We start from the raw sequence: 57671 nt of genomic DNA on the forward strand, positions 1-57671 counted from the left end.
TAAGAAGCGTCCATCTATGTTTTGATTATTTTATCAGTCTTAATTAATGCTAACCTTTTGATCTCAAATCTAAATACTCTCTAAAAAATTTTTCAAAGTCGTCCGCAATCACTCTATCGATTTTTTTGTTAAATAAGTTATAACTAACAATTGAACTTTCTTTGTCACTATCAGTTTGCTGTATATCTAAACACCAACAAATTTCATCATCTCGAAAAAATATTACGACCAAGTTATCAGGAAGAAGATAATCCTCCCTACAAACTAAAGTATCTCCATATGTGGTGCCACCATAATCCAACTCAGCATTATTATCCTCTATTCCTGAAATTTCAGCACCAACTACGCCGCCGCCACCGAACTCAAGTAAAAATGACTTATATGATTTAGGTAATTTAATACCAAGCAAGAATTCTAGTTTTTCTATTTGCTCAAAAGAACTTTTACCTAGCCAAAAAATGTCTTGACCACTTTGTTCTATCTTCGTTATTAACTCAGTAACTTCAATCATAACATTTTCCTATTGGAAGTCTTTAGCTCTTTGCTTCCAGTAATTCAATTTAAACTTCTCATATTGGTACAATGATGATGGATCATTCCTGAAACTTCTACCATTTTCAATTAAGCCATGTAGCGGTTTATGGAACTTCTTATGAGTACTAGCTTGCAGTTCCACCATTGGTCCAGGCTCTTTACCAAGAATATGATGAAGATTAATTTGCTTGCCATCTGGGCCAATAGGTGCATTTCCATTCTTCATTAAATCTAAATTAGTCCAACCATCTTCAATTTTCTGTCGAATGCTTTTGTGAACACTACGATGTACACTAGTCGGCGCGTCAGGCAATACATCTAAAGTATTTTTATACACCTTTCTGCCTGAAACTTCAGTAACATCGTATTTCCCATACTTTAATTCACTAGTAGTATCTGCCCCCTTCCCAACTTCCGGGCACTCAACCGGACACTGCACCAACCCCAGCGGATCCACCCACCCCGTTGGGTTCTTCACATATTGATAGTTATTCAGCCCGCCTGCAAGCCCTATTGGATCTGGGGTGATAAATCGGCCCGTGTTGGGGCTGTAATAACGGTGCCTGTAGACTCTTTACCCAACGAATGGTCATCCCGTCTCATGGTCAAAGTATTGGCCTTGAAAACGCAGGGGATTATCGACTTCATTGACGGTGTGCAGCGCCACGTTACCGTAGGCTTGATAGCTTACTGACCAGACGATATCGCCTGTTTATAGAGAGATAGGGAGATAAAGGTGGCCCTAGTTCACAGTCGCTATGACCACCTTTAATTGTGGATGTCTTGGTTAATTTGTTTCGTTAGAGACAAGGGTTAATAACCCGACTGGCTGTTCAAATACTTTTAGGTGTGTAGGTACGGAATTCATCAGGGGCGCATTTTCTCTAAAAAGAGAACGTGTTAAGCCCGCCTCTTACTGTAACAAGAAGGTCAGCACTATCGCTTAAAGCGAAAAGAGTCAGTCAATAAACACGTAACGAGAGGTAATAGTTAACAAAGAAACTAAGGTCAAAAATACCTTGGTTAGATGAGTATTACCTTGACTAACCGGGAGCGTCCATATATGTCTTGGTTAATTTGTTCTAGTTAATCTATTTGAGTTTGGCAAGGGACGTTCTCAACTTTGATAATTTATCTCTCCAATCTTCATATTTTAACTGAGATGGACACATATCTTTTAACCCTTTTATATCTGTAACTGCACTAGTAATAAAGTCAATCTCAGTTTTATAGGGTTTAGAAGACAATTTTTTCTTAATTTCAGCTTCTGTACTCGTATTTAATGTACCTAACAACTTAATGAACTTATCAAATCTTACGGATGCCCTATTTATCCCAGCTATCTTTAGTTCATTAGCGACCACTTGACATTCTTGAACTGTTTTATGTATATCATTTAAAAGCATTAGTTAATCCCCAAATTCAACTTTTCCACTAAATCGACCACCGTCAGTTACAATCTGTGAACCACCTCCGGCTTTATAAGTTGGACCAAAAATACCACCTTGTTGTCCAGCCACTTTACCTTCTAATAATATCTGGTTTAATTTTAATACAGCTGGCCGATACCTAATTGCCGAGTTTCTTGCTATATCGCTATCTGGTAACGCTAAAATAATCTGCCTTTCCAATGAACTGGTACTATCTTTTAATCCTTTAGTTACAAAAACTAGTGATGCTGGCGAGTTGGATTCTATGTCACTAAATGACTCAAATACTTCCCCTGCTTGCCCATGTCTAACAAATATTTGACCATCAAAAGAATTAACAACTCCTAATGCATCTGCTCGAGCTTCAGGTGCAGATAATCTACCTAAAGATCTATTTTCCAAAAGTCGAACTGCATTTTTATTTGAAATTGGCAATGAATCAGAATTTAAACCACCTCCCATATTAGATGATGTTCTAGCAACTTTACTATTTGAAATATTTTCTAATACATTATTTCGTAAATCCCCACCACCCGGGCACTCAACCTCACATTGCATCAGCCCTAACGGATCCACCCAGCCCGTTGGGTTCTTCACATATTGATAGTTATTCAGTCCGCCTGCAAGTCCTATTGGATCTGGGGTGATAAATCGGCCCGTGTTGGGGCTGTAATAGCGGTGTCTGTTATAGTGCAGGCCAGTTTCATTATCATAGTATTGCCCCTGAAACCTTAAGGGATTATCAACTTCATTGACCGTTTGCAACGCGACGTTACCATAAGCTTGGTAACTGACCGACCAGACGATGTCGCCTTGTTGGTTAGTGAGTTCTAATGGCGTGCCGAGTTGGTCGAGTTGATAGAAATAAGCTTGGCTGCTTTCAATCCCTTCGCCTGTGATTAAGGCCAGTGGTTTAAAACTGCCGTATTCGTACAAGTACGTTTGATAGCGTGGCTCATACGCTGCTTGACCCGCATTGGTTTGTGCTTTCCTGCTCGCTCGCGTGCTGACCTCAGATTCCGTTAATAGCTTATCGCCTTGCCAGATAAAGTCGGTGCTGGTGCTGTGGCCGCGTTTGTCGGTGACGGTTTTGTTAATGCGTCTGCCGTACACATCATAACGGTAACGGCTGTGGCTGCCGTTGGGTTTTTGCACCTCGATGAGCCGATGCTGACTGTCATAGCTGTAGTGTGTGATTTGCTGGCTGTCTTTGCCACGCCGCTCGGCAACAAGATTACCAAAGCCGTCATAGTCAAAGTGGCTGTCACCTTGAAATAAAAGCTGATTACCCTTAACGTTGACCCGCTTATCTTGCAGTAAATTACCCGCCGGATCGTGGCCAAACTGCTCATCGATGCCGCCGCGCACCTCCACTAATCTATCGAGGGGGTCGTACTGATATTGAGTCTCGCCGCGCTGGCTGTCTTGCGTTTTAGTTAAATTGCCTGCGCCGCTATAATGGTAACGTCGATGCAGCTTTTCATGGCCTTGCTGGCTGAGTCGGTGCTCGGCCAGTCGGCCCTGCTCGTCATGATAATAGCGACTATTGAGCGCCCCTTGCTGGCGGCTGACCTCTAAACCCGTCGCTTGGTATTCGTGTTTGCTAAGTTGGGCACCGTTGAGCGTAATCTCGCTCAGTAAACCGCGATTAAAGCCATAATCGATGCGCTGACCGTCAGGCAGCACCATGTGGCTCATGCGGCCCATGTTATCATAGCCATAACCTAAACTGGCCCAGCCTTGGTGCTCTTCTATCAAGCGGCCACATAAATCATAGCGATACACTAACGGCCATTGACCATCATTGGCCTCTATCAAGCGGCCCTGCTCGTCATAACGATAATTGATGTGCTGGCCATCGCTTAAGGTTTTGCCCGTCATATTACCCAGCGGATCGTAACTGTACTCAGTGAGTAGCTCGGCGGGTAAGCTGGCTGCTAGGTCGCCATTAGCATGATGATCATGATTGCACTCGCTGGTGGCTAAGTGATGTACATTATGATTAGCATTGGCGGCGCGCTCGGTTTTGGCGATAAGTTGGGTGTGTTTATCGTACTGATACAAGCATTCACGGCCATCAAACCCTAGCTCGCGGCTCACATGGCCAGTAGGCGAATACTCTATCTGATAACGCTCACCACGCTCGTTGACCACCTCACTTAAAAAGTTAAACGGATTGTCGTAGCCGTAATTAACTTGGCTGCCATCAGGATTAATTTTACGCTTGAGTAAATGCGACGGCGCTTGGTATTCATAGCGGGTGCAGCGCCCTTGCTCATCGGTAAAGGCGGTGATTTTATCATAGGCATTATAGGCATAATGGCGCACCTTGCCCCCAGGCAGCACTTGCTTAGTCAAGCGTCCGCCTAAGTCATAGTGCATTTCAGCAATGCCTAAACTGTCTTGACGACGGCGCAAGCGGCCCAAAATGTCATAACGGTAGCGGATAACCTCACCTTGCGGCGTAGTTTCATCAATCAGCTCGCCACTTAAGTTCCAGCTAAAGCTGTGCTCACTTTTGTCAAAATAACGGATAGATTTAAGCAAACCATGGTCGTTATAAGTATAATCAGTCACTTGCCCCATGGGATCGCACTGGCGGGTAATATTGCCATGGCCGTCACGTTGATATTGCCATACCGCCTTGCCTTGGCGCACCTTCACCAGCTCGCCATTTTTATAACTAAATTGGGTTGGCTCGCCATTGGGGGCGATTTTAGCCGTCATTTCACCCTTCTGGTTATACACCAACTGAGTGGTATTGCCCAAGGGATCGCTTTCACTGACCAAGCGCCCCTTGTCGTCATAACCTTTAAGGTATTCACCGCCGCCAGCATCGACTTCTTTTATCAGCCGCGCATTATCATCGTGCTGGTACACTTGGCTGTGACCCAAGTGATTGGTTAAGGTGACAGTGTTACTGCTGTCGTCCCATTCATATTGGGTATCGATATTTGGCAAATTACTGCATTGTCGCACCGCGCGTACCGACTTGCCTTCACCTTGCCACTGCCAACTAAATTCAGCCCCGCCCGCCAAGGTGCGTGCTTGGATAACATGTTGCTCGTCATAGCGATAGCGCTCAGTGTCACCCAGCACGTTCGTCGCGGCGATAAGCTGCTGAGCCTCATTGTATTGGTAACTGATCTGCGTGCAGATAAACACCCATTGCTCATCGTCTTGGACGGTTTTTTTATGGTACAGCTCAACGTGAGAAATTAAATGGGCCAGCTCATCATCACCATACACCAGCGCAAAACGCAGCCCGGACTCGTTAGTCATGCTGACAACTTGGTTGGCCTTATCACGGCCGATCACTAAACGATGATCGTATTTATCGCTGATTTGGGTGAGCAATCCTTGCGCGCTGGCATGACTATCCCCTCCCATAGCAAAGTGATAATACAGCCCGGCCTCACTTTGAATAATAATGCTGTGCTCGCCACCAAAAAAGGCGGCCGCCCCGGCCATGCGATTGGTGATAATGGGTAAGTCTTGGCTCGGTTTAGGCAGGCGAATTTGGGCGCTTTCACTGTTGTGCCACACAATCTCATCACCCTCGACACTGAGGCGATGAGACAGATTATGTGACCAACCATAGCCTAAGCCATGATTCGACTCCACCGCACTGGTGCGATACAGACGCGTCCACTCAAAGGGCAATAACCCCGGTAACTGGCCATCTTGCAATGACAATAACTCTTCGCCAGTGGCCATGGAAATAGGATCGAGACTGCATTGGGTTTTTTTGACCTCTTGGGTCGGCTTATCATTGGCATTCTTGGCCACTTTGCCTTCATCGGGAATTTTACTGGCGACCTTCAGCTCACTTTGCACCACATTTTCGGTTTTAAGCAGCAAGGTGCCATTTTTGGCTTTGCCTAACTTATTGCCATTGACCGCCACCAACTTGAGGCTGTCCGATGAACCTGTCATCAGTTTTTCAGCTAAAGCAAACACCTCTTCCAGTGACTCTTCGATAAGAATATAGAGCCTGCCTAAATATTTTTTAAGTTTTGTGCCTATTTTAATAGAGAAATACGCCAAGCCAACCACTGGCGTGGCAACCAGTGAAATGACCACACCACCCAGAATAGCCAATAATACATTGGCCAACACATCACCGGTTAAACTCGCCAGCTCATTAAATATCTCGTTTAATGGCAACATCGACAGATACAAGACTGCGGCACGAGAGAATAAATACAAGCCAGCTTCGTCCGAGGCAAATAACAAGGCTTTGGCAGCCAAGTCTGGCGCCGCCTTAATGACACTGACGACATCATTGCCCACATCTGCTATCAGGGCTAAGGCTTTTTCAGGATCTTGCAATAGTTCAAACAACTCACCAATGCCATCCCACAGCGCGGTTAAGGCATCCCATATGCCATCAGCAAAGCTTGCGACCATGTCTAAGGCGAGCGCTGACGCTGAGGTGCTAAAATATTTTTCCCACTGAGGTTTAAAACCCTGCCATTTGCCTTCAAGCCAGGCAAGCAGATCGGCATTAATGGCGTCATAATGGCTAAATAAGGTATCCATGTCCGCTTGAGTGACTTGGTGATCCACAGTCACCGTATACTCCTTGCCGGGAGTGAGGTCGGCCACACTCGCCTTACCTTGTGCATCGAGCATCACTTGACGTTTTGCTTCACCACTGGTCTCTAACCACACAGGAATATTACCAAGGGGTACTTCTTGGGTAGATTCAAACGCGCTTTCAATCTCTAATATACCGTTTAACGGGCATTTAACCTCAACACTATAGTCATCATCATTGCTGCCTACCGTGGTCGATTGATCACCCGCTTTGAGGGTTTTGTCCATACCAACCAAAGAGCGAATATCGGCGGCTTCGCTCACCGCATCGGCAGCATTAAAATACCAGCTATCAATTTCGGTACGATATTCAGTTAATAGCTCAGGAAAGAGACTCATTTGCTTATCGATATAGTTATAAAACTCCTGCTTATCGCTCATTAATCACTTCCTAACCTTTGTTGTTCTTGTTCTATGTGTACAATAAAGTCAGCAAGATGACTGCCTTTTGCACCTTGATAATGCGCGACAAATCGCTGTGCTTTTAATGCCAATATTGGCTCATGGTAGGCGGCCACCAAATCAGGCCTGACTTGGTCGATATCTTTGAGTAAATTGATCACTAAGGCGCTGCCATCATTGGCCAGTTGTTGATAAACCTCAGTGGGTAACTCCCACCAAGGAAACGCCTTAGGTGGATTGGCGAGCGCCCAGTCATGGTGAGCGGTCAAGGCATTGTTAACCACAGCACCATTAGCAACCCATTGCAGTGTTGGCCCCATCAGGTCACTGCGCTGCGCCTCATCACACAAGTCGGCCACTGGTAAGCCAAAGCGAGGATCATAAAAGCGAAAAAACACCGATTTATTTGACGGCAAATATATTTGTGTCAAGCTGCGAAAATGCTCAAAAACCGTGCTCATTGGCGTCTTAGCGCTCACCAGCATCCCCCAGTCTTCATGCGCCTCATGGTTAATCCAATCAATAAACGCGCTATCGGGGGTGATAGCAGCAATAAACGGCATCACTTCCAACCAGTCAGCATAGGCTGTGCCATGCCAAAGAGGTTGAGCATCATTACCACCTAAACGATAAAAATGCTGCAGAGCACTGAAATCACTGGTGCCATTGAGGATCACATACCAATGTGTACCTGTCTCTGCCGATAACATTAAATTGCGCATTGTCCATCCTTACACTTTTCACACTCTTCGCAAAAAGGAGCCGGACTTTTTAAAGTGGCGATTTGAGCTGGGGTAAGCATGCTTGGTGTCGCCTCTTGGGTCACCAATAAGGCAGCTTGTAGCACAATATCTTCACTCACGGCTAATACCGCCTCCTCGACGCCAATGGGCGCGATGGGCAGTTGTCCGGCATAACCACTACCACTGCCAGCACCACCGCCAGCATTAAGGTTAATTGCCGGGCCTGAAAGATGAACACCAGCAGGGTCAATTTTAACAAAGCTCCCCCCCGCTTTGAGGGTAATTTCTGAGCCAGATTCGATGACGACCTTTTGACCCACTTTAATATGCACTTCAACGCCCGCATCTAATATCGAGGCTTTGGCCACTTTTTGCTGCAAGCTAGCATCAGTCTGAAGACTGGCATCACCTTTAACCAAGGTGCGGCTTTCCCCTTCAACCGTCATATGCTGGTTGGCTTTGATATGAGTCAATCGTTCGTTGTCAACTAACAGATGCTGGTCGTGCTTGATGTGTTGTGCTTGATCATTTTCAACTAAGGTATTCATGTCCTTTTGGCCATGAATATAAATTTCTTGCTTATCCGCCTCGTCTTCAAACCTCAGCTCATTGCTACCTTCGCCCTTATGAGTTTGGGTTTTCAATACCGTACGAGTCTTATTTGCTGGTAATGGGTAAGGTACTTGATTGATGCTGTGAAAGGTACGGCCGGTAATAATGGGTTGATCGGGATCGCCTTCTAAAAAACTGACGATGACAGCATGACCAATACGCGGCAGTGCCATCATGCCATATTGACCGCCAGCCCAATCTTGGCTAACACGCACCCAACAGCTGGCCGTGTCATCACCTTCGCCATAACGGTCCCAAGGAAATTGTACTTTCACTCGGCCATATTCATCGCAAAATATCTCTTCACCCTCAGGGCCGACCACAGTCGCCATTTGCGATCCCGCTACCAGCGGTTTAACGCAAGGCCTAGCCTGCCAAGGATTGCTGGCGGGAATGGCCTCAAAATCATTACTATAACGAGTCGGCTTTTGCGTGTTCGCCTCTTCAGCGGCAGCGCCTTGCTCACCCGTATGGGTCACTTGGGTTAACACCCAGTCACGGTTAAGCGCGGCATCACTGTGCTCAGCCAACGTAAACTTAGCGCCCGATATCGCCTGCATAATGTTACTTTGACCTCTGGCAAGCTGGGCATGACGGCGTAAATACTCTTGCCGAACTTGGGTGATAGGCTTACCTGTAGCGTCGTCTTTGTAGCGCCCAGGATAATCAAAGTGTTCGTAATCTGTTTGTTGAAATGTTAAGTGTTGGCCAGTACTGCTTTGCAAAAAACTGTATTGCGGCTTTTTAAAGCTCTGATCTTTCAAGCTAACAATGGCGGGCTTAATTTGATGCTGATAACTAAACCGTCTAACAAACGCAACCTCGGCCACGCCACCACTAAGGGCGTTATAAGGAAAGGGATTCGCTAATGGGCTCAACTTAGCTGTGCTGTCACAAAATACCAGTGTGTGCTTGTCTTCGATATGCTCAAAATAATAAAACAAGCCGGCTTCGGCGGCTAAACGACTGATAAAGTCAAAATCCGTTTCACGATATTGCACGCAATACTCTCGTACATCGGATTCAAACCTAGCATCGCAACTGAAGGCAACATCACTAATGCCCATTTCACTGAACAAGGTAGAAATGATGGTCAACACACTTTGTTGCTGAAATATACGGCTGTTTTGCCTTAACTTCAGTCGAGACAACGCCGGCACTAAGGTGATGGTATATTGCGTATGATGGTGGCCCGTGTCGCCTTTACTGAACTGACTGACAATCCCATGAACATGGCGCTCAATACTGTCATTTTGACTCCAACTCATCAAACCCGCTTGGTCGACGACAGACTCAGGCGTCAGGTTATCTAACCGACTCAATAAGCTCAATTTAACTTCAAACGGCTGTGACAAAGACTCAATAAATGTAAAGTCCAGTACATCAAAACTGTCTTGCGCTAACCCTTTCGCCTTAAAATGAAACCGCAATCCGGAGCCTAACAGCGCCATACCAATATCCTTGTCTAAATAGAGTCAATATTCATCACATTAATGAGGTGCTATAAATATGGGCACACCTAAATGTGCCCATTTGATATCTAAGCGATTATGCTTCGACAGGGGCACGCCAATCATCAGCACCTGAAGTACCAGAAACAGTGTGATCCCAATTAATTTTACGGTAGCCCATTGATACAGTGATCAACTGAGTGAAATCCGCTTGAGTAGGATCTTGACAATGAGGCATGCCGAATTCGATATCCACAATCGTGGCGCCTTCAAGTGAAGTGGTAAAGTAATGCTCTTGCTTACCTTCAATAGAGGTACGGTACCATTTAAGCTCAACTTCAGTGATTTTTTCACCCGTTGCGAGTGCGTTATACATTAAAGGCACGGCTTTGTTCAAGGCAACGGTAAATTGAAATGGCTTGTGAACGCGTTGACCTGAAGGCATACCAGACTGAGGATCGGTTGGCACAGTAACGACGTGATCAAACTGTTGAACCATCATTTGATCTGCATGACCTTCAACAAAAATATCACCGACAGAATCAGCGGTGAATGCACCAGCTGTAATGTGACCCTGAGTTTCGCCTTTGATTGAGATATAACATGGTGTTGGCATAGGAATTCCTTTTATTAACAATTAATTAACGATACACGTTATCGTGATCTATCCAATATACTGCAAGGATAATGCCAACTATGCAAACTGTTGATTTAAAAGGATATGATAAAAATAGAAAAATAGGCTGGGCCATATATGGCCCAGAGTTGAGCAAGATCTGGCCCAGCGGGCAATAAGTGGCCCAGCTTTTTAATGCTAAAACAGGTTGAAAAATGACGAGAAGGTTGAAATGCAAGCAAAAAAACCAACAAGAGAGAAACATTGTTACTGAATTGCTGATTTTAACCGTCGATTAAAAAAACAAGCTAAGCCACCATACCATGGGGATCGATAACGAACTTTTTCGCCACACCGCCATCGAAAGCTTGGTAACCCGTTGGGGCTTGATCCAGTGAAATCACTTCAACATTGACCGCTTTAGCGATATCGATTTTATCCCACATGATGGCTTGCGCCAATTGCCTGTGGTATTTCATCACCGGACATTGTCCCGTCACGAAATAGTGCGATTTAGCCCAACCTAAACCAATTCTAATCCCAAGCTGACCCTGTTTAGCACTGTCATCAACAGCGCCAGGATCGCCTGTCACATATAAACCGGGAATACCGATCCCCCCACCAGCACGGCACACATCCATCATAGTATTGAGTACAATTGCTGGTTGCTCTTTATGGTGACTACACCCGTGGCTGCGAGCCTCAAATCCAACACAATCCACAGCGGCGTCAACCTCTGGCACACCAAGAATTTGTTCGATCATCTCAGGCACGCTAGCATCTTGACGCAAATCAATGGTTTCACAACCAAAACTTCTCGCCTGAGCCAGTCGCTCTGGATTCATATCACCCACAATCACACAAGCTGCCCCCAACAAATGCGCCGATGCAGCACTAGCAAGACCCACCGGGCCTGCACCAGCGATATAAACAGTAGAGCCTGGCCCCACACCCGCCGTTACGGCGCCATGAAATCCGGTCGGTAATATGTCTGACAATAACGTCAAGTCACGGATCTTCTCTAACGCCCCTTCGCGGTCTTGAAACTTAAGTAAGTTAAAGTCGGCATAGGGCACCATCACATATTCAGACTGCCCACCGACCCACCCGCCCATATCGACATACCCATAAGCCGCACCGGGGCGCGCTGGATTAACACTCAAACAAATACCAGTATTGCCTTCTTTACAATTACGACAACGACCACAAGCAATATTAAAAGGGACAGATACAATATCGCCCACTTCTAAAAACTCGACATCACTTCCACATTCAATCACTTGCCCCGTAATTTCGTGTCCTAATACTAAGCCTGATTCTGCTGTCGTTCTGCCACGAACCATATGCTGATCACTACCACAAATATTGGTGGTAACCACTTTTAAAATAACACCATGCTGACAGGCACGCTTACCTAACATTAATTCTGGATAGGCTATGGGTTGAACCTCCACTCGGTTCTCGCCCACATATACCACTCCTCTATTGCCATGATTTGAACACATAAGGCCTCTCTTATCGTTATGATTGTGACTAGGATTTATCACCTTGTTCCAGTAAACCTGAGCCACACGCATTAAACATTGTCCAATAAGACCTCTAGTTATCTAAAAAAGACTTACTCATCAAAAAGTTAAATTTATAACAATAAAAAAGTCGATGATAAATATCATCGACTTTTTTATTTTCAATATGAGTAGGCAGCAGATTTACATAACTAATATACGTTTATATATCAATCACTACATGGCTTTTAGGTTTGCTACAGCAGCTCAAAATATACCCTTCAGCTTCATCTTCTTCGGTTATTCCTCCGGTATGCTCCATTTCGACCTGACCAGACACCAATCTCACCTTACAAGTACCACAAATCCCCATACCGCAAGCCTTGGGAATATGAAGCCTCAATTTGGCCCCCGCAGTTGATATGGTCTCATCTGCCGTCAATTTAATGGACAAACCTTGGTTCACAAACTCAATGAAAAATTCTTTATCAGTGTCTAATTCTTCTGCCAATGCCAATTCAGCAGACTCTTCAGCGTTAATTAACACTTCATCCGAAGTGGTACCGAAGCTTTCCTCATGGTAGTTTTCCATGGGAAAGTTCAACTGAATAAGCATTTTTTTTACTGCGGCCATATAAGGGGTAGGACCACAACAAAATACCGTTCTGTCCATATAATCAGGTGAGAGTAGTTCCAACATTTGTTGGTTTAAATATCCTCGGTAACCATACCAAGATTCACCATTATCCTGTGCATCACAGATAATGCCCAAGCTAAAATTATCGATGCGCGAATCGATAAATTCTAATTCCTGACGATAAATAATATCTTTAGGGCTTTGAGCATTATGAACAAATTTAATGTCCACCTTACTGTTAGTATCAAACCACCAGCGAGCCATGGACATCACAGGCGTTATGCCCACTCCACCAGAAAGTAACAGCACTTTTTCTGCAGCATGATCGATAGCATTGAAACCACCAACAGGGCCATGCACAGCTAATTCATCATCTTCTTTAAGGTTGTCATGCAGCCAATTCGAAACCAAACCGTTGTTGACGCGTTTTACGGTAATAGAGAAACTGTAGGGCACCGACGGAGATGAAGATATGGTGTAACTACGCATCACCTGTTCATCGTTAATATTCAATTCTAAGGTGACAAATTGCCCCGGTTTGAAAAAGAACATAATGGGAGATTGACTCATAAAACAGAAGGTTTTAACGTCATGGGTTTCCCGAATGACTTTGACACAGTGCACCAAATGACGGCCGTTACTCCAAGTCTGGGTATTCACCGGATTCAAACTATCTGTTGAATGTTCTATCAAAGTCACCTTACTACTCCTTAACCACCATGCAAGTCCAAATCTGGCTTACAGCACTAACCCAATTCTGGCAAGTGTACAATAATGCCACTTACTCAATTACGACACTTAGTGAGCCTATTTAACCAGTGTAATTGCTATTTGTTTAAACAACCGACTTTTCACCATAGGTGATATTAGGCAAGGAAAGTAGTTAAGCTTTAGCAACGAAGGGCGTACGTAAGACATAAAAAATACCAGTCAGATTAACTAACTGGTATTAATGCTAAAAAATATTTTTGATACCATTTTATTAATCAAAATGATATCAACTAAGCGATCATTCCACCGTCACTGACTTGGCTAAGTTACGTGGCTGATCCACATCGGTGCCTTTAATTAAGGCCACATGATATGACAGTAACTGCAAAGGAATGGTGTAAATAAGCGCTGCCATAAATTCATCACAATGGGGCACTTGAATCACCTTCATGGTGTCATCGGATTCAAACTCAGCATCCACATCGGCAAACACATACATCAAACCACCACGCGCACGTACTTCCTCAACATTGGACTTAAGTTTCTCTAACAGCTCATTGTTAGGTGCCACCACAATCACTGGCATATCGGCATCAATCAGGGCGAGTGGACCATGTTTAAGCTCACCTGATGCATAAGCTTCGGCGTGAATGTATGAGATTTCTTTAAGCTTTAATGCGCCTTCCATCGCAATAGGGTATTGATCGCCACGACCTAAAAATAATGCATGGTGCTTATCGGCAAAGTCTTCAGCTAACTCAGCAATGGCGTCATCTAACCCTAACGCTTGCTCAACTTTTGCCGGCATAGATTGTAAGCTTTGGGTTATTTGAGCCTGCATTGCAGCTGACATACCATTATGACGCCCCACGACGGCGGTTAGCATAAGTAATCCTGCAAGCTGAACCGTGAAAGCTTTGGTTGAAGCCACACCGATTTCAGCGCCCGCTTTCATCATATACGCCATATCGGACTCACGCACCAAAGATGACCCTGGTGAGTTACAGATAGTCATTGTGGCCTTGTAACCCATGTCTTTAGCAAGACGCAGCGCCGCTAGAGTATCGGCGGTTTCACCTGACTGAGAGATAGTCACCAGCAAGCTATTAGGGAACATATGCGATTTTCGGTAACGAAACTCAGATGCAATTTCTACGTTACAAGAAACACCGGCCCAATCTTCTAGCCAATAACGTGCTGCCATACCGGCGTGGTAACTGGTACCACATGCGATGATCTGTACATGTTTGATGTCTTTAAGAAATTCTGCAGCATTTTCACCAAAGGCTGAATCTAACACGACGCCATTGGCAATACGGCCTGTTAAAGTCTGAGCAATCGCTCGCGGCTGCTCATAAATCTCTTTTAGCATGTAATGACGATATTCGCCTTTATCACCCGCATCATGGGTCACTTCAGACTCTTTCACTTCGCGCTCAACCGCATGACCGTCAAGATCAAAAATACTCACGCTGCGACGTGTCACTTCAGCAACATCTCCCTCCTCTAAAAAAGCAAAAGAACGTGTCACTGGTAATAGAGCCAGTTGATCTGAGGCGACAAAGTTCTCGCCCAGACCAAAACCGATCACCAGCGGGCTGCCACTACGGGCAACAATCATGCGATCACTATCCCGGCGATCAATGACCACTGTGCCATAAGCCCCTTCAAGTTGCTTTACGCTTGCTTGAACTGCGGCGAGTAAGGTATCACAAGTCTTCAGTTGGTGATGAACTAGGTGGCAAATGACCTCTGTATCAGTATCTGATACAAAGCTATAACCTAATCCTTTAAGCATCTGACGGAGTTTATTGTGATTTTCGATAATACCATTATGAACCACGGCGATATCGCCGCTCGATACATGAGGATGTGCGTTTCGTTCACTTGGCTCACCGTGGGTTGCCCAGCGAGTATGAGCAATACCGGTGCCACCTTCGAGTGGTGATTCATCGAGTGCTGCCGATAACTCTTGCACTTTACCGACACGACGGGTGGTGTTTAACGCGTCGTTATGGATCACAACCACACCCGCTGAATCATAACCACGGTATTCTAAACGGCGTAATCCCTCTACCAAAATTTCTGCAACATCCCTTTGCGCAACCGCGCCGACTATTCCACACATATTGATTACCTAACTTGTTAAAATGAGTACTTAAAATTAATTTACATAAGGTGCGAGGATCACTCGCACACCATGATTAGCAATATGGTTAATCGCCTCAGCAGCGAGTCTATCATCGGTCACTAACACACTGATATGACTCCATGGCAGCTCTAAGTTGGGGATACGCCGTCCAACCTTATCCGATTCCAACATAACGATGACTTCACGAGATACCTCAGCCATCACTTTGCTTAATCCTGTCAACTCATTAAAGGTGGTAGTACCACGCTCTAGATCTATCCCATCTGCGCCAATAAAGAGCTGATCAAAGTTATATGATCTCAATACCTGCTCGGCCACCTGACCTTGGAAAGATTCAGAATGAGGATCCCACGTCCCCCCCGTCATCAGTAATGTCGGTTCATTTTCCAGTTCATGGATGGCATTGGCTAACTGTAACGAATTGGTCATCACCACAAGACCAGGTTTATTGTTCAACTGCTGAATAAGACCGGATGTGGTACTGCCGCTGTCTATAATAATTCGATTATGATCATTAATCAGCTGAGCTGCCGCTTGCGCAATCGCTAACTTATTCGGCGCTATTTTAGCCGAAAACTGTTGCGTCACCTCATCGGGCATGGCAACAGCACCGCCGTAACGACGTAACAAAAGGCCGGTTTTTTCTAGCACAGCCAAATCTTTACGTATGGTGACTTCTGATGTTTCGAAACGAACAGACAACTCATCAACACTCACTTCACCTTGTTCATTCAAGATGCTGATAATGCTATGTCGGCGCTGTTGAGTATTACGTTTATTCATAAACCTTGCGATTAAGTTTCGTTTCGAAAGGTGCATTATAATGAAACGAAACTTAATTGCCAGCTTTGAAAAATGATAAGGATCAAAAAGAGTAAAATTAAGCCATAAAAAAGCCCCTATCTACGATCTATCTCTTAGTTTAAAACCATTGTTCTTGAAAATCATGTGTCCCTCTAAGAGATTTGGTAAGTTAGCTATACCACTCGATTGGATATCCAGACCCCTAGCTAACATGTCCATTGACGGATAATGGTCAAAAAAACACTCAGAACACCTTTCGAGGGGATCGGTAAACCAGAAAGCTTAAAACTTAGCTTCTAACCCTAAACCAAAGTGGCGTCCCTCACCCACTGTGACATCAGTGTTAGTACCACCAGCAAGGTAGTCGGTATCAAACAGGTTCTTCACGTTTAAACGTATACCAACATCACGTCCAAAAATATCCATGGTATATGCCGCCCCTAAATCAAAGCGTACATAGCCATCTTTAGTGATGCTATTATTCGTGTTTGCAAAGCGTTCACCCACATAAATAGCCCCAACATTAAACGCTAAATAATCTGTCATTTCATAACGAGTCCAGACGTTAGCCGACCACTGCGGCGCATCGACGGGTGTCTTGCCATCTAAATTGTCTCTATCGCTGACACCTGTTTCATACTGGGCATTTAGGTACATCATTGAACTGGTAAGAAACCAATCATCACTGATTTGTCCTTGAGCGCCCATCTCGAAACCTTGATGACGCTGCTCGCCACCTTGGGTCGTTATTTTTTTATGAATGACGGTTGGTACATCTAGATCTTCAGTGACAGTGACATTTGAGACGGTAATATCGAATATCGCACCTGTTAACAATAAACTGCCGTTGAATAACTCCCACTTAGTCCCTAGCTCGTACTGCTCGCCGTACTCAGGATCTAGGTTCATTTTATTGTTCACATCTTCAAAATCTTTAACTGCCCCTTGAGGTGTAAAGCTCTTAGAGTAATTAACATAAATACTGCCATTTGTAGCGGGTGAATAGATCACCCCGAATTTAGGCGATAGTGCATAACTGTTGCCACCTTCACCCTCTTTCTTTTGCTCATCGTAACGTACACCAGCAAGCACCTGCCAACGGTCATTAATGGTGATCAAGTCCTGAATATAGAAACCATAGTGTTTATAATCACTCTCATATTTCCCATCAGAATCATCATTGTAATCCAGATTAGGATTAGGGATAGGCTGATTAGGCATTACAGTATTAGCATCACCTTTTACACGCAGTTGACCATAATAATAATCCAGCATATTAGCGCCAAGCAGGAATTGATGATCTAACCCTGCTGCTGAAAAGTTACCGACAAAATCGACATAGCTGGTTTTATGCTGCCAATCATCATAACGATCGAAAGGCTTAATGTTGTAACCATCAGTGAATGGATCTTCTGAACCATTTTTTAATGATGGCGATGAATCTAGACGCTGACGATTAAACTGTTGCTCGTTATAACCCGCATTAATCTTCCAGTTATCATTAATGTGGTAAACGATATCAGCACCCATATTGGTAATGGTATTATCGGTAAATGCCCATGGTTGATCCCAAATAATATCTTCACCACCAATTAAGTCACCGCTGCTATTTAGCCAACCACCACGGTCAATACCTGTTTTGTCTTGAGTGTGGTCATACTTAAGCGAAAGCATAAGGTCATCAGTAATATCAAACTCAAGATTCAAATAGCCTAACCAGCGATCACGCTCTTGATTTGACCCATCTTGGTACTCACGCCAATACTGAGTATCTTGCTTAACTAAAACTGTGCGATAACGAATAGTCTCAGCATCATTGATGGCACCACCAGCATCTAGCTGAAAACGCGTTGAACCATGCTCATCAGTATCAAACCCAAGTTCAAAAGTGGTGTCTAGGGTCGGCTTTTTGGTCACCATATTGATCAAACCACCAGGACCTGATTGACCATACAACATGCTCGATGGGCCTTTAAGTACTTCAACCTGCTGTAATGTTTCAATAGGCTGTACATAATGAGACCATTGCTGTTGACCATTTATCAAGTAACCAGAACCTGAAGATAATTCGAAGCCGCGAATACTAAACACCTGACGATTCCATTTCTCAGAGCCACCAGTGACACTCGAATCATTGACTAAGACTTCTGCAAGATTAGTGGCTAACTGTTCATCGGTGATAAAGTCAGGAATCACATTGACCGACTGAGGTGTATCCATCAAATCAATATCACCGCGCATAGCACCTGACGCCGACCCCGCTTTATAGTCATTAAAGCTGCGTTCAGTAACAATAATACGCTCAATATCCACGGTGGGGATTTCAAGAATTTTTTGCTCTTCTGCTGTTGCTGAAGCTACTGTTAAAACTGAAATGATGGCAATAGTTACTGATGAATAGTTAAAAGCTCGATTGTGGAAAATATGTTGAATAGCAGACATTACCAACCCTGTACAGATATCTAGACCTAAAGTTGGAGGTAATATAAATGAGAACTGTTTTTATTTAAGTTTCTTTACCAAAAGTTTACAAAACTGGTTAAGTTAATGCGAAAACATGACAACACTAAATAATTGGATAGCTAATAAACACAAAAAGCAGCTAGAAGCTGCTTTTTGTGTTAACAAGTGACATCACTTTTTCTTCTTAACTGGTCGTGCCCACCCCGTCAAATGACGCTGTTTAACCCGAGTAATAACCAGCTCATCAGCAGCAACATCTCGAGTAATAGTAGAGCCTGCTCCTAATGTTGCGCCTTTACCTATGGTTACCGGAGCAACCAGTTGGGTATCACTGCCAACAAAAACATCATCCTCGATAACCGTAAGGTGTTTATTCGCCCCATCATAATTACAGGTAATGGTACCAGCACCAATATTCACCCCATTTCCTATCTGAGCATCACCGATATACGCTAAATGACCCGCTTTAGAACCCTCACCTAATACCGCTTGCTTCATCTCAACAAAGTTACCGACATGGGCATCTCGTTTGAGTTCAGCGCCAGGACGTAGGCGTGCAAATGGGCCGACACTGGCCTCTATACCTACTTTGGCATTCTCAATGATAGAGTAAGGTTTAATCTCGGCGTTATCACCAATCTCACAATTAATAAGAATGGCACCCGCACCAATGGTGACATTGTTACCAATCGTCACCTTACCTTGAAAAATAACATTCACATCCACCATCACATCCATGCCCACAGTAACATCACCGCGAATATCGATACGGGCAGGATCCCTGAGATTTGCTCCTTCAAGCATCATTTTTTCAGCAGCGCGTACTTGGTACGCTCGCTCTAATTGAGCCAGTTGAATGCGATTATTAGCACCTTCAACTTCAATGGCAGATTCAGGTTGTGCCGTAGTAATGCTCACTCCATCTCTATGAGCCATAGCAACGATATCGGTAAGGTAATATTCACCTTGAGCATTATCTGATGATAACTGCCCAAGCCAACCTTTTAATTGCTTACCCGACGCCGCCATTATTCCAGTATTGATTTCATTAATCGTTAGTTGCTCAGCATTGGCATCTTTTTGCTCAACAATCCCCACGACCTTACCTGGTTTTTGACCTTCACAAGGAGTGCGCACAATACGGCCATAACCTGTTGGATTGGGAAGATTAACCGTTAAAATTGCGAGACCGTTATCTGTACGAGCTGCGAGCAGGGCTTCAAGCGTAGAAGCTTGTATGAGAGGCACATCACCGTAAATAATCAGTACGGTATCATCATCGTTAATATTTGAATTTGCCTGAGCAACCGCATGCCCAGTACCCAATTGCTCAGCTTGCAATACCCAATTAAGTGGCTGTTCACCCAGTACACTTTTCAGCTTTTCCGCGCCATAGCCATACACCAATTGAATCGCATCACTGCCAACACTATTAGCCGTATCAATCACATGCTGCACCATACTTTTATGCGCAATAGGGTGTAAAACTTTAGGAAGATCTGAGCGCATGCGGGTTCCCTTGCCTGCGGCCAAAATAACGACGTTTAATGCCATGAAAAAATCCTTGAGCTGATGTTGGTATATTTGAAAATAAGAGGTCTATTTATGAACGCTGATTTTAACGGAAAACCATATGAAAAGCGAAGGGGAAGGTCATATATCCAAGTTACGATAAATCAGGATTTACACACAAAGCATCGAACAACAAGTTTGGAGCCTCTTTTCATATTGGGTTAATTGATGTTTATAGGAAACCGCAGCTCAATCACTCAAGGCTTCTGCATCAAATCCGATTCTTTGGTACTCTGATTCGGTAACGGACAACAAAAAGGTCGAAGCTAGCATCGCACGCTTTGCCAGTGAAAGCCCTGCCGCACACAAGACTGTCGATACGTTATTAGCAAACTTGGTGAAACTGTTTGTCAAAGTTGAGGGGAATGAGCTGACTGCAACAACTCGTATGCTAAACGCTTATACAAGAAATGCCCCCGCTTTGGGCGTCATTGGTCAATTAGCGGCTGGTGGATATACTCGTATCATAGATGAGGCAAAATACGGCGGCCCCCACAATGAAATGGTGGATAAAGAGCCTGTTTCTCTACGAGAGAAATCTACAGCCTATTTTAATATCACCAATAGTAGTTATTTCAGCGAGGTCTTAGAAAAAATCCATCAATCACCTGAACTCAAAGAGCAGCTAAAAGGGATTATAGATATTAATTATCTAGAGAGTAAAGAATTTGCTCCGCCTAGAGGCTCAACTAAAGAAAATCCTCTGCCCGATAAATTAGCTCTCTACACATTTAAAAATGAAAATATAAATAATGCCTCAAAAAATCCTGAATTGTACCAAGTGACTAAAAATATTAAGGGCAAAGAAGTTAGTAATAATCCAGCATTAGTGGGCGGTAGCCTAACTGCTGTGCAAAGAGATTTTCGTGAGCCTTCACCGCACAAAGACAGCACTTGGAGTACAGCAGCAGATCTAAAAGCCGATAATCGCCTCACAGAGCGTGGACAGTCTGACGACTTTGCTTTAATCAGTACGAATAAGCTAACATCACAGTCTCATTCATCCATTGACGAACTCGTACCTTTCTTCTTCATTTACGTTACCTATTGCTCCAACAATATAGCTTTCAGTCTAAAGCTTGCCGCCCCAAAAATAACGCCTTTTTATATAAAAAAAACATTCGAAAGCTCTCGAGTTGAGATCATTTTTATTATCTGCATAATATCACTTGGTGATACCTTCGGCTCACTTCTCACTACCATATGAATATCATCTTCTGGTATTCCCAGTTCAACAATATCAATATCGTAATCAAAATCTGCTTTATTAATAATCTCTTTCATTGTTTCACGGTAAGGCTCAATAAACACTTTTAATCGATATTTCGGTATCCACACAAAGTGATACATTAATCTGAAAACATGATGTCCATTTCGCTGGAGTTCCATACACGGGATAATACAGACTGGGGTCAAGCCCCAGAGGTTTTCGCTAAACAATCCTTTTACACACGAAACATTAAACTCGTAAAGCATTCAATTCACTGATAGGTTGCCCCAACCAAAATAAGCTTAACGGCGTCTCATTTTTCACTCCCAAATGTAAATCAGAGAGTTTAGAGGCATAACCATAACGCACCTCTTCTGCGGTTCCCCACGCAGGGATCCCCTTTGTTTCGATAGATTGTACCAACTGTTCCTTTAAGGCATTTTCCTGCTGTTCCTTTTGCTTTCTTACTAGGCTATTGTCTTGCAATAATTCAATTAAAGCATTCACTAAATTTGGCTGCACATGTAACTTAGTCAAGCTAGATGAAATAGATTCTGTATTATCCGTTTGCAATAACTCTTGAACGTACTGTAATAAATCAGTTGCTATTTTATCTTCAAATTGACGCTTATTCATTACACGCAAATCGATAGTATCTTGAATAAACTGCTCAGCTGCTACATCGGGGATATTGGGAAAATCATTTGCCAAGCTCACTCTTAACATGGTTCTATTATCCGAAGAATAATTAACCTCACCTTCTGAGATATATTGCGGAATAATGTTGCTTAATGCCCCAATTGAGGCTTTCACTGTTGCCAGCTGTGGAGAAACAACCACCGATGCGACCTCAGTATTAACCACGTTTTCAACCTGCTTACTCACCCCAGGGCTTTTAGCATCAGCTAAATCCTGTTGTGCTGTATGATAATGAGACAGCGTCTGTTTTAAAATCGCCACACTCACTTGATAAACAGCCTTATCATGTTGATTTAAACTGGCAGACTTCGATTGAGCCGCGCTGTCAACTTCATCCTGAACGTCAGTTAAATTCCCTTGTAACCGAGACACATCTACGGGCTTGAGATTAAGTTGCTCAGTCAGTCCATTGATGCGCTCAGATACCTGCGATAAATAAGTATGTTTTACACTTCCCGCCATCTGTGCAACAGAGGCCCCCACAATAATGAGCCCGTTATCAGAACCTGCATCTTTCGTTTGAATCCCCAAAACGGTGTTATAGGGCTTATCGGAATAGATCTGATCAATATCATAGATGGGTTCTAAATGTTGTGAGATACTCGCATCTAATACCGAATTAACAGCCCCTTGTTTTTGGCTATCCTGACCCAAGGCATAAACATAATAGTCGGCTTGCAATGTGTCCTCGGTCTTCTCTTTGTTATTATGGGAGTAATTAATTTTAATCTTACCATTTTCATCAGGAAAAACAGTAACACGATCGACCTTAACTAGACTTTGTTCGGCAGCTTTAGGCGCGTGTTCCAATTGATTACCATCTAAAAGAACAGGAGCGGTTGAACGAATGAACCACTTTATTTCTGCACCCAAGCTACCCGCTCTTTCAACAGCATCAATGCCAGCATTGGGCCCATGAACCACCACGGTCTTACCTTCTAACGACTCGCCATTATCGGTTAAACGCATAAACTCATCCAAATCAACAACTTGACTCTTAAGGGCCTCCTTGTTAACCACGTTAATATTCCCCAACCTCTTTTCTGCCGTCGTTAATGTAGGCCCTTCATTTTCAGCTAATGCATTGGTATGAGGCCCAGCCCCTATCCCTAATATCACTTGCTTAGTGACAAATTCATCTCCCTTGGCTGTCGTGACGGTAAAGAGACCATTGGCGTCTTTTTTAACGTTTAAAACTTCATCATTAACGGCTTGAACACCTAAATTAACAGCCCGATCAATTTGCGCCGTATTTGCATCTGAAAACTGCTGTCGATCAGCATATTCTTTATTATATTGCGGGGCTTTATCTCCCCAAGTATCGATTAATTCATTTTGATGATTAATAAAGCCAGATCCCCGTACCTCTTTAGACCAAGGCTCAGTACTACCAATGACCATCGCACGCCCGGTTAATGGTGCTTCGTGAGCCAGTGACTGCGTTGAGGATTGTCCCTCATACCTATCGCATACTTCTGTTAACGCGTAAGTAATGCTGCTTCCACGACCAATAAATATCACCTCTTGTACTGGATTATTGGAGAGCCTAGGAGCCTGATCGCTTATTGTTTCAATTGCACCACTTTTGACTGCCGACACAGATTGATTGTTAATATGAGCGGGTGTTAACTGCGGTTGGGGGGCGTTTAGTATTTTCATAATAGTCCTGTTGATCGTTAATAAATTAATTACTTAATCACTAACTTACAAAAAAAATTTTATAAAAAGTGTAATAAAAAGGCAGCATTTTGTTGATTAAAATCAATTAGCAAAAAGATGATATTAAGATAAATCCAATATGTTATAAACTGAGTGATTTAACTCACCCAACCCACCACCTTAAGTAACTCATACATTACAGCCCTACCACCTCACAAACAGATAACACAGTAAAACATCAAACATTACGCATTTAAAACAATGAGTTGTAATACAAGCAACGGGATTAAATGTAAGTCCTCAGGCGATGAGGCTTAACACATCAAAATAGCGCCTTCAGTTCATCACTCCACTCCGATCTTTTGGCTGAGTTTGATTTATCTAAATGCCATTTATGCCTTGCTAACTGATGCTTAATCGTCGCCTCCCACGTTTTATCGTCTTTACAGGCTTTAAGCACCTGCTCAAAAGCAAAAAACATATTCGCCACGAACCACTTATATTGATAATAATTATCGACACTGTTAGTGATTTCAACTTGATCACCACTGGCAAACATTTGAAACACTATTTCCCTCAACTATTAAGCTATTCAAGGTTTGTAGAGGTTCACCCCTCCGTGATAATACAGCTGAGTAGCTACATGACCACGCTTTTTGGTCAACCCACAGGGATCGCTTTCGTTGACTCAACCAAGATATCCGTATGTCACATTATCAGAGCCAAACGAAACTGTGTTTTTGATGGCTGTGCTAAACATGGCAAAGGGACAATGGGCTGGTCATTTGGGTTTAAATTACATTTAATCACCAACCATCAGGGTGAAATTTTATCCGTGAAAATAACGGAAGGTAACGTCGATGATAGAGTGCCTGTTCCCGATATGGTTGATACGTTAACCGGGAAATTATATGGAGATAAAGGTTACCTTGGAAAAGCGTTTACCAAGGACCTGTGGGACAAAGGGGTTGAGTTAGTCACCAATGTGCGAAAAAACATGAAGAGAGTAGCGATATCATTGTGGGATAGAGCCATGCTCAAAAAAAGGTTCATTATTGAAACTATCAATGATCAGCTAAAGAACATTTCTTATGTTGAACACACCAGACACCGCAGTATAAATGGGTTTATGACAAATATACTGGGTGGGCTCATCGCTTATTGTCTCAAAGAAAATAAACCCTCTCTTGATTTAAACCCGAAAGAAATAGCGATTCTAGGAGGTGAAAACCTGATGGTTTGTTAAACCGAATTGAGGTTAATTATTAGTATAATACTAACCATCCCTACGGGCCAAAGAAAAATTTCAATTAAACGATGTTGCTCACGCTCCGCACGCTATAGATGGAGAGTGAACTCCATCTAAGCTTATTTATAGACATTGCTGAAACAATGTCAGTGCTATCCTTCCCCACCCAAACGATCTTCGCTTTGGATGGGGTATGCCACACAATTTCGATCAATAAAAAAGGCGCCCTTAGGCGCCTTTTTTATCAAACAATAACCTTTATCTGGCAATGCTTTTCTTGATGGTTTCGACAACGCGCAATTGAGCTGTAGCCTGAGCCAGTTCAATTGCAGCTGAGGCGTAGTTAAAGTCTGCACCTGCACCTGCCATAGCAGATTCAGCACGACGTTTAGCTTCTTCCGCAGCCTTTTCGTCAATCTCATCGGCACGCAATACGACGTCAGCCAATACTGAAACTGAAAAAGGTTGGACTTCCAGGATACCACCCGAAAGATAAAACACTTCTTCTTTCCCATCTTGCTTGACGATGCGTGCCATGCCAGGTTTGATGTGTGTTAGCAGTGGCGCGTGACCAGGCATAACACCTATGTCACCTTCACTTCCTGTCACTTGTAGGTGTGCTACAAGTCCAGAGAAAATGCTGTTTTCTGCACTCACAATATCAAGTTTTACTGTCATGGCTGCCATCGGTTCTCCTTAAAACTCATATGCTGCACTAATATATTGAACCAGCGCAGCATACACAGTTATTTTTTGTTGGCTTTCTCAACGGCTTCGTCGATTGAACCAACCATGTAGAACGCTTGCTCTGGAAGGCTATCAAACTCACCTGCTAGAATACCCTTAAAGCCACGAATCGTGTCTTTAAGTGAAACGTACTTACCTGGAGAACCGGTGAATACTTCAGCAACGAAAAATGGCTGAGAAAGATATTTTTCAATCTTACGAGCACGAGATACCGTCGTTTTATCTTCATCAGATAATTCGTCCATACCCAGAATCGCAATAATATCTTTCAGCTCTTTATAACGCTGAAGTACCGTTTGCACACCGTTAGCCACATCATAATGCTCTTGGCCAACAACCAAAGGATCTAATTGACGTGACGTCGAATCCAATGGGTCAACCGCTGGGTAAATACCCATAGAAGCGATGTTACGTGACAATACAACAGTCGCATCTAAGTGAGCGAAAGTTGTTGCTGGTGACGGATCCGTTAAATCATCCGCTGGAACGTATACGGCTTGAACAGAGGTAATTGACCCTGTTTTAGTCGATGTAATACGTTCCTGAAGTACACCCATCTCTTCAGCCAATGTTGGCTGGTAACCTACTGCTGATGGCATACGGCCTAGCAGTGCAGATACTTCAGTACCTGCCAAGGTGTAACGATAGATGTTATCAACGAAGAAAAGAACATCTTTACCTTCATCACGAAACTTCTCAGCCATAGTAAGGCCAGTCAGTGCTACACGTAAACGGTTTCCTGGAGGCTCGTTCATCTGACCATAAACCATGGCCACTTTATCGAGAACACCAGAATCTTTCATTTCGTAGTAGAAATCGTTACCTTCACGAGTACGCTCACCAACACCTGCAAATACAGATAAACCTGAGTGTGCTTTAGCGATGTTGTTAATAAGTTCCATCATGTTGACGGTTTTACCAACACCAGCGCCACCAAACAGACCCACTTTACCACCTTTAGCGAATGGACAAACAAGGTCGATAACCTTGATGCCTGTCTCTAAAAGTTCTGTTGAGCTTGATTGATCTTCATATGAAGGCGCTTCACGGTGAATAACATAACGTTCTTCTTCACCGATTTCACCCGCTTCATCAATAGGATCACCCAATACGTTCATGATACGGCCTAGGGTCTTATCCCCAACCGGAACAGAAATAGGTGAACCAGAGTTTACGACCTCAAGACCACGACGCAGACCATCTGAAGTACCCATAGCGATGGTACGAACTACACCACCACCAAGTTGCTGCTGAACTTCCAGCACCAAGCCTTCACTTTCGATCTTTAGAGCGTCATATATCTGAGGTACGGCATCTTGTGGAAACTCAACGTCCACAACCGCGCCAATAACTTGGACAACAGTACCTGTGCTCATGATAAATCCTCTAAAACTTGTATTCGTTACCTAGCCTAAACGGCTGCAGCACCAGCAACAATTTCCGACAGTTCCTGCGTAATCGCAGCCTGACGAGCCTTGTTATACACTAACTGCAAATCACTAATAAGATCACCAGCATTGTCAGTTGCAGACTTCATAGCAACCATACGGGCTGCTTGTTCGGATGCAATATTCTCAACAACACCTTGGTAAACTTGCGACTCCACATAACGCACCAGTAATGTCTCCAAAAGTTCTTTTGGCTCTGGCTCGTATATGTAGTCCCAATGATGAGATATCTCATCCTCTTCAGACTTAGGCAAAGGTAGCAGCTGTTCGATCACTGGTTTTTGGGACATAGTATTAACAAACTTGTTAAATACTACGTACAAACGATCCAGCTTGCCTTCGTTGTATTCTTCTAGCATCACACGTACAGTCCCGATCAAATCAGCGAGCTTTGGAGCGTCACCTAAACCTGATGCATGGGCAGGTACTATTCCGCCAAAATTAGTGAAGAACTGTACACTTCGTGCGCCGATTGGGCAGAATTCGACTTCTGCACCAGCTGCACGTTGTTGCTTCACGTCTGCAATAACCTTTTTGAAAAGGTTAACGTTCAGACCACCACAAAGACCACGGTCGGTTGACACTACAATGTAACCAACACGCTTAGCCTCTCTCACCTCTAAATAGGGGTGTTTATACTCGAGAGAACCTTGCGCCACGTGACCGATCACCTTACGCATATTTTCGGCATATGGACGACTTGCAGCCATGCGTTCCTGCGCTCTGCGCATTTTGCTGGCGGCAACCATTTCCATAGCCGATGTGATCTTCTGAGTGTTTTGAACACTCGCGATCTTGGTTTTAATCTCTTTAGCGTTGGCCATCTTAACTCTCCAATCTGGACCTGAGGTGCCAAAGGCACCTCTTCTGTTACCAGGTTTGGGTTTCGACGAACTTATCGAGGCCAACCTTCAACTCACCTTCGATGTCGGCATTATAGTTGCCAGTCTCGTTGATGGTCTTCATAAGGTCAGCATGCTCGCTGTTCATGAAAGAGAGCAAAGACGCTTCGAAATCACCAATTTTATTAAGCTCAACGCTCTTTAGGTAACCTTTTTCAGCTGAGAAAATAGACACAGCCTGATCAGCTACGCTCATAGGGGCGTATTGTTTTTGCTTCATAAGTTCGGTAACACGCTCACCATGCTCAAGCTGAGCACGTGTTGCATCATCTAAATCAGATGCAAACTGTGAGAACGCCGCAAGCTCTCGATACTGTGCAAGTGCGCTACGAATACCGCCTGACAGTTTCTTGATGATCTTAGTCTGCGCCGCACCACCCACACGAGAAACTGAAATACCTGGGTTAACAGCAGGACGTAGTCCTGAGTTAAATAGGTCAGTTTCAAGGAAGATTTGACCATCAGTAATCGAAATTACGTTAGTCGGTACGAATGCAGATACATCACCCGCTTGGGTTTCAATAATCGGCAATGCAGTTAAAGAGCCAGTTTGGCCTTTCACTTCGCCTTTAGTGAACTTCTCAACATACTCGGCGTTAACACGTGAAGCACGTTCTAACAAACGAGAGTGAAGATAGAATACATCTCCTGGGTATGCTTCACGTCCTGGTGGACGCTTAAGTAGCAATGAGATCTGACGATAAGCAACTGCTTGCTTAGAAAGATCATCATACACAATCAGTGAATCTTCACCGCGATCACGGAAATACTCACCCATTGAACAACCAGAGTATGGAGCCAAATATTGTAGTGCAGCAGCTTCAGAAGCTGTAGCAACAACAACAATGGTGTTCGCCAAAGCGCCATGTTCTTCTAGCTTGCGTACCACGTTAGCGATAGTAGAAGCTTTTTGCCCTACTGCTACGTATACACACTTAATACCAGTATCTTTTTGATTGATAATAGAATCAATCGCCAAGGCTGTTTTACCTATTTGGCGGTCACCAATGATCAGTTCACGTTGTCCACGACCGATTGGGATCATAGAATCAACGGCTTTATAACCAGTTTGCACTGGCTGATCAACTGACTGACGTTCAATAACGCCTGGTGCGATAACTTCAACAGGAGAGAAACCATCGTTGTCGATAGGTCCTTTTCCGTCGATTGGCTCACCCAATGTATTGACTACGCGACCTAATAGACCACGGCCAACAGGGACTTCCAAAATACGACCCGTTGTTTTAACTTTATCGCCTTCTGCCAACGTGGCATAAGGACCCATAACTACGGCACCGACAGAATCACGTTCTAAGTTCAACGCGATTGCGAAACGGTTACCAGGCAGTTCGATCATCTCACCTTGCATCACATCGGCTAGGCCGTGGATGCGGATGATGCCGTCACTTACTGCAACGATAGTACCTTCGTTGCGAGCTTCACTAACGACTTCGAACTGCTCGATCCGCTGTTTAATCAGATCGCTGATTTCAGTGGAATTCAGTTGCATGCTCAAACTCCCAATTACGATTGCAGCGTATCAGACAGACGCGAAATTTTTCCGCGGACCGAGCCATCTATGACTAGGTCACCTGCCGTGATAATTACACCAGCGATTAGGCTGGCATCTGTGCTGCAATTCAGCTTTATTTTGCGTGTGAGACGTTTCTCTAGAGAAACACTAATATCCTGTTGCTGCTCAGCAGTAAGCTCAGTGGCTGAAACTACATTAGCTTCAATCTCTTTTGCCCACTCATTACGCAGCTCAACAAAAAGTTGAGACACAGCAGTTAGTGCTTCTAAACGACCGTTTTCAGCCATTACCTTTAACAGATTTTGACCTTGCTCATTGACCTGCTCACCACATACTCCAATAAAGAGTTCAGCAAGCTTATTGCTAGCTAACGCGCCAGCAAGCAGTGGTTTAATGGTTTCGTTTTCACTGACCATCGCCGCGAAGTTAAGCATTTCAGCCCAACTATCTACTGCATTTTTTTCAATAGCAAAATCAAACGCTGCCTTTGCGTAAGGACGAGCGATGGTGGTTATTTCAGCCATAACTCAAACTCCTTATTTAAAGTTCAGCAACTAGTTTATTAACTATGTCACTGTGGGCGGCTTCATCGATAGAACGCTCAAGAATTCTCTCTGCACCAATGATGGCTAAAGTAGCAACTTGCTTACGCAAGTCTTCTTTCACGCGATTACGTTCAGCTTCAATTTCTGCATAACCCTGAGCGATAATTTTACTACGCTCAGCATCAGCTTCGGCTTTTGCTTCATCGACAATTTGAGCTTTGCGTTTGTTCGCTTGCTCAATAATCTCATTCGCATTAGCTTTGGCGTCTTTTAGTTGGTCAGTCGCTTTCGCTTGTGCCAACTCAAGGTCTTTTACGGCGCGGTCAGCATTTGCTAACCCATCAGCAATCCTTTTTTGACGTTCTTCGATGGCATTCATCAAAGGCGGCCAAACATACTTCATGCAAAACCACACAAAGAGTAAAAAGGCGACTGACTGTCCGAGTAAGGTAGCGTTGAAATTCACAACAGCCTCCTATTAAGTTTAAAGACAGAAGCGTTTATTACAGCATTGCACCTAATGGATTGGTGAAAAGCATGAATAATGCGATACCAACACCGATCATAGTTACCGCATCAAGAAGACCCGCAACGATGAACATTTTAACTTGTAGCATTGGAGCCATTTCTGGTTGACGCGCTGCGCCTTCCAAGAACTTGCCACCCAATAGGCCAAAACCGATAGCGGTACCAAGTGCACCCATACCAATTAGTAGAGCAACAGCAATCGCTGTCATGCCTAATACAGTTTCCATCTCTATCTCCAAATATCTAAATCTAGTTAGTTTATTTTTCGCTAAAAAAAATTCAGCAATCCTTAATGATCTTCATGGGCCATGCTTAAATAAACAATGGTTAACATCATGAAGATAAACGCCTGTAAGGTAATAACTAAAATATGGAAAATTAGCCAACCTAGCTGTAATGTTACACCTAGAGTAGATAATGCCCAGTTAGCACCGTACATCAACGCAATAAGGATGAATATCAACTCACCTGCATATAAGTTACCGAACAGACGCAATGCCAATGAAATAGGCTTAGCGATCAGTGTTACAGTTTCTAACAGGAAGTTGACGGGTATCATTGCCCAATGGTTAAAAGGCTGCATGGTCAATTCTTTCACAAAACCTGAAATGCCTTTGACTTTAATGCTGTAGTAAATAATCAGCACAAACACACCAATAGCTAAACTAAAAGTAATGTTGACGTCAGTCGTTGGAACTACTTTCATGTATGAGATACCAGCTGCAGCAGCCAAAGCAGGGATCCAGTCAACTGGAACCATATCCATGAAGTTCATCATGAATACCCATACAAAAATCGTTAATGCCAACGGAGCAATAACAGGATTGCGGCCATGGAAAGTTTCTTTCACGCTAGCATCGACAAATTCAACAATCATCTCGACAAAACACTGAAGTTTGCCAGGGACGCCTGTCGTTGCCTTTTTACCAACGCTACTAAATAGCCATAAGAATAGAACACCAAGCCCAACCGAAAAGAACAACGAATCAATGTGCCATGTCCAGAAACCTTCACCAACACTGAGGTTAGTAAGGTGATGCTGGATATAGCCCTGCGGTGTTAACGTTTCACCAGTTGCAGCCATGATTCATCCCACTTAACTTTGCTTGAAATATAAAGGAGCTGTCCAATGCACAATTAACGCTAACGTATAACAAACAAAAAGCGGCATAAAGCCAACCTTCCAGTTGATAAACACGAGTGAAAACATTGCTATGGTAAGCAGCAACTTTACCGCTTCCCCCCAGTAAAAAGTCTTCATGACCTTTCCAGCTGAACTTGCTCCCGAGTGGGAAAAAGCTAGGGTTGCGAATACAAAATTAGGGAGTACAGCAATGGCGCCACCTGCTAATGCAGATAAACCATACTGAGCTCCCCACGCGGCGAAAAAGAAAATAGAAGCAGTACCAGCAACCGCCGCCTGCATCATCACCAATTTATAGGCTGACCACCGGCCACGACGTGCCAAAATCTTACTCAATTTACCTTCTCCGCATTAATACTTTAATGTTTCGATGACCGAGTAACAATACTCAGTAATACCGAACAACAAAAAAGCTTGCGAAAGTATACCTTTTCAGGCCTTCAAAGCAAGTTTAAGCTGAGGAAAATCGACTCTTTTAACGTGATCTAGCGCCAAATATGTAAAAGTAGGAATTTAACACATGTCACAAAGTTACATAATATGGCGTTAACTTGGGATTTTTAGCGAATTCTCTCAATTATGCCGTCTAATTCAGCAAGATCTTGATAATTTATCACCAACTTACCTTTACCTTTTTTATTATGACTAATTGAGACCTTAGCACCTAACCTTTCAATTAATTGACTTTCAAGACGGGTTACGTCGTGATCTTTTACAGGTTTATTGTCAATTTCAGGTGGGTTTAAGGTTTTATTCACTAAACGTTCAGTTTCACGAACAGTTAGTTCTTTTGCTGAAACCAATCTGGCGATACTTGTTTGCTCATCCCCCTCAATAGCCAGCAATGCTCTTGCATGGCCCATATCGATGTCACCGTACTCTAACATACGTTTGACAGGTTCATTGAGACCGTTTAAACGCAGTAAATTAGAGACTGTAGCACGAGATTTACCCACGGCATCTGCAATGAGTTGATGCGTTAAACTGAACTCTTCCATTAAACGGTTAAGTGCAATGGCTTCTTCCATCGCATTAAGGTCTTCACGTTGAATATTCTCAATTAAGGCGATGACGACAGCTGATTCGTCAGCAACATCCTTGACAATACAAGGTACCTTATTCAGCTTAGCCAACTGAGCTGCACGCCAACGACGCTCACCAGCAATAATCTCATACATGGTAGGGGATATTTTACGAACTAGAATAGGCTGGATAATACCTTGTGCTTTAATCGACTCTGATAACTCATCTAGAGCGTCAGATGACATATCTTTACGAGGCTGATACTTACCAGATTGCATCATATCGACATCAAGCATGATCAGAGCATCCTTGTTAGCATCGTTATTAGCATCTTGTTCAATCGCTTGATTTAATCTAGCCCCCGCGGCAGAACTAGTGCTGAGTAATGCATCTAGGCCTTTACCTAAACCCCGTTTTTTAACTGTCATTTAATGGCCTTTATTTAAGCTTGCTCACCCTTAAGATCATGCTGCTCAGCACGACGAATAATCTCACCTGCCAGTGACAAATATGCCTTCGCACCCGCACTGGATTTATCATAATACATGGCTGGAGCGCCAAAACTAGGCGCTTCAGCTAAACGTACGTTTCTTGGAATAACAGTTCGATATACTTTTTCGCCAAAATGTTGTTTAAGCTGATCGGACACATCATTGGCCAAACGATTACGTGGATCGTACATGGTACGTAATATTCCTTCAATGTGCAGACCTGGATTTACCATACTGCCAATTTTACTGATGGTATCCATTAAAGCTGTCAGCCCTTCCAACGCATAATACTCACATTGCATCGGTACTAAAACAGAATCAGCTGCTGACATAGCATTCACTGTTAACATATTCAATGAAGGTGGACAGTCAATAAAAATAAAATCGTATTCATCTTTAATTGGAGCGAGTGCATTTCTTAATCTTATTTCACGAGCAAAAAACTCCATCAGCTTGATCTCGACTGCAGTCACATCACCATTGCCGGCGATCAGATCATATTTGCCACTGGTTTCTCTATAAACAACCTCATCGAAGGGTTTTTCTTCGACCAACAATTCATATGCCGTATTCTCAACGCTGTACTTATCAATACCACTTCCCATGGTCGCATTGCCCTGAGGATCGAGATCAATAAGTAATACTTTACGTTTTGTGGCGGCTAAAGATGCGGCTAAATTCACGCAAGTTGTTGTTTTTCCTACGCCACCTTTCTGGTTAGCTACAGCAATCACTTTACCCACAATACCATCCTGTATGTCGCTTTTTTATGTTAAATATGATCAACATATAAGTTAAGTTGCTTGAACTACACAAAAAATGCAACTTTATCATTATCTTTTAATAACTTTTAATAAATGTCTCTGCTCATCGAGATGCGGAACTTTCAATTCGATAATATCAGTCACTGTAAATCCTGCGGGAATATTCGCCATTTCATCATCAGCCAATTGACCTTTTAGTGCATAATAGCACCCTGTTGGATTTGGTAAATGATGGCACCAATGCAGCATATCTTGAATCGAGGCAAATGCACGACTTAATACTCCATCAAATTTAATTTCAGGTTCAAAAACTTCGACTCTACTCTCAACGGAACTGATATTGTTAATACCTAACTCATGTTGAACTTGTTTTTGAAAACGGATCCGTTTACCTAAACTATCTAACAATACAAAAGACTTATCAGGATTCATGATAGCAAGTGGGATCCCCGGTAAGCCAGGTCCAGTCCCAACATCAATAAAACGCTCACCTACCAAGTGCTCAGAAACGGTCAAACTGTCCATAATATGTCGAATCAACATTTGCTGAGGATCTCGTATTGAAGTCAGGTTATAAGCCTTATTCCATTTATTAAGCATCTCAACAAAACCAATAAGCTGTTTTTTCTGCTGTGCAGTCGCAGACAGCTTCATTTCAGCGAGATACTCATCTAATTTGGCAGATAACACTGGATTCATCCTTAATAACTAAAAAAATGTCACTAAAGACATTATGGAGTGCAAGAAACACGAAGGGAAGCGCTAATGGCTTCCCTGAAAACTAATCAACTTAATTTATGAAGCATTTTTACGTAATAAGCCGCGTCTTTTTAAATGAACCAACAAAATTGAGATAGCAGCTGGTGTCATCCCTGAAATACGTGAGGCTTGACCTATTGTTTCAGGCTTATGATCATTAAGTTTGGCAATCACTTCATTCGATAAACCAGGCACTTCTTGATAGTCGAGATCCAAAGGTAAACCTGTAGTTTCATTACGAATAGCTTTATCTATTTCATCTTGTTGACGTTGAATATAACCTGAATATTTAACTTGAATTTGTACTTGCTCTGCAGCACGTGGATCGTCAATTCCTGGTCCAAACCCCTCTAAAGCCATTAATTTTGGATAATCCATTTCAGGACGACGTAATAAATCCTCAAAAGTGGCTTCCCGTGAAAGAGGCGTATTTAGCTCAGGATTTAACACATCAATTAAAGGTGAATTTGGATGTATCCACTGACTGCGCAAACGTTGCAGTTCAAGTTCAATAGATTCACGCTTTTCATTAAACAGTCTCCAGCGTACATCATCAACTAATCCAAATTCACGGCCTTTTTCGGTTAAACGTAGATCAGCATTATCTTCACGTAGCAGCAAACGATATTCAGCACGACTGGTGAACATGCGGTAGGGTTCTTTTGTACCCAATGTTGATAAATCATCAACCAACACCCCAAGATAAGCTTCATCACGGCGAGGGCACCAAATATCTTTGCCTTGAACCTGCAAGGACGCATTCATCCCAGCTAACAAACCTTGAGCAGCAGCTTCTTCATAACCAGTCGTGCCGTTAATCTGTCCTGCAAAGAAAAGCCCAGCGATCGATTTAGTCTCTAATGAGTTTTTAAGATCTCTAGGATCAAAATAATCATATTCAATTGCATAACCGGGACGAATAATCTCAGCTTGTTCCATGCCTTGAATCGATCGCACTAAATTTAACTGAACATCAAAAGGTAAACTGGTTGAAATCCCATTAGGGTATATTTCATTGGTATTTAGCCCTTCAGGCTCAATAAAGATCTGATGAGATGATTTATCGGCAAATCGATTAATTTTATCTTCGATAGAAGGACAATAACGCGGACCAACTCCTTCAATAAGTCCAGAATACATGGGGCTTCTGTCTAAACCACCACGAATAATATGATGAGTCTTCTCATTGGTATGGGTCACAAAACAAGAGACCTGCCTAGGATGCTGACTTACATCACCAATAAATGACATAACCGGAAGTGGACTATCGCCTTTTTGTTCACTCATTAATTTGAAATTGATCGTATTAGCGTCAATTCGTGGTGGTGTGCCCGTTTTTAATCGACCAATGCGGATCGGCAATTCACTGAGGCGATCAGCCAAAGCGATCGAGGGCGGATCTCCTGCTCGTCCACCACTGTAATTTTGCATGCCTATGTGAATTTTACCACTCAAAAAAGTCCCTGCGGTTAACACCACTGAAGGGGCTTCAAAAGCCAATCCCATTTGTGTGACAACGCCGGTAACACGACCATTTTCAACAATAACATCATCTACGGCTTGCTGAAAAAGTCTAAGATTTGGTTGGTTTTGTAAAATCTGTTGGATTTTAGCACGATACAATGCTCTATCGGCTTGAGCACGTGTTGCTCTAACCGCTGGGCCTTTACTTGAATTCAGTGTTCTAAATTGAATACCGGCATAATCAGTAGCGATGGCCATTGCGCCGCCTAAAGCATCAATTTCTTTTACCAAATGCCCTTTGCCAATTCCACCAATAGCTGGATTGCACGACATTTGTCCTAAGGTATCGATGTTGTGTGTCAGCAACAGGGTTTTTGATCCCATTCTTGCAGCAGCTAACGCCGCTTCAGTACCTGCATGGCCACCACCGATAACGATGACATCGAACCTTTCATGAAAACGCATGAGTAAACCTTAAATTTAAACTTTAGTCGGTAACGAACAAACTGTTAATTCGAGTTGGGTATTTTAGCATTTGATCTCTCCTTGATGAAAGATCAATTTTACTGTTGAAATCCAAGTTTGATCTGCTTAATAGATCTTAAGATCTTTATATAGATCCTTTATTATGTTTACTATTAGGATCGCACTTTTCTGTGGGTAACCTTATTTCTTTATATTAATCATAACTTAACACTAAAATGATCCTGTTGATTGTTTACGATCTAATTGACTTAAGCTTGGGGATAGATCGGCTACTTATCCACAGGGGGGATCTGGGCTCCGATCTAGGGTGGATCGATACAGAGCTTGATCAGATCAAAATAATACCTTATCCACAACTTTATCATTTAAAATTAAAATATGTGGGTAAAGTGATTCTAATCTGTGAGTTGTTCTTGTTTTATACGTGAGGTTGGATCTTATAGTTGATCTTGCCATTGACTTAACCAAGCAAGCGCAGGGTCTTCGGGGCAAGGATCTGATTGAACATCGATCTCGATCTTATCCACATAGACTTGTGCACCACAACCTTGTAATACGCGATCTAATTTTTTTGGCCCTTCACAAAATGTGTCATAGTTTGAATCTCCGATCGCACATATGGCAAAATTTGTCTTGGTTAGATCCGGTTTTTTAGTCTGGATCTCGCTTAAAAACGGGGACAAATTGTCTGGAAGATCGCCAGATCCATGTGTAGATGATACGATCAACCACAAGGATCTTGGGTTGAGATCATCCAATTTGGCGTTCATATGGAGTTGATTTTCATGACCAGAAGCGTCTAATTGAGCAGCTAGTTCATCGGCTACATACTCGGCATTACCTAAAGTTGTGCCGACTAAAATGTCTATTTTTACCACGATAATACCTTTATAAGTTAAATTACCAGAGTTTGTTCGGTCACATAATAAATGAAAGTAGGTATTATTTTATCTTAAATTTAATTTATTACGTTTTAACGGTAAGGAATGTGAAAGTGGTGTTCAAATAGTTATCTCTTGCGATAACTTGAGCTTTAAAGTGCTCGGTTGAACACCTCGTAGAATAGATTATTAGAAAAATAGAGTCAGCTTGCCTAACTTAAATGAGGAGTAACATTATACATTCACGCCTTTCATTCCTTCTGGGGGATAGCGTTCACCAATAACACCACACTTTTCAATCTCAGTTTCTAGAATGATTTGCTCATCAACACTCAGAAAAATATCGATTGACTCAGCATTATCTTCCAAAAACTTTTTTCTTTTCGTTCCTGGAATTGGCACGATATCATCACCTTTAGACAGTAACCAAGCTAAACAAATTTGAGCTTGTGTACACCCTTTAACTTTAGCCATGTCAGCTACTGTTTGAGCGATAGGTAAATTGGCTTGCAGTGCATTTTGGGAAAAACGAGGTAAAATAATTCTCGCATCATCTTGAGCTAGCTCAGATTGATCTTGGAATAATCCTGATAAAAAACCACGACCTAAAGGTGAATAAGGAACAAAACCAACACCTAGCTCACGACATACTGGCAGAACATCTTTTTCAACCTCTCTAGACCATAATGAATATTCACTTTGAACCGCCGTAATTGGATGAACTGCATGGGCTCTGCGTAATGTATCAGCACTGACCTCACACAATCCAATATGGGCAATTTTTCCTTGCTGCTTTAGTTTCACCAAGCTTTCCATTGTTTCCTCAATAGGCTGTAAGGGGTTGATGCGATGTACATAATAAAGATCTATTTGATCAACACCTAAGCGTTTTAAAGATGCATTACAGGAATTCTGAGCATAGCTTGCACTGTTATCGAGTATTCTATTATACTCTCCGGGCTTACGCACAATGCCAAATTTAGTGGCCACTTGAACATTTGCCCCCGAGTTTTTAATCAATTTCCCAATGAGCTCTTCGTTATGGTGTGGACCATAAGTATCGGCGGTATCGAAAAAATTTATCCCTAACTCAAGTGCTCTGTTTAATACTATCAGTGACTCTGAGTCGTCTCTTGCACCGTAAAACTCACTCATCCCCATACAACCTAAACCAAGAGAAGAAACTTCTAAACCGTTACCCAGTAATCTTGTTTTCATCACATAACCTTCTTTAATCAAACGTAGTACTTAAGGATGCCATAACCCCAATATGAAATATTTAGACAAAAATAAAAATCCATTTTTCATTACTGGAAAACAAAAAGCATTTGTTTGGGATGACACCAGAGCCTTTTTGGCTCTAGCCAGATATGGGACGCTAACATCTGCTTCTGAGTCACTGAATATAGGGATAACAACACTTTCAAGGCGTATAGATCGTCTAGAAGCTGCACTAAGTACCCCTCTGTTTATTCGATTGCAATCAGGCTATCAACTAACAGAAGATGGAATAGGTTTAGTGGAAAAAGCTGAGGTTATAGAACAAGCGGTATTGTCATTACTAAGCATTGGGTTAAATACTTGTTCATTATTATCAGGTAAAGTGCGTTTAGCGACGGCTGAAAACTTAGCAACAGAAATAATAATCCCTGCGTTATCTGAATTTCAAGCAAACTATCCAGAGCTAATGATTGAGCTCATTACTGATACTCAACTGGCTAATTTACATCGCCGTGATGCCGATTTAGCCATTCGTATGGTACGGCCCACTCAGGGAAATGTCACTTTCCGTCATCTTGGAAAACTGGGCTTTGGCCTTTATAGCCAACGACCATTAGGTAAGAATATCCTTAACGAACAAAGCCACTTTATTATGTGGGATGAGCAGCACCGTCACTTACCGGGGACTCAATGGCTCGAAGCTAAGTTAAATGGAAACTTACCAAGGTTAACCGTTACATCGCTAGCATCAATGCTTGCTGCAACCCAAGCCGGACTTGGACATGCAATACTGCCTCATTTCATTGCTAAAAAAGCAGGCTTGTCATGTATTGAATCTAATGTAGGCGTAGAGCAACCTATTTATCTCGTCGTTCAAGCCGATATAGCACAATCTCAACGAGTAAGAGCTGTGGCTGACTTCTTAGTTAATGTGATAAACATGAATAAAAAATGGCTAGAACATGGGGATAATCCAATAAGTCTGGCCCATGGTCGGTAATGGCAATGTGCTCAAGAATTTACTACTGGTGGAACCATGATTTTTTGGACTCAATACAACCAATGCAGCAGCTAATAATAAGCCAAATAATGCCAAACTTATCATCATTAAGCGTCTAAGGTGTATGGCCATTAGATCAAAGAGAAGTAAAAAGGTGTGCTCACCATCAACAACTAATTGTGCTGCCTCAAGCTTAAATTCAGCGGAGTATGTTGGTCTTTTTTGTTTTGTCATTTTGTCACCTAAGGTTTATGAGGTGCATGATAACACCTCTATTTAGGTGGCCAAATTAACTATGCCACTTCAGGACCCATATGAAGTCTTTTGGTTAAGGAAAAGGTTATACCTTTAATTAATTAAAACCTTATTAATCAATGTTTTAATTTTGTTTTTTTTGATTTGTTTTAATTCCGAAACTTACGTTATAATTTAAGGTGCGTAATTTATAATAATGTAAGATTGGGTGATAAAGGAGCTTCTGATATGGATATATTAACCCTAAATATTGGCTTTTTACTATCTGTATCTCTTTTAATGTCTGTAGGACTTATTGCTGGTGAAAGAATCAATGTATTAACTTGGGAAGGATACGTAGAACCTTATGAAGTTCAGGAGGTTAACGATATTTTAAAAGAAAGAGGTTACGAATATGAAATTTATGTTATTCCAGAGTGGGCTGAAGGACCAGAACAAATGTTCAACATTCTCAGAGCCGGAAAAGCAGATATCAGTTTTCTGACATTAAACTACATCAAAATGCAAAAAGGTAAAACTGCACAATTATTGCAAGGGATCGACATAAACTCACCAAGGTTATCAAATTACCAGTATTTAGACCCTTTAATGCTTAATGTATCTATGGGAGTGGAAAATGAAAAAACACTTTACTTACCATGGGGAGGTGGAGCATATGGTTTTTGGGCGGATATGAGCCAATTGAATCAGTCTGATTTACCTCGTAGCCTTAATGATTTACTAAAGCCAAGATGGCAAAATAGGCTCTCATTAACCAAGGGGCAGATCCAACCCAATATAGCAATCGCATCACTCATGCTCGGGAAGAAAGCTTTCTTTCTTAATGACTTGAGTCGAAAGGAATTAGTAAAAGAGCAAGCTAATGGAGAGTTACAAAGTAAGCTTAACGCACTTTACAATCAAGTTGGTTATTATTGGACTAGTGGGCCTGATTTTGAGAATAAAAATTTACACATTGTAGCATCGTACGGTATTGGTGCATTTGCAGCAAATAGATCTGGTGGTCACTGGCAACTCATTAATTTTGAAGAAGGAAATACAGTATGGATGGATACGATTAATTTTCATAAAGATTTAACAGGACGTAAATTGGAGGCTGCTGAAATATTTACTAATTATTTTATCGGAGATAAAGTTCAAAAACGGCTAGTGAATGATTTAGGAATGATTAGTGCATCTTTAAAGTATCAATCAGCAAGTGACCAAGGTTTTTTTGTGCAAGATATGTTCTGGCCTCCATACCAAAGAACCGCTGATAATATTATGTTTATAATGTCTAAAAATGCGATGGATCAAACGAAGCAATAAAATAATAAAGTTAATAATCAGTCATTATTTTATAATAACTTACGGATATTTCACTATTCAAGTGAGCCACCCAGAATTTCAATATAGTCAGGTACCTTGACGCCTGGGAGCCACTCGCTAAACATATCTTTCATGGTTCCATCTTCGATCATTTCTATCATTGCTTTTTGCCATAATTTAATTATTTCAACATTGGTTCCTTTTGAAAAGGCGATATAGCTTTTATCATTTTGCAAAAGGTAAGATGGTGTAAATTGGTCAATATTATAACCTGCATCATTAATAATATTAGCGACTAAGTAATTAAAAGAACAAAAATAGTCTACACGCTTAATTGCTGTCATTTTTACAGCTTGGACATCATTTGTTACATGAGTAAAATCCACATTAATTCCAGATGAATTGAGAACTGATGTACAAATACCTGAACGCAGAAGAGCTATTTTATTATATGTTTCTATATTTACTACGTTGCTAAAAGAGATATTATTAGATTTTAATGAATAGAGATTAAGCTCCCCAATCATCAGCGGGCCTAGTAAGGTAAATTTTTCTTCGCGCTCACTGGAATGAGACATCGTAAACAAAACAGAGTTAGGTTCATTACTCACCATCAGCCACCCTCTTGCCCAAGGAACAACTTGGACAATACTCTGACTTTTAATCCTCTTCAATATGTCTTCAACGACCTTAACAGCAAGTCCATCTGGTTCCCCTTGCTTGTTGATAAAGCTTAATGGTAGTGCATCTTCTGCATAAATTTTCAGTTCCTGATTGGCATAGGTGGACCATACTAATGAAAATGGAATACTGATAATAAAAAAAAGTGCTTTTTTACTAATCACTTTATTTAGATCTCTGTATGAACAATGATTATATTATGGCTCTAAAAGTGGTGAAAAGAAGAATAGATAGCAATAAAACTTAGCCAGAAGCCTAACACTGGCAAATGTGATCAACCTCATTTTCAAAATCCTAAGATTCATTATCGCTCAGAAAAGGCCTTACCAAACTCTTCAACCTGCTGCCAATCGGTAAATTCAAAGGTACCACTGGTGTCTGTAGGCCCCTTAGTCATCCACATAATAAAACGTATCATGCTTTTATCAAGGAAACGGTATTTAGGGTAATCAAGTTTACCTGCGAATACCCCCAGCTGTTGTGGCTTCCAAAGTGATAACTCAAGAAACTTTTTCATATAAGGGTTCGTTTCTGGCGTATTTTTTTCTGGTTTTCTGGCCACGAGATTGACGTTAAAAAAGCTATTTTTCTTAGCATTCAATATTGTGTGATGACGATTAATGTACTGGTATAATTCAGGTTTATGTTTACCATATCGAATACTGGCACCAATCATTATTTTATCAAAATCAGCTAAGTTCAATTCTTGCGCCTCTTCTAATGAAACCAGTTTTGTATCATTATCTGATGCTTGGTTAACCTGTTTCATTAACGTGCAAATTGCGTGTGTTTGCCCGTCGGTCGTTGAGTAGATAATTAAAGTTTTGCTCATTAATTTCCCCTAATAATGTCAGTAAAGTAAAGTGTAAAAAATAAATTTATTAACCTTAGTTTTTCCAGAACGTTGGTGTGAATAACACTAATAAAGTAAACACTTCAAGGCGACCAAATAACATCGCAAGTAACAACACCCATTTAGCTCCGTCGCTTATACTGCCATAGTTACTCGCTACCTCACCGAGTCCTGGACCTAAATTATTCAAACAAGCCACTGTCGCACTAAAAGCGGTAATATCGTCAACTCCCATGGCCATTAGTAACAACATACAAACCACAAAAACTAGCGCATAAGCAGAAAAAAAGCCCCAAACGGCATCAATAATCCTATCTGGTAATGCCTTATCCCCAATACGGATAGAGAACATGCCTCTTGGGTGAACCAGACGCTTTAACTCTCTCGAACCTTGCTTTAAAAGCAAAATCATACGTATGACCTTGATGCCTCCGGCTGTCGAACCACCGCAGCCACCAATAAAACTCGAAAAGATAAGCAACATAGGCAAAAAAAGCGGCCACATGTGGAAGCTCTCGGTACCAAAACCTGCGGTAGTTGAAATAGAGACAGCCTGAAATAAGGCAAAGTCTAAAGTTTGTTCCGGTGAGTCATAGATATCTGAATGATAAAGGGTCGCGAAACATATTGCGGTTAGCGCCAACTGAACTGCAATGAGTGCTTTAAATTCTGCATCTTTAAAATAAATTTTAAGATTAATACCTCGCCGAGTAAACGCAGCAAAATGTAGGCTAAAGTTTAGTGCGGCGATCAATAGAAATACCACACACACCATATTGATTGCAGTACTATCAAAGTACCCCATACTAGCATCGTGAGTAGAAAAACCACCAATAGCTATGGTTGAAAATGAATGGCAGATGGCATCAAAGACATCCATTCCAGCTACCCAGTAACAGAATGCACAAGCGATAGTTAATGCGAAGTAGATATACCACAGTGCTTTAGCTGTCTCGGCAATTCTAGGTGTCATTTTGCTATCTTTAACAGGTCCAGGCATTTCAGCTCTATACAACTGCATTCCGCCAATCCCCAGCATCGGTAAAATGGCGACAGCTAATACAATAATCCCCATCCCGCCTAACCACTGTAATAGATGACGATAAAACAAGATAGCTTTAGGCAGAGAGTCTAGACCAACAATGACAGTGGCACCTGTCGTGGTTAATGCTGAAAACGATTCAAAAAAACTGTCAGTGATACTAAGATCAGGTTGACTGGTAAAGATAAAAGGTACAGCACCAATAGAACCCAGCACTGCCCAGAAGAGTACAACTAGAAGAAAACCTTCTCGAGTTCGTAGATCTTTTTTATGCCTGCGATTGGGGTACCAAAGCATAAAACCAAGAAATAGACTGAGACAAAATGCTTGTATAAAGGCTGTTCCGCCACCGTCTTTATAAATCACAGCGATCAGTGCCGGAGGAAGTAGAGATAATGAAAATAATCCCATTAATAAACCGGTGATTCTTATTATTGTTCTATATTGCATTGAGGTTATATAACGTCCGTAATTGATACGTGACAATCCGGCCACTCGGCTAGTTTCTCATATTTTTGTTACCCATCACAGAAACAAGTAATCAAAATATCTCTTATTCAAGTAAATCAAACTTAGCCATTAAGCTGCCTTGACTAATACTCGCTAAATTCAGATTTAATTCTGTTTTAAATCGCTTAGGGATAGCAAAGCTTAAGGTTACTTTCTCCATGAAATCTCGTGCTTCTACTACTGCGTCATATTGAGCTAAAAGATGCTCAACATCTTTTAGCTGACTATATTCACAAATCAGAGAGCCGGAATAACGGATTTGTTTTAGCTGAGTCTGCAATTGAGTGAGACCTTGCTTTAATCCTGAGCTATAAGCTCTAACCAACCCACCTACACCAAGTTTTGTTCCGCCAAAATAACGAACAACAATTGCACCTATTTCCCCCACATTAGCCCCTTGTAAAGTTGCCAACATAGGTCGACCTGCACTGCCTGTCGGCTCACCGTCATCACTGGATCCCATTGCAACAGTGTTAGTCGGATTTTGTGCAATAAAAGCATAGCAATAATGACTCGCTGCAGGATAACGCGTTTTAATGTTAGTGAGTGCACACTTAATCTCTTCGTATGACTGACAGTGGAAAATAAAAGAAATAAATCGACTGTGCTTTATCTCCTCTTCAATTATTAACTCTGCGGATGGGATCTGATAACTGTCAGTCAATATTGCCACTCTCTTGTATCATTAATAGCCAATAGCACATCAATAAATTTAAATGTTTTGCAGCTACTTAATGTAAACCACAATCTCTGGTTATGTTCTCATTACGATCAACATGAACAATGACATTATCTTCAATTCTTATTCCACCAAACGGACGTAATTGATCAACTGTTTTCCAGTTAATTTGACTCTGACGATTATCCTGTTTTAATCCATCAAGTAGAGAATCGATAATGTAAAGACCAGGCTCTATAGTCAACACTTGATTAACAGCTAACGTTCGGGTACATCGTAAAAATGGATGTGCATCAGGCGCGGCAATGTGAGTACCGCGTTCATCATGTAAAAAACCTCCTACATCATGAACCTGAAGACCTAACATATGACCTAAACCATGGGGAAAGAAAACACTGGTTATTCCTTGTTCTATTAATCCTTGTAAATCACCAGAGACAATATCAAAATCCACTAAAATTTTAGCTATTTTCTGATGAGTCAGAATGTGTAAGTCTACATATTTAATCCCTGGACGCATCATGGCAACAAGCTCAAGCTGCATTCTGTCCATTGCCTCAATCAGTTCGCTAAAGATGTTTTTTTCAAACGCATAGGTTCTGGTTATGTCTGAGGCATAGCCGAAAAAATTAGCTCCTGCATCAATAAGAAAAGAATAGCGATTATCAGGGCGTTGAGACGCCAACTTGGTGTAATGTAAAATAGACGCGTTTTCATTTAGTGCAATAATATTTCCATAGGGGACTTCATTTTCACCCTGATTAGTGGCTGTTAAATATTGTTGCTGGATTTCAAATTCACTACCACCATTGAAAAACGCATTTTTAGCAGCGATATGACCTTGAATAGCAATCTCATTAGATTTGCGCATACAAGTCAATTCATACAATGTTTTACTCGCTCTATGGTAGTGTAAATAGCTTATCACAGCATCAGGATTACGGGTTTTAAAGCCGAGTACTTCTGCAACATCTAAATGTTCACCAATATAAGCCCAATGGGTCAGATCATTGGGTAGTAATTCAGCCACTTTATCAGCCTTACTCAACAATTTGATCTCCACATGTTCAATCCAAAAAGCATCTGGAAGTTCATCCACCTTATGCCAAAAATCTACCGGACGATAAAAGATTAACTGAGGTTTGTCTCGGCCATTGACCAGTAACCAACAATGGGGATTGTCTAATAGTGGCAACCAAGCTTTAAAGTGAGGATTAACTTTAAACGGATAATCCAAATCATCGAGGAATTGTCTATGAGGTTGGCCTGAATGAATCACCAAACCAGATATTTTTTCACGTGAGATAATCTCTGCAACACGACGATTTAACTCCGCTATATGAGATTCGAAATGATTAGCTTGCTGATCCATATGCTATTTCCCATTGTTAGTTCTAACTCTTTAAAATCTGTAATTAAAACAGTCTACCATAAAGTATAAAAATCACTCTACTATGAAAAAATCAAACACCTGTTTAAATTGGTGTTGTAATTTTTTCATTTTAGAAGCACACTGAGACTTAGTGCGGTCAAATGATGGCCTGCTGTGAGATAGCGACGTTACCCCCAGAACATACAATGAAAGGCATGTATCACGCAAAAGGAAGCACGCAATGATCTACCAAAGTCCTACAATTCAGGTTGAGTTACTTGAAGACAATATTGCTCGGTTATGCTTTAACGCAACTGGCTCTGTCAATAAGTTAGACAAAGAGACATTAGACTCTCTCGACGCTGCATTAGATGCAATTAAGCAAGACGCTAGCATTCAAGCTCTTGTCCTCACATCAGCAAAATCGGCCTTTATTGTCGGTGCTGATATCACTGAGTTTCTTGGTTTATTTTCTCAAGAAGAGAGCATACTTCTTTCTTGGATCACTCAAGCGAACGTGGTTTTCAATAAAATTGAAGATTTACCGTTCCCAACTATTTCGGCCATTAACGGTTTTGCATTAGGTGGAGGATTTGAGACCGTACTCGCAACCGATTTCCGCATTGCAGATACCACCGCTAAACTAGGCCTCCCTGAAACAAAACTAGGAATAATGCCAGGTTTTGGCGGTACAGTCCGCTTGCCTCGTCTAATTGGTGCAGATAATGCCCTTGAATGGATCACCACGGGTAAAAATCACCAACCAGAAGCGGCACTGCAAGTTGGTGCTATCGACGCCATTGTCGCTTCGGAAAATTTAGAGGCATCGGCTATTGCCATGCTCAAAGAAGCACTTGCAGAAAAACTCAGTTGGCAGGATCGTCGTGCTAAAAAGCAAGCTCGGCTTAACCTACCAAAACTTGAAGCTATGATGTCATTCGCTACAGCCAAAGGCATGGTATTTAAGATAGCAGGCAAACACTACCCAGCGCCGATGGCTGTCATTGATGTGATCGAGCAAGCAGCTACCTGTGAACGTGCTGAGGCACTAAAAATAGAGCATCAGGCCTTTATCACGTTAGCAAAAACTGATGCCGCTCAAGCATTAATCGGTATTTTTCTTAACAATCAATTTGTTAAGAGTAAAGCAAAGAAAGCGGCGTCACTAGCTAAAAAACTCGACACTGCAGCAGTGCTTGGTGCCGGCATTATGGGTGGTGGTATCGCTTACCAAAGTGCCAGCAAAGGCACCCCCATTGTAATGAAAGACATTGCACAGCCAGCACTGGAACTTGGTCTAGATGTAGCTTCTAAGCTACTGACATCACAGATAAAACGTGGCCGTTCAACACCAGAAAAAATGGCAAAAGTGCTTAATAATATTACGGCTACGCTAGATTACACTGCAATTAAAGATGTAGATGTTGTGGTTGAAGCCGTTGTCGAGCACCCCAAAGTTAAATCCACGGTTCTTGCTGAAGTTGAACAGCATGTTTCACCCGATGCCATCATCACATCAAACACTTCAACAATCTCAATTAACTTACTCGCAAAAAGCCTCGAAAAGCCTGAACGTTTTTGTGGCATGCACTTCTTTAATCCGGTACATAAAATGCCACTTGTAGAGATTATTCGTGGTGAGCATAGTTCAGAAGAAACCATAGCATCGGTTGTTGCTTATGCTACCAAAATGGGAAAAACCCCAATTGTCGTTAATGACTGCCCAGGTTTTTTCGTTAACCGCGTACTCTTTCCTTACTTTGTCGGCTTCAGTGGTCTACTTGCCGATGGTGCTGATTTTGCCGCTATCGATAAAGTGATGGAAAAACAATTTGGTTGGCCTATGGGTCCTGCATACTTACTTGATGTTGTTGGTATTGATACCGGTCACCATGCTCAAAATGTGATGGCTGAAGGCTTCCCAGATCGTATGGGCCGCAGCAGTAAAGATGCAATTAGTGTGATGTTCGAGCAAGAACGCTTCGGACAGAAAAATGGTAAAGGTTTCTATACCTATTCTGTCGATCGCCGCGGTAAACCAAAGAAAGATATCGATCCAATCAGCTATGAGTTATTAGGTGCTGAATTTGGCAAGCTAACTGAATTTGAATCCGATGAAATTATTGCACGTACTATGATCCCCATGATCATTGAAACAGTTCGCTGTCTCGAAGAGGGTATTATTGCTACGCCAGCTGAAGCAGATATGGGACTGGTATTGGGCCTTGGCTTCCCACCATTCAAGGGGGGTGTATTCCGCTATATTGATACGATGGGGATCGCGAATTTCGTTACTCTTGCTGATAAATATGCTCATTTGGGTGAACTGTATCAAGCGACTGATGCAATGCGTGAACTTGCCGCTAATAATGGCAGCTACTACCAGGTTTAATAAGTGGGAAGGAATAGAACAATGAAACAAGCCGTTATCGTAGATTGTATCCGTACTCCCATGGGCCGCTCTAAGGCTGGAGTATTTAGAAACGTACGCGCAGAGACACTTTCAGCAGAATTGATGAAAGCACTGCTCGCTCGAAATCCAAAGCTAAACCCTCAAGACATCGAAGATGTGATCTGGGGTTGTGTACAACAAACACTAGAGCAAGGTTTCAATATTGCCCGTAATGCATCACTCCTAGCTGGCATTCCAAAAGAAGCTGGTGCGGTAACCGTTAACCGTCTTTGTGGTTCATCTATGGATGCGCTACATCAAGCAGCTCGCGCTATCATGACAGGACAAGGTGATACATTCATAGTCGGTGGTGTTGAGCACATGGGCCATGTCCCTATGAGCCACGGTGTCGATTTTCATCCCGGTCTTGCTAACAATGTCGCAAAAGCTTCTGGCATGATGGGACTTACCGCAGAAATGCTCGGTAAGATGCACGGTATCACTCGTGAACAACAAGATGAATTTGCTGTGCGTTCGCATCAACGCGCACACGCAGCAACGGTTGAAGGACGTTTTGCTAACGAAATTCATCCTATCGAAGGTCACGATGCCAATGGGGTATTGATCAAGGTTGAACATGATGAAGTGATCCGCCCTGAAACCTCAATGGAATCATTGTCCGGATTACGGCCAGCATTTGATCCTGTCAACGGAACTGTAACAGCAGGAACGTCATCAGCCTTGTCTGACGGTGCTTCGGCTATGCTAGTGATGGAAGAAGAAAAAGCCAAAGCATTAGGCTTACCTATTCGAGCACGCATTCGCTCCATGGCTGTTGCAGGTTGTGATGCTGCTATTATGGGGTACGGCCCAGTCCCAGCGACTAAAAAAGCACTGGAGCGCGCAGGATTAAGCATTGATGATATTGATGTTATCGAGCTCAATGAAGCCTTTGCTGCTCAGTCACTTCCTTGTGTAAAAGAGTTAGGTTTGATGGATGTCGCCGATGAAAAAATAAACCTCAACGGTGGAGCTATCGCTCTAGGTCATCCACTGGGTTGTTCTGGCACCCGTATATCAACGACACTTATCAACCTCATGGAAGATAAGAATGCTAAATATGGCTTAGCCACCATGTGTATCGGTCTAGGACAAGGTATCGCAACAATATTTGAACGACCATAAATAAACGTCCTCAAGAGAATAAAAACCAGCCTAGGCTGGTTTTTTGCTAAATTTTGTTTTCATATAAAGCAATTCTTCCACTCACCTTCTCTAGATAATGTTTAGTTTCATCGTAAGGTAGATTTAGCAGCAGATGTTGATACACCTCATCGGGTTCCATCTTATTAATCACTTTCGAAGCCTTATATATATTGCGGGTGCCATCTAGATTGAATGCTTTAGCGACATTTCCAGCCCCGGTATTATAGGCTGCAATCATGCAGTGCATTCGGCTCTCATCATTAATAATCGCCTTGAGGTAACGCTTGTCTAAGATATTTAGATATGCCGCCCCCGTCTCAACATTAATCATGGGTAAATAAAGCTCGCTTGAACTCATTGGCTTATTAACTTTACGAATAAAGTTATTAACATCAACTCCAGCGCTTGTTGGGACAATTTGCATCAAACCATAAGCAGGTATAGGTGATGTGGCTTTAGGGTCGAAACTCGATTCAGAGTGAATAACCGCCATAATTAATGCGGATGGCACTTGCCAGCGAAGTCCTTCCGTCTGAGCCAAATCCACCACTTTTGCAGCCCTTACACTCAAGCTATTTTTAGGCAGGCTCACTCGGTACTGAATGACCTTTTTTTCAACTAACCCTGTCTGCTGTTTAACTAATTTTCTTTGCTGCATATACTGGTCGTCTAATTTTATCAGCCTCTCTTTGGCCACATTTAACAGTTTATTTTTTTTCTGATTCGACACTCGCTCAACGATATCCATAGAAACACTGTCTAACTTAGTGAGCTGTGCCGAATCAAGCTCCTTATCAATTTCCAATAATTGAGCTTTGGTTTGCTCAATTATCACCTGCTTAGCCTGCTGCTCATTACGATTAGAGAAGCTCACAGCACTAATTTGTAACTTACCTCGTTTAACGAGATCTTCCTCGCTGACTAATGAGAAAACATTTGAATGACTGTTTTCAGCCAAGGATTTCACTTCATTGTTTAGCTTTTGTTTGATTTGCTCATCTGTTAGCTCGCTATCGACTATGATGGAAACCGTTAACTCATTAGCTTCATAATCAACCACAGATTTAATATTTTTATCTGCAGAATACTCCACGCTCTTCTGTCGCTGAGAAACATCTCCTGTCCCCCACTTACCGATAATTTCAGCTCGATATTGATCAAATGCTTTCAAATACTGTACTCGCCAGTGTTCATACTCAGCCATATAAGCAAAAACAAAGCCGCTATATTCCTTGGCTTGTCGCTCTTGCAACTTACCTGTATTTTCAATCTCTGCATCTAACTCAACAAAGCTATCAGATGCCAGAGTCAATTGACTTAACAATAATGAACAAGCGATTAAGCAAGTAAAACGTAAATTCATATGCAACATCCTTTTATAGCAATACAAAGTAGAATGGGCTAATTATTTAGCCCATTCTATTTAACTCGCCCTTAAACCAATAAAAGCTTAAGCCATTAATTAAATTATATTTTTTGTAGTGAGGATAAAACAGCTTCTAGATTTTCGGCGGCTTTTTTGTTGTTAAACTTATTCCATAGTTGAGGATCTTTTTGTCCTGCCGCAGCAACGACTTTAGCCAGATTGGCATCGTAAGTAACCTTGTCCATGCCAACTAACGTATATAAACCGCCACCAGGGCTGCGCTGCGTCACAATCACCCGACTATTTGATAAAGTCCGACTAGTGACATTTTTAGTCACAGTTTCAAAGTATTCAGTGACCTCTTCAGATACATTGTCTGTTGTCGACACCATGTTCGCTTGTGTTGCCTGTTTAAATAGTGTGTTGACGTTCGACTCAAACTGCTGAGCTAAACGAGCACGGGCATCATTAGTCGCAATATCACGCATAATACTTAACCCAGCAACACTTTTCTTTGAATAACCAACCGCGCCAATTTCAATACCATCTGGCATCACATCACAAATCCAACGAGGCGCACTAACTGTCACTGCATCCGGATAGAAACAATCAATTTGCTGTACATTTTTAACGGTATCATTGCTTTGACATCCTGACAAAAATACTAAAATCGCGACTGTAAAATAATTTTTTTTCATACTATTCCCTTATAAACTAAATACATCTGAAAAATTTTCCGATGTTATGTGACAAAGCCCTGAAAAGATAGACATACCATTACAAGCATTTTCGAATTTTGCCTTAGCGGTATCACCACGCTTCACTTTCATTGCGACGTCTTTATCGAGAGAAATCCAGGAATATTTAGGTTTAATGCCATGTTCAGCATTATTGATAGCTTCACCCGTTCCATATCCATGTGTTTCTATTTCATAACCTCCATTTAAATCGGCTACTTTTTCATGAGTAGTAAAACTCACTGTCCAACCAGGTTGTACACCTTGGTTACTTCCCATGTCCACTTTGACCATGGAACCAGCATCACATTGACGCATTTCAATTACTGCTCCTCTTGGTGCAAATAAATTCTTCAAAACATCACTTCTCTCAACAGCATGCTTAGCTGCCTTAGCAATCATCCCCTCAATCTCTGTTTGTGGGATCAAACAACGCGAATCGCGAGTCTCAACACTTAAAGAATCATCGCCTTTGAACTGAATTCTTTTTAGTGTTTGCATACTTGGTAAAGAAATTGCGCGAGTGCTTGCTTCGACTTCAGCGTTAAAACGACAAGATGCAGGTATTGAATAAAATACGCCATCTTCTGTCCAGCTACGAGCTTCGCTAAAATTTCGAGTAAAGTTTGCGAGACCTATATCGGTATAAATGGCAAAATCAGCAATAGGAACCCCATCCTCACTAAAGCGACCACTTGCTTCAGTTATCTGAATTTCAGTTTTTAATTTGCTAACTAAACTTCGATCAACAATCTTTGAGCCAGCATTGCTTATTTGCTTAGCTAACGCCTGAAACAGTGATGCACCAACACGCTCAGATAACGTATTATTGAATTTCATTTCAGGCTCAAAAATTACCACCTTAGTATTGGCTGAACCTTTAACTGGATGGCTGCTCATCGGAATTTCAACTCGCGTTGACGATGGGCAAACATTCGTCACCGTTGATTGGCAACCAGTAATAACCCCTAGAGTCGCTAGCGTAGCAAGTGTTTTCTTTAACATATATATATCCATATTAATATTTAAAAATCAAACCCTAAGGCTTTCCAAAAATTCTGTTTTGTTAATTTGGCTGAAAAACTGCGTGATGCTCCTTCTCGAGCACGTTCAAAGCTAGTGACAGAATTAGCATTAGCAATTATTTCATTACTTGCCACCACTAAGTTCTTTTTATCTTTCATGATAATGTTCACGTTTGCCGTAGAGACAAAAATATCGGCAATATGGCGATTATTCCAATGAGTGTCTAATATTAAATTGTGGCTATAACCTCCGATTTTATAATCAACAACGGGTATGTTATATTTTGAAAAGTGATTGGTTAAGAAGCCTTTCATTAAGTCATCTTCACGCCCTGTTGATATGCTAATAATGATCTGAGATTTAACTCGACTAACGCTAGACTTAAGTAATGGTAATGCGGTCTTGAGTTCACTGTTATTAGTCGTAGACACTGCTGATAACATAGAATTTTTGATTGCTAACTCTTTTTCCAACTCTTTAACATTGCGATTTCTTAACCACCAAACTAATAAATCGGTATTAGCCAGTGCACCGAGTTCAAATTTTGCGCGTTGATCTATTTTATTAATATCTGAGACAAGCTGGGATATTAAGCTCGTTTTTAATACTTTAGCTTCAACATAATAAAGAGCACCAACTTGTTCTGCCTTAGTGTATTCAACGCCGTTAAACACAAGATCCGAAGTCTTGGTATTAAGTTTAAAATCGTTGAACTCTTGGTAATGATCACCACCATTGATATTGTTAGCAATATTACGGTTCTGGCTACTTGAACTGACTTGAGTCCATAACCTTTGGTTTATAGCGCTTAATGCTTTCATTTTGGCATCAATAAGTGAATGTCCCTCCCCAACTGCCGTGATTGATTCAGAAGAGTTTGTGACCGGTGCCAACACCCAACCCGGTGTCTTGGTTGATTGACACCCTGCAAAGAGGGACAACATTATGAATATTGACACATTTTTACTTAACATAAATATCCTTATTACACGCTGTAAGTGCAGGGTCACTGGCACTTATAGCCAGTAGACTCCATCAACTGACTTATTTTTCAGATAGGAAAAACAATAGAGAATCGTTCGCTTATAAGGACACCTTACTTCCTGCATAGGTTACTGTAAAATCCATTATTCCTTCCCGGTAAAGTGGAGACTTATAACTAAAATCAAGCGCATACTCTAGCGAATCGGCATGAATGAAATAGGTAATGGTTGGCATTATATCGTCACCCTTAGGGTTATTAAGGTAAAGATTTGCTATCTCTCCGCTATTAAGTGCCGCGATAGTAAAATTAACTTCTTTTTCCATCACTTTACTATGTTTAACTGGATTATAGGCTTTAATCCAATTGCTAGTTAATAGGTAGTATTCATTTTCTTCCTCATCGTTTAGGTTATTACCTCCCTGTAACTTGGAGCCTATTTTTTTAATGCTAAAATCCGCCAAACCTTTAACCATTATTGGAGTACTATTTACGATATTTTTGGCTGCTTGTTCTGAATCCGAATTAACCACGTATATGGCTTCTGCTCTGCCATTTTTATCTGGACTGATATAGAATGTATCGATAACACCAGAGTTAAATAGTTTACCCATGCTCGACATTTGTTCTTTCATGACAGTGTTAACCTGTTTCATTTCTGCTTTATGTTTTATTTCCCCTTGAACAAGAAATGACTCAGCAAAAGTAACTGGACTGATGGTAAGAAGTATCAATGGTAATATTTTCAATTTATATCCTTTATGTAATAAAATGCTTGATTATCAAGTGGTCTATGTTACAAAAAAGCGATAATATTACCTGAATACTTCACCTTTGTAACGTAGGGCACAACAAATATCGGTAACTATTGAAAAGTATCGCAACAATATTTGAATGACCATAACCCTCAATTTATTCAGCGTCCATAAAAGTGGGAGCCTTAATCAGGTTCTCATTTTTTATTTATGACTCGTTGATGTCAACTCTCAAAAAGTTTTGAATCTCATTGTATTTCATGTATAAATAAACAATTCCTGCACAACGTCATCTTATGGGAAATTATTTATATGGATATTGATTTACTGAAACATAAACCTCACTTCATCACTCAAATAGCCAACTGGTACCACAATGAATGGGGTGTGATAAACCCAGATCCAGAATTGAATAATCAAACCATAGCGACACTAGAAGTAAAATTAGCAGAATACTGTAATAGCGACAGATTACCCTTAATGCTAGTTGCAACTTGTGATACAGAATTAATTGCAGCAGCCCAAATTCGATTTCAAGAAAACACTAACTACCCCGCTGACTCGCATTGGCTAGGTGGAGTGTATGTTTGTAAATCACAACGCGGCAATGGGACAGCTCAATCCCTAATAGAGGTGATATCAGAAAAAGCCAAACTGTTAGGTGTACAAGAGTTATATTTACATACTGAAGTACTCTCGGGTGGTCTCTATAAAAAAATGGGCTGGTTACCTGTAGAAGAAATCTTATACTGTGGTATTAATGCGTTGATTATGAAAAAAAGACTCAATGAGTAATACAATATGACACCTGCCATCTATAGCTTAAAACGTGCAAAACTAGACTATCACATTCATGAATATCAGCATGAAGCTAATAATGGTGCCTATGGGATTGAGGCTGCCACTAAGCTAAACCTAGATACTGCTGTAGTATTTAAAACCTTAATCGCTAAACTTGATAGTGAAAAACTGGTGGTTGCTATCATACCCGTAACCGAGAAATTAAATATGAAACTCCTCGCTAAAGCTGCATGCGTAAAGAAGGCTGCTATGGCATTAGCGCTGGAAGTTGAACGCTCTACCGGGTACGTTTTGGGCGGCGTAAGCCCTCTGGGTCAAAAACGTCCACTCGCTACCTATATTGACATATCTGCCCGATTACTTGAACAGATATATGTCAGTGGAGGTAAGCGAGGCTTAGATATCGAACTTGCCCCAGCGAGTCTGCAACAACTAACAAAAGCCAGCTTTGTACCTCTGACAGCATAGCGCTAAGGTTTCACCACAAACATGTTCCACGTGGAACATAAAAAAGTCTTTGACCTTAACTTGGCAAGGATTAAAGGCTAGCGTAATATTAACCCTTAGTATTTGAAGTGAACTTGGCTATTAGGTAGAACATATGAACGACCCATTTTCAGAAGCGCAACACCAACTTAATGCTATTGGGCTTAGATGTCCCGAACCGGTAATGATGCTGCGTAAATCAGTTCGTAAAATAGCTCAAGGTGAAACATTATTGATTATTGCCGATGATCCTGCGACAACTCGCGATATTCCAAGCTTTTGCGAGTTTATGGAACATAAACTTATCGCCAGTAAAACTGAAACAACGCCATATCAATACTTGATTCAAAAAGGTTTATAGACAGTCTTAATTCGCTTTTTATCCAATTAATATTAAAATTAAGGAAGCCCAATGCCAAAACTTATCGCCATTGGTTTTAAGCCGATTAAAAAGGGTCCAATGACGCTTGTTGAAATGGCCCAAGTCACTCAAGCCGCTGGCGTAGAACATGACTGCTTTGGTCGCCCGGGTAAACGACAAGTCACGGTTATGTCATTAGAACAATGGAATCTTGCCTGTGCCACAATCGATACACATCTCCCTTGGGTAACTCGACGCGCCAACTTGCTAATAGAAGGCCATATCTTCTCAGCTGCAGATAAAGGTAAACGACTACAGATTGGTGATTTAGCATTAGAGATCACTGGTGAAACTGATCCCTGTAAGAAAATGGAGATAGCACAAGCTGGTTTAGAACAGGCACTCATTCCTGATTGGCGAGGCGGAGTGACATGTCGTGTACTGCATGATGCCAAAATCACCATTGGTGATGACATTAGCTTTTCATAGCCCTTCTCTAAAATCAACTCAATGCCGTTAACTCACGCAACGGCTAAGCTTTGCTTTATACACCCTGTCACTTTCAATATGCTAAATTTAGCATGTCAGTAGTCACTGAATTTGTCCTAACTCTCATCATTAACAATATAGTCAATTCTGGTCCACCCCGCTCTATAGTTTAACCTTATGACTACACACTCTTTACTTTTATCAAACCAAGCATATGATAGATAGCTTAAAATCAATACTCACTTAAACCTTGCTCAAAAATCCAGTAAAAGGTAGCTCAACAAATAATAAGATAAGGATCGGGGACTAAATGTTACAACACAAATTAATACCACTATTTGCAATCATTACACTTATTTTTAACTCATCTTCGTTTGCCGAAGAG

At 41.8% G+C, this 57671-nt stretch carries 51 protein-coding genes and 2 pseudogenes (1 of these 53 only partly in view); 11 read left to right on the top strand and 42 right to left on the bottom strand.

Annotated features, from left to right (window positions below; genetic code table 11):
* Window positions 1–49: 49 nt before the first annotated feature.
* The 14 genes and pseudogenes from HQQ94_RS01010 to glmU form a co-directional block, all read right to left on the bottom strand.
* On the bottom strand, window positions 50–511 hold the full coding sequence (locus HQQ94_RS01010; protein WP_173292689.1) for an SMI1/KNR4 family protein: 462 nt from the start codon (window positions 509–511) through the stop codon (window positions 50–52).
* Between the two features lie 9 nt (window positions 512–520).
* Window positions 521–1012 carry an HNH/ENDO VII family nuclease gene (locus HQQ94_RS22445; RefSeq protein ID WP_309247225.1) on the bottom strand — a complete coding sequence of 164 codons (492 nt, stop codon included), beginning with the start codon at window positions 1010–1012 and terminating at the stop codon, window positions 521–523.
* Window positions 986–1090 (bottom strand): annotated as a pseudogene (locus HQQ94_RS22825) (RHS repeat-associated core domain-containing protein); the annotation flags it as partial. The pseudogene HQQ94_RS22825 and the gene HQQ94_RS22445, both read right to left, overlap by 27 nt.
* A 535-nt stretch (window positions 1091–1625) precedes the next feature.
* A complete protein-coding gene (locus HQQ94_RS01020; RefSeq protein ID WP_173292690.1) occupies window positions 1626–1940 on the bottom strand; it encodes a hypothetical protein in 315 nt (104 codons plus the stop codon).
* Window positions 1941–1943: 3 nt separating this feature from the next.
* Entirely contained in the window at window positions 1944–6944 is a 5001-nt protein-coding gene (locus HQQ94_RS01025; protein ID WP_173292691.1) for an RHS repeat-associated core domain-containing protein, read from the bottom strand.
* On the bottom strand, window positions 6944–7687 hold the full coding sequence (locus HQQ94_RS01030; protein ID WP_173292692.1) for a DUF4123 domain-containing protein: 744 nt from the start codon (window positions 7685–7687) through the stop codon (window positions 6944–6946). Before HQQ94_RS01030 ends, HQQ94_RS01025 begins: the two co-directional genes overlap by 1 nt.
* Window positions 7675–9771, bottom strand: a complete 2097-nt coding sequence (locus HQQ94_RS01035) for a type VI secretion system Vgr family protein (RefSeq protein ID WP_173292693.1) — start codon at window positions 9769–9771, stop codon at window positions 7675–7677. Before HQQ94_RS01035 ends, HQQ94_RS01030 begins: the two co-directional genes overlap by 13 nt.
* A gap of 97 nt (window positions 9772–9868) precedes the next feature.
* Window positions 9869–10387, bottom strand: coding sequence for an Hcp family type VI secretion system effector (locus tag HQQ94_RS01040; protein WP_173292694.1), 519 nt, complete (start codon window positions 10385–10387; stop codon window positions 9869–9871).
* 308 nt (window positions 10388–10695) lie between these two features.
* On the bottom strand, window positions 10696–11892 hold the full coding sequence (gene fdhA / locus HQQ94_RS01045; protein WP_173292695.1) for a formaldehyde dehydrogenase, glutathione-independent: 1197 nt from the start codon (window positions 11890–11892) through the stop codon (window positions 10696–10698).
* A 223-nt stretch (window positions 11893–12115) separates the two neighbouring features.
* A complete protein-coding gene (locus tag HQQ94_RS01050) occupies window positions 12116–13228 on the bottom strand; it encodes a hybrid-cluster NAD(P)-dependent oxidoreductase (protein WP_309247226.1) in 1113 nt (370 codons plus the stop codon).
* Between the two features lie 310 nt (window positions 13229–13538).
* Window positions 13539–15368, bottom strand: coding sequence for a glutamine--fructose-6-phosphate transaminase (isomerizing) (gene glmS, locus HQQ94_RS01055; RefSeq protein WP_173292696.1), 1830 nt, complete (start codon window positions 15366–15368; stop codon window positions 13539–13541).
* Window positions 15369–15404: 36 nt separating this feature from the next.
* Window positions 15405–16175, bottom strand: coding sequence for a DeoR/GlpR family DNA-binding transcription regulator (locus HQQ94_RS01060; protein ID WP_173292697.1), 771 nt, complete (start codon window positions 16173–16175; stop codon window positions 15405–15407).
* A gap of 303 nt (window positions 16176–16478) precedes the next feature.
* Window positions 16479–18638: a TonB-dependent siderophore receptor gene (locus HQQ94_RS01070; RefSeq protein WP_173292698.1), complete on the bottom strand. Its 2160-nt coding sequence runs from the start codon at window positions 18636–18638 to the stop codon at window positions 16479–16481.
* 192 nt (window positions 18639–18830) lie between these two features.
* On the bottom strand, window positions 18831–20213 hold the full coding sequence (gene glmU, locus HQQ94_RS01075) for a bifunctional UDP-N-acetylglucosamine diphosphorylase/glucosamine-1-phosphate N-acetyltransferase GlmU (RefSeq protein WP_173292699.1): 1383 nt from the start codon (window positions 20211–20213) through the stop codon (window positions 18831–18833).
* 355 nt (window positions 20214–20568) lie between these two features.
* On the opposite strand from glmU, the gene HQQ94_RS22295 reads away from it, so the two are divergent.
* On the top strand, window positions 20569–21438 hold the full coding sequence (locus HQQ94_RS22295) for a hypothetical protein (protein ID WP_217273971.1): 870 nt from the start codon (window positions 20569–20571) through the stop codon (window positions 21436–21438).
* Here HQQ94_RS22295 and tnpA read toward each other — a convergent pair.
* Together tnpA and HQQ94_RS01085 are read right to left on the bottom strand one after the other, a co-directional pair.
* Window positions 21336–21707 (bottom strand): IS200/IS605 family transposase, encoded by a 372-nt coding sequence (gene tnpA, locus HQQ94_RS23035; protein ID WP_217273972.1) that lies wholly within the window; start codon window positions 21705–21707, stop codon window positions 21336–21338. The genes HQQ94_RS22295 and tnpA overlap by 103 nt on opposite strands.
* Window positions 21691–23799, bottom strand: a complete 2109-nt coding sequence (locus HQQ94_RS01085) for a restriction endonuclease (protein WP_173292700.1) — start codon at window positions 23797–23799, stop codon at window positions 21691–21693. Before HQQ94_RS01085 ends, tnpA begins: the two co-directional genes overlap by 17 nt.
* Before the next feature lie 531 nt (window positions 23800–24330).
* Here HQQ94_RS01085 and HQQ94_RS01095 point away from each other — a divergent pair.
* Window positions 24331–25045, top strand: a pseudogene (locus HQQ94_RS01095) (IS982 family transposase); the annotation flags it as partial.
* 261 nt (window positions 25046–25306) lie between these two features.
* Here the strand turns inward: HQQ94_RS01095 and HQQ94_RS01100 are convergent.
* The 15 genes from HQQ94_RS01100 to HQQ94_RS01170 all read right to left on the bottom strand — a co-directional run bounded on the left by HQQ94_RS01100 (window position 25307) and on the right by HQQ94_RS01170 (window position 38982).
* Window positions 25307–25735, bottom strand: coding sequence for a F0F1 ATP synthase subunit epsilon (locus HQQ94_RS01100; RefSeq protein ID WP_173292702.1), 429 nt, complete (start codon window positions 25733–25735; stop codon window positions 25307–25309).
* Window positions 25736–25794: 59 nt separating this feature from the next.
* On the bottom strand, window positions 25795–27171 hold the full coding sequence (gene atpD, locus HQQ94_RS01105; RefSeq protein ID WP_173292703.1) for a F0F1 ATP synthase subunit beta: 1377 nt from the start codon (window positions 27169–27171) through the stop codon (window positions 25795–25797).
* A gap of 35 nt (window positions 27172–27206) precedes the next feature.
* Complete coding sequence (atpG, locus tag HQQ94_RS01110; RefSeq protein WP_173296463.1) at window positions 27207–28067, bottom strand: F0F1 ATP synthase subunit gamma; 861 nt, start codon at window positions 28065–28067, stop codon at window positions 27207–27209.
* Between the two features lie 46 nt (window positions 28068–28113).
* On the bottom strand, window positions 28114–29655 hold the full coding sequence (gene atpA / locus HQQ94_RS01115; protein WP_173292704.1) for a F0F1 ATP synthase subunit alpha: 1542 nt from the start codon (window positions 29653–29655) through the stop codon (window positions 28114–28116).
* A gap of 14 nt (window positions 29656–29669) precedes the next feature.
* Complete coding sequence (gene atpH, locus HQQ94_RS01120; protein WP_173292705.1) at window positions 29670–30203, bottom strand: F0F1 ATP synthase subunit delta; 534 nt, start codon at window positions 30201–30203, stop codon at window positions 29670–29672.
* A gap of 16 nt (window positions 30204–30219) precedes the next feature.
* Window positions 30220–30690, bottom strand: a complete 471-nt coding sequence (gene atpF, locus HQQ94_RS01125) for a F0F1 ATP synthase subunit B (RefSeq protein ID WP_173292706.1) — start codon at window positions 30688–30690, stop codon at window positions 30220–30222.
* A 37-nt stretch (window positions 30691–30727) separates the two neighbouring features.
* Window positions 30728–30979 (bottom strand): F0F1 ATP synthase subunit C, encoded by a 252-nt coding sequence (gene atpE / locus HQQ94_RS01130; RefSeq protein WP_011639455.1) that lies wholly within the window; start codon window positions 30977–30979, stop codon window positions 30728–30730.
* 62 nt (window positions 30980–31041) lie between these two features.
* Window positions 31042–31836, bottom strand: coding sequence for a F0F1 ATP synthase subunit A (gene atpB / locus HQQ94_RS01135; RefSeq protein ID WP_173292707.1), 795 nt, complete (start codon window positions 31834–31836; stop codon window positions 31042–31044).
* 12 nt (window positions 31837–31848) lie between these two features.
* Window positions 31849–32232: an ATP synthase subunit I gene (locus HQQ94_RS01140; protein ID WP_173292708.1), complete on the bottom strand. Its 384-nt coding sequence runs from the start codon at window positions 32230–32232 to the stop codon at window positions 31849–31851.
* A 224-nt stretch (window positions 32233–32456) separates the two neighbouring features.
* Window positions 32457–33347 carry a ParB/RepB/Spo0J family partition protein gene (locus HQQ94_RS01145; protein ID WP_173292709.1) on the bottom strand — a complete coding sequence of 297 codons (891 nt, stop codon included), beginning with the start codon at window positions 33345–33347 and terminating at the stop codon, window positions 32457–32459.
* A gap of 14 nt (window positions 33348–33361) precedes the next feature.
* The gene (locus tag HQQ94_RS01150) at window positions 33362–34153 is read right to left on the bottom strand and encodes a ParA family protein (protein WP_173292710.1); all 792 of its coding nucleotides are present in this window, start codon (window positions 34151–34153) and stop codon (window positions 33362–33364) included.
* A gap of 90 nt (window positions 34154–34243) precedes the next feature.
* The gene (gene rsmG, locus HQQ94_RS01155) at window positions 34244–34864 is read right to left on the bottom strand and encodes a 16S rRNA (guanine(527)-N(7))-methyltransferase RsmG (RefSeq protein WP_173292711.1); all 621 of its coding nucleotides are present in this window, start codon (window positions 34862–34864) and stop codon (window positions 34244–34246) included.
* Between the two features lie 105 nt (window positions 34865–34969).
* Window positions 34970–36862, bottom strand: a complete 1893-nt coding sequence (gene mnmG, locus HQQ94_RS01160; protein WP_173292712.1) for a tRNA uridine-5-carboxymethylaminomethyl(34) synthesis enzyme MnmG — start codon at window positions 36860–36862, stop codon at window positions 34970–34972.
* A gap of 458 nt (window positions 36863–37320) precedes the next feature.
* Window positions 37321–37761, bottom strand: a complete 441-nt coding sequence (gene mioC, locus HQQ94_RS01165; protein ID WP_173292713.1) for an FMN-binding protein MioC — start codon at window positions 37759–37761, stop codon at window positions 37321–37323.
* 237 nt (window positions 37762–37998) lie between these two features.
* On the bottom strand, window positions 37999–38982 hold the full coding sequence (locus HQQ94_RS01170) for an aldo/keto reductase (protein ID WP_173292714.1): 984 nt from the start codon (window positions 38980–38982) through the stop codon (window positions 37999–38001).
* Between the two features lie 52 nt (window positions 38983–39034).
* Here HQQ94_RS01170 and HQQ94_RS01175 point away from each other — a divergent pair, with 52 nt between their 5' ends.
* Window positions 39035–39985 (top strand): LysR family transcriptional regulator, encoded by a 951-nt coding sequence (locus HQQ94_RS01175; protein ID WP_173292715.1) that lies wholly within the window; start codon window positions 39035–39037, stop codon window positions 39983–39985.
* On the opposite strand, the gene HQQ94_RS01180 is transcribed toward HQQ94_RS01175, so the two are convergent.
* Window positions 39941–40219, bottom strand: a complete 279-nt coding sequence (locus tag HQQ94_RS01180) for a transposase (protein ID WP_173292716.1) — start codon at window positions 40217–40219, stop codon at window positions 39941–39943. The genes HQQ94_RS01175 and HQQ94_RS01180 overlap by 45 nt on opposite strands.
* Before the next feature lie 249 nt (window positions 40220–40468).
* On the opposite strand from HQQ94_RS01180, the gene HQQ94_RS01185 reads away from it, so the two are divergent.
* A complete protein-coding gene (locus HQQ94_RS01185) occupies window positions 40469–41548 on the top strand; it encodes a PotD/PotF family extracellular solute-binding protein (protein ID WP_217273974.1) in 1080 nt (359 codons plus the stop codon).
* Between the two features lie 53 nt (window positions 41549–41601).
* Here the strand turns inward: HQQ94_RS01185 and HQQ94_RS01190 are convergent, their stop codons facing one another.
* From HQQ94_RS01190 to pepQ, 5 genes are all read right to left on the bottom strand, one after another.
* Window positions 41602–42393 carry an ABC transporter substrate-binding protein gene (locus HQQ94_RS01190; RefSeq protein ID WP_173292717.1) on the bottom strand — a complete coding sequence of 264 codons (792 nt, stop codon included), beginning with the start codon at window positions 42391–42393 and terminating at the stop codon, window positions 41602–41604.
* Between the two features lie 140 nt (window positions 42394–42533).
* On the bottom strand, window positions 42534–43061 hold the full coding sequence (gene hemG / locus HQQ94_RS01195; protein WP_173292718.1) for a menaquinone-dependent protoporphyrinogen IX dehydrogenase: 528 nt from the start codon (window positions 43059–43061) through the stop codon (window positions 42534–42536).
* Between the two features lie 55 nt (window positions 43062–43116).
* The gene (locus tag HQQ94_RS01200) at window positions 43117–44574 is read right to left on the bottom strand and encodes a TrkH family potassium uptake protein (RefSeq protein WP_173292719.1); all 1458 of its coding nucleotides are present in this window, start codon (window positions 44572–44574) and stop codon (window positions 43117–43119) included.
* A gap of 103 nt (window positions 44575–44677) precedes the next feature.
* Entirely contained in the window at window positions 44678–45298 is a 621-nt protein-coding gene (locus tag HQQ94_RS01205; protein ID WP_173296465.1) for a YigZ family protein, read from the bottom strand.
* A 67-nt stretch (window positions 45299–45365) separates the two neighbouring features.
* Entirely contained in the window at window positions 45366–46685 is a 1320-nt protein-coding gene (gene pepQ, locus HQQ94_RS01210; protein WP_173292720.1) for a Xaa-Pro dipeptidase, read from the bottom strand.
* Between the two features lie 241 nt (window positions 46686–46926).
* On the opposite strand from pepQ, the gene fadB reads away from it, so the two are divergent.
* Window positions 46927–49077: a fatty acid oxidation complex subunit alpha FadB gene (fadB, locus tag HQQ94_RS01215; RefSeq protein ID WP_173292721.1), complete on the top strand. Its 2151-nt coding sequence runs from the start codon at window positions 46927–46929 to the stop codon at window positions 49075–49077.
* Window positions 49078–49098: 21 nt separating this feature from the next.
* On the top strand, window positions 49099–50262 hold the full coding sequence (gene fadA / locus HQQ94_RS01220) for an acetyl-CoA C-acyltransferase FadA (protein WP_173292722.1): 1164 nt from the start codon (window positions 49099–49101) through the stop codon (window positions 50260–50262).
* Between the two features lie 46 nt (window positions 50263–50308).
* Here fadA and HQQ94_RS01225 read toward each other — a convergent pair whose 3' ends face one another.
* From HQQ94_RS01225 to HQQ94_RS01245, 5 genes are all read right to left on the bottom strand, one after another.
* Entirely contained in the window at window positions 50309–51646 is a 1338-nt protein-coding gene (locus tag HQQ94_RS01225) for a transglycosylase SLT domain-containing protein (protein WP_173292723.1), read from the bottom strand.
* A 104-nt stretch (window positions 51647–51750) separates the two neighbouring features.
* On the bottom strand, window positions 51751–52347 hold the full coding sequence (locus tag HQQ94_RS01230; RefSeq protein WP_173292724.1) for an LPP20 family lipoprotein: 597 nt from the start codon (window positions 52345–52347) through the stop codon (window positions 51751–51753).
* 9 nt (window positions 52348–52356) lie between these two features.
* A complete protein-coding gene (locus HQQ94_RS01235; RefSeq protein WP_173292725.1) occupies window positions 52357–53391 on the bottom strand; it encodes a hypothetical protein in 1035 nt (344 codons plus the stop codon).
* A 20-nt stretch (window positions 53392–53411) separates the two neighbouring features.
* Window positions 53412–54386 carry an LPP20 family lipoprotein gene (locus tag HQQ94_RS01240; protein WP_173292726.1) on the bottom strand — a complete coding sequence of 325 codons (975 nt, stop codon included), beginning with the start codon at window positions 54384–54386 and terminating at the stop codon, window positions 53412–53414.
* A gap of 109 nt (window positions 54387–54495) precedes the next feature.
* A complete protein-coding gene (locus HQQ94_RS01245) occupies window positions 54496–55143 on the bottom strand; it encodes a hypothetical protein (protein ID WP_173292727.1) in 648 nt (215 codons plus the stop codon).
* Between the two features lie 318 nt (window positions 55144–55461).
* Between HQQ94_RS01245 and HQQ94_RS01250 the strand changes: the two genes are divergently transcribed.
* From HQQ94_RS01250 to HQQ94_RS01270, 5 genes are all read left to right on the top strand, one after another.
* Window positions 55462–55944: a GNAT family N-acetyltransferase gene (locus HQQ94_RS01250; RefSeq protein ID WP_173292728.1), complete on the top strand. Its 483-nt coding sequence runs from the start codon at window positions 55462–55464 to the stop codon at window positions 55942–55944.
* Window positions 55945–55950: 6 nt separating this feature from the next.
* Window positions 55951–56418 carry a Cys-tRNA(Pro) deacylase gene (gene ybaK / locus HQQ94_RS01255; protein WP_173292729.1) on the top strand — a complete coding sequence of 156 codons (468 nt, stop codon included), beginning with the start codon at window positions 55951–55953 and terminating at the stop codon, window positions 56416–56418.
* A gap of 133 nt (window positions 56419–56551) precedes the next feature.
* Window positions 56552–56797, top strand: coding sequence for a sulfurtransferase TusA (gene tusA, locus HQQ94_RS01260; protein WP_173292730.1), 246 nt, complete (start codon window positions 56552–56554; stop codon window positions 56795–56797).
* A gap of 51 nt (window positions 56798–56848) precedes the next feature.
* On the top strand, window positions 56849–57286 hold the full coding sequence (locus HQQ94_RS01265) for an MOSC domain-containing protein (RefSeq protein WP_173292731.1): 438 nt from the start codon (window positions 56849–56851) through the stop codon (window positions 57284–57286).
* Window positions 57287–57596: 310 nt separating this feature from the next.
* On the top strand, window positions 57597–57671 hold the beginning of the coding sequence (locus HQQ94_RS01270) for an amidohydrolase family protein (protein WP_173292732.1). Its footprint extends 3159 nt past the window's final position; the window shows 75 of its 3234 coding nt (coding positions 1–75); the start codon lies at window positions 57597–57599; its stop codon lies beyond the right edge, outside the window.

Origin of the sequence: Shewanella sp. VB17, assembly GCF_013248905.1 — a bacterium.
Lineage (GTDB): Bacteria > Pseudomonadota > Gammaproteobacteria > Enterobacterales > Shewanellaceae > Shewanella.

What these genes read in the sequence shown, in the direction of transcription:
- HQQ94_RS01010 (WP_173292689.1), bottom strand. Translation starts at nt 511, where the DNA reads ATGATTGAAGTTACTGAGTTAATAACGAAGATAGAACAAAGTGGTCAA.
- HQQ94_RS01020 (WP_173292690.1), bottom strand. Translation starts at nt 1,940, where the DNA reads ATGCTTTTAAATGATATACATAAAACAGTTCAAGAATGTCAAGTGGTC.
- HQQ94_RS01025 (WP_173292691.1), bottom strand. Translation starts at nt 6,944, where the DNA reads ATGAGCGATAAGCAGGAGTTTTATAACTATATCGATAAGCAAATGAGT.
- HQQ94_RS01030 (WP_173292692.1), bottom strand. Translation starts at nt 7,687, where the DNA reads ATGCGCAATTTAATGTTATCGGCAGAGACAGGTACACATTGGTATGTG.
- HQQ94_RS01035 (WP_173292693.1), bottom strand. Translation starts at nt 9,771, where the DNA reads ATGGCGCTGTTAGGCTCCGGATTGCGGTTTCATTTTAAGGCGAAAGGG.
- HQQ94_RS01040 (WP_173292694.1), bottom strand. Translation starts at nt 10,387, where the DNA reads ATGCCAACACCATGTTATATCTCAATCAAAGGCGAAACTCAGGGTCAC.
- fdhA (WP_173292695.1), bottom strand. Translation starts at nt 11,892, where the DNA reads ATGTGTTCAAATCATGGCAATAGAGGAGTGGTATATGTGGGCGAGAAC.
- glmS (WP_173292696.1), bottom strand. Translation starts at nt 15,368, where the DNA reads ATGTGTGGAATAGTCGGCGCGGTTGCGCAAAGGGATGTTGCAGAAATT.
- HQQ94_RS01060 (WP_173292697.1), bottom strand. Translation starts at nt 16,175, where the DNA reads ATGAATAAACGTAATACTCAACAGCGCCGACATAGCATTATCAGCATC.
- HQQ94_RS01070 (WP_173292698.1), bottom strand. Translation starts at nt 18,638, where the DNA reads ATGTCTGCTATTCAACATATTTTCCACAATCGAGCTTTTAACTATTCA.
- glmU (WP_173292699.1), bottom strand. Translation starts at nt 20,213, where the DNA reads ATGGCATTAAACGTCGTTATTTTGGCCGCAGGCAAGGGAACCCGCATG.
- tnpA (WP_217273972.1), bottom strand. Translation starts at nt 21,707, where the DNA reads ATGCTTTACGAGTTTAATGTTTCGTGTGTAAAAGGATTGTTTAGCGAA.
- HQQ94_RS01085 (WP_173292700.1), bottom strand. Translation starts at nt 23,799, where the DNA reads ATGAAAATACTAAACGCCCCCCAACCGCAGTTAACACCCGCTCATATT.
- HQQ94_RS01100 (WP_173292702.1), bottom strand. Translation starts at nt 25,735, where the DNA reads ATGGCAGCCATGACAGTAAAACTTGATATTGTGAGTGCAGAAAACAGC.
- atpD (WP_173292703.1), bottom strand. Translation starts at nt 27,171, where the DNA reads ATGAGCACAGGTACTGTTGTCCAAGTTATTGGCGCGGTTGTGGACGTT.
- atpG (WP_173296463.1), bottom strand. Translation starts at nt 28,067, where the DNA reads ATGGCCAACGCTAAAGAGATTAAAACCAAGATCGCGAGTGTTCAAAAC.
- atpA (WP_173292704.1), bottom strand. Translation starts at nt 29,655, where the DNA reads ATGCAACTGAATTCCACTGAAATCAGCGATCTGATTAAACAGCGGATC.
- atpH (WP_173292705.1), bottom strand. Translation starts at nt 30,203, where the DNA reads ATGGCTGAAATAACCACCATCGCTCGTCCTTACGCAAAGGCAGCGTTT.
- atpE (WP_011639455.1), bottom strand. Translation starts at nt 30,979, where the DNA reads ATGGAAACTGTATTAGGCATGACAGCGATTGCTGTTGCTCTACTAATT.
- atpB (WP_173292707.1), bottom strand. Translation starts at nt 31,836, where the DNA reads ATGGCTGCAACTGGTGAAACGTTAACACCGCAGGGCTATATCCAGCAT.
- HQQ94_RS01145 (WP_173292709.1), bottom strand. Translation starts at nt 33,347, where the DNA reads ATGACAGTTAAAAAACGGGGTTTAGGTAAAGGCCTAGATGCATTACTC.
- mnmG (WP_173292712.1), bottom strand. Translation starts at nt 36,862, where the DNA reads ATGCGTTTTCATGAAAGGTTCGATGTCATCGTTATCGGTGGTGGCCAT.
- HQQ94_RS01170 (WP_173292714.1), bottom strand. Translation starts at nt 38,982, where the DNA reads ATGAAAACAAGATTACTGGGTAACGGTTTAGAAGTTTCTTCTCTTGGT.
- HQQ94_RS01175 (WP_173292715.1), top strand. Translation starts at nt 39,035, where the DNA reads ATGAAATATTTAGACAAAAATAAAAATCCATTTTTCATTACTGGAAAA.
- HQQ94_RS01180 (WP_173292716.1), bottom strand. Translation starts at nt 40,219, where the DNA reads ATGACAAAACAAAAAAGACCAACATACTCCGCTGAATTTAAGCTTGAG.
- HQQ94_RS01185 (WP_217273974.1), top strand. Translation starts at nt 40,469, where the DNA reads ATGGATATATTAACCCTAAATATTGGCTTTTTACTATCTGTATCTCTT.
- hemG (WP_173292718.1), bottom strand. Translation starts at nt 43,061, where the DNA reads ATGAGCAAAACTTTAATTATCTACTCAACGACCGACGGGCAAACACAC.
- HQQ94_RS01200 (WP_173292719.1), bottom strand. Translation starts at nt 44,574, where the DNA reads ATGCAATATAGAACAATAATAAGAATCACCGGTTTATTAATGGGATTA.
- pepQ (WP_173292720.1), bottom strand. Translation starts at nt 46,685, where the DNA reads ATGGATCAGCAAGCTAATCATTTCGAATCTCATATAGCGGAGTTAAAT.
- fadB (WP_173292721.1), top strand. Translation starts at nt 46,927, where the DNA reads ATGATCTACCAAAGTCCTACAATTCAGGTTGAGTTACTTGAAGACAAT.
- fadA (WP_173292722.1), top strand. Translation starts at nt 49,099, where the DNA reads ATGAAACAAGCCGTTATCGTAGATTGTATCCGTACTCCCATGGGCCGC.
- HQQ94_RS01225 (WP_173292723.1), bottom strand. Translation starts at nt 51,646, where the DNA reads ATGAATTTACGTTTTACTTGCTTAATCGCTTGTTCATTATTGTTAAGT.
- HQQ94_RS01230 (WP_173292724.1), bottom strand. Translation starts at nt 52,347, where the DNA reads ATGAAAAAAAATTATTTTACAGTCGCGATTTTAGTATTTTTGTCAGGA.
- HQQ94_RS01235 (WP_173292725.1), bottom strand. Translation starts at nt 53,391, where the DNA reads ATGTTAAAGAAAACACTTGCTACGCTAGCGACTCTAGGGGTTATTACT.
- HQQ94_RS01240 (WP_173292726.1), bottom strand. Translation starts at nt 54,386, where the DNA reads ATGTTAAGTAAAAATGTGTCAATATTCATAATGTTGTCCCTCTTTGCA.
- HQQ94_RS01250 (WP_173292728.1), top strand. Translation starts at nt 55,462, where the DNA reads ATGGATATTGATTTACTGAAACATAAACCTCACTTCATCACTCAAATA.
- ybaK (WP_173292729.1), top strand. Translation starts at nt 55,951, where the DNA reads ATGACACCTGCCATCTATAGCTTAAAACGTGCAAAACTAGACTATCAC.
- tusA (WP_173292730.1), top strand. Translation starts at nt 56,552, where the DNA reads ATGAACGACCCATTTTCAGAAGCGCAACACCAACTTAATGCTATTGGG.
- HQQ94_RS01265 (WP_173292731.1), top strand. Translation starts at nt 56,849, where the DNA reads ATGCCAAAACTTATCGCCATTGGTTTTAAGCCGATTAAAAAGGGTCCA.